The sequence below is a fragment of the Pseudonocardia sp. KRD291 genome, assembly GCF_019263595.1.
GTDB lineage: Bacteria > Actinomycetota > Actinomycetes > Mycobacteriales > Pseudonocardiaceae > Pseudonocardia.
In genome coordinates this window covers 1-47,571 of record NZ_JADQDD010000012.1, presented here as the reverse complement: position 1 = coordinate 47,571, position 47,571 = coordinate 1, and the positions used below count along the sequence as shown (strand labels likewise).

50 protein-coding genes and 3 pseudogenes are annotated in these 47,571 nt (G+C 73.1%); 23 read left to right on the top strand and 30 right to left on the bottom strand.

Annotation, left to right across the window (positions count from 1 at the left end; genetic code table 11):
• Nucleotides 1-113: 113 nt before the first annotated feature.
• The 10 genes and pseudogenes from I4I78_RS03755 to I4I78_RS03710 all read right to left on the bottom strand — a co-directional run bounded on the left by I4I78_RS03755 (nt 114) and on the right by I4I78_RS03710 (nt 9,326).
• Complete coding sequence (locus I4I78_RS03755) at nt 114-1,109, bottom strand: bifunctional DNA primase/polymerase (protein WP_308251880.1); 996 nt, start codon at nt 1,107-1,109, stop codon at nt 114-116.
• 324 nt (nt 1,110-1,433) lie between these two features.
• Nucleotides 1,434-1,748 carry a hypothetical protein gene (locus I4I78_RS03750; RefSeq protein ID WP_218609753.1) on the bottom strand — a complete coding sequence of 105 codons (315 nt, stop codon included), beginning with the start codon at nt 1,746-1,748 and terminating at the stop codon, nt 1,434-1,436.
• Nucleotides 1,741-1,965: a hypothetical protein gene (locus I4I78_RS03745; RefSeq protein WP_218609752.1), complete on the bottom strand. Its 225-nt coding sequence runs from the start codon at nt 1,963-1,965 to the stop codon at nt 1,741-1,743. The genes I4I78_RS03750 and I4I78_RS03745 overlap by 8 nt, the downstream gene beginning before the upstream one ends.
• A gap of 233 nt (nt 1,966-2,198) precedes the next feature.
• A pseudogene (locus I4I78_RS32550) lies at nt 2,199-2,438 on the bottom strand (WhiB family transcriptional regulator); the annotation flags it as partial.
• Between the two features lie 522 nt (nt 2,439-2,960).
• Nucleotides 2,961-3,374, bottom strand: coding sequence for a single-stranded DNA-binding protein (locus I4I78_RS03735; RefSeq protein ID WP_218609750.1), 414 nt, complete (start codon nt 3,372-3,374; stop codon nt 2,961-2,963).
• A 397-nt stretch (nt 3,375-3,771) separates the two neighbouring features.
• Entirely contained in the window at nt 3,772-4,362 is a 591-nt protein-coding gene (locus I4I78_RS03730) for a hypothetical protein (protein WP_218609749.1), read from the bottom strand.
• An 80-nt stretch (nt 4,363-4,442) separates the two neighbouring features.
• Nucleotides 4,443-6,068 carry a ParB N-terminal domain-containing protein gene (locus I4I78_RS03725; RefSeq protein WP_218609748.1) on the bottom strand — a complete coding sequence of 542 codons (1,626 nt, stop codon included), beginning with the start codon at nt 6,066-6,068 and terminating at the stop codon, nt 4,443-4,445.
• A gap of 367 nt (nt 6,069-6,435) precedes the next feature.
• Nucleotides 6,436-7,479 (bottom strand): hypothetical protein, encoded by a 1,044-nt coding sequence (locus tag I4I78_RS03720; protein WP_218609747.1) that lies wholly within the window; start codon nt 7,477-7,479, stop codon nt 6,436-6,438.
• A gap of 106 nt (nt 7,480-7,585) precedes the next feature.
• The gene (locus tag I4I78_RS03715) at nt 7,586-8,734 is read right to left on the bottom strand and encodes a DUF932 domain-containing protein (protein ID WP_218609746.1); all 1,149 of its coding nucleotides are present in this window, start codon (nt 8,732-8,734) and stop codon (nt 7,586-7,588) included.
• A gap of 451 nt (nt 8,735-9,185) precedes the next feature.
• On the bottom strand, nt 9,186-9,326 hold the full coding sequence (locus tag I4I78_RS03710) for a hypothetical protein (RefSeq protein WP_218609745.1): 141 nt from the start codon (nt 9,324-9,326) through the stop codon (nt 9,186-9,188).
• Nucleotides 9,327-9,899: 573 nt separating this feature from the next.
• Here I4I78_RS03710 and I4I78_RS03705 point away from each other — a divergent pair.
• Complete coding sequence (locus I4I78_RS03705; protein ID WP_218609744.1) at nt 9,900-10,100, top strand: hypothetical protein; 201 nt, start codon at nt 9,900-9,902, stop codon at nt 10,098-10,100.
• A 207-nt stretch (nt 10,101-10,307) separates the two neighbouring features.
• Here I4I78_RS03705 and I4I78_RS03700 read toward each other — a convergent pair whose 3' ends face one another.
• The gene (locus tag I4I78_RS03700; protein WP_218609743.1) at nt 10,308-10,568 is read right to left on the bottom strand and encodes a hypothetical protein; all 261 of its coding nucleotides are present in this window, start codon (nt 10,566-10,568) and stop codon (nt 10,308-10,310) included.
• Nucleotides 10,569-10,883: 315 nt separating this feature from the next.
• The gene (locus I4I78_RS03695; protein ID WP_218609742.1) at nt 10,884-11,129 is read right to left on the bottom strand and encodes a hypothetical protein; all 246 of its coding nucleotides are present in this window, start codon (nt 11,127-11,129) and stop codon (nt 10,884-10,886) included.
• A 436-nt stretch (nt 11,130-11,565) separates the two neighbouring features.
• Here I4I78_RS03695 and I4I78_RS03690 point away from each other — a divergent pair, with 436 nt between their 5' ends.
• A complete protein-coding gene (locus tag I4I78_RS03690) occupies nt 11,566-12,066 on the top strand; it encodes a hypothetical protein (protein ID WP_226379029.1) in 501 nt (166 codons plus the stop codon).
• 36 nt (nt 12,067-12,102) lie between these two features.
• On the opposite strand, the gene I4I78_RS03685 is transcribed toward I4I78_RS03690, so the two are convergent.
• The 3 genes from I4I78_RS03685 to I4I78_RS03675 all read right to left on the bottom strand — a co-directional run bounded on the left by I4I78_RS03685 (nt 12,103) and on the right by I4I78_RS03675 (nt 15,106).
• Nucleotides 12,103-12,546, bottom strand: a complete 444-nt coding sequence (locus tag I4I78_RS03685; RefSeq protein WP_218609741.1) for a hypothetical protein — start codon at nt 12,544-12,546, stop codon at nt 12,103-12,105.
• A gap of 120 nt (nt 12,547-12,666) precedes the next feature.
• Nucleotides 12,667-13,572, bottom strand: coding sequence for a DUF4192 family protein (locus tag I4I78_RS03680; RefSeq protein WP_218609740.1), 906 nt, complete (start codon nt 13,570-13,572; stop codon nt 12,667-12,669).
• Between the two features lie 415 nt (nt 13,573-13,987).
• Complete coding sequence (locus I4I78_RS03675) at nt 13,988-15,106, bottom strand: DUF3560 domain-containing protein (protein ID WP_218609739.1); 1,119 nt, start codon at nt 15,104-15,106, stop codon at nt 13,988-13,990.
• 907 nt (nt 15,107-16,013) lie between these two features.
• Here I4I78_RS03675 and I4I78_RS32545 point away from each other — a divergent pair.
• The gene (locus tag I4I78_RS32545) at nt 16,014-16,190 is read left to right on the top strand and encodes a hypothetical protein (RefSeq protein WP_226379028.1); all 177 of its coding nucleotides are present in this window, start codon (nt 16,014-16,016) and stop codon (nt 16,188-16,190) included.
• Nucleotides 16,191-16,204: 14 nt separating this feature from the next.
• On the opposite strand, the gene I4I78_RS03665 is transcribed toward I4I78_RS32545, so the two are convergent.
• Nucleotides 16,205-16,396: a hypothetical protein gene (locus tag I4I78_RS03665; protein ID WP_218609737.1), complete on the bottom strand. Its 192-nt coding sequence runs from the start codon at nt 16,394-16,396 to the stop codon at nt 16,205-16,207.
• A 50-nt stretch (nt 16,397-16,446) separates the two neighbouring features.
• On the opposite strand from I4I78_RS03665, the gene I4I78_RS03660 reads away from it, so the two are divergent.
• Nucleotides 16,447-16,701: a hypothetical protein gene (locus tag I4I78_RS03660; RefSeq protein WP_218609736.1), complete on the top strand. Its 255-nt coding sequence runs from the start codon at nt 16,447-16,449 to the stop codon at nt 16,699-16,701.
• Between the two features lie 19 nt (nt 16,702-16,720).
• Here I4I78_RS03660 and I4I78_RS03655 read toward each other — a convergent pair whose 3' ends face one another.
• Nucleotides 16,721-17,464 (bottom strand): carbon-nitrogen hydrolase family protein, encoded by a 744-nt coding sequence (locus I4I78_RS03655; protein WP_218609735.1) that lies wholly within the window; start codon nt 17,462-17,464, stop codon nt 16,721-16,723.
• A gap of 324 nt (nt 17,465-17,788) precedes the next feature.
• On the opposite strand from I4I78_RS03655, the gene I4I78_RS03650 reads away from it, so the two are divergent.
• Nucleotides 17,789-18,469, top strand: coding sequence for a hypothetical protein (locus I4I78_RS03650; RefSeq protein ID WP_218609734.1), 681 nt, complete (start codon nt 17,789-17,791; stop codon nt 18,467-18,469).
• A 16-nt stretch (nt 18,470-18,485) separates the two neighbouring features.
• Here the strand turns inward: I4I78_RS03650 and I4I78_RS03645 are convergent, their stop codons facing one another.
• The 8 genes from I4I78_RS03645 to I4I78_RS03615 all read right to left on the bottom strand — a co-directional run bounded on the left by I4I78_RS03645 (nt 18,486) and on the right by I4I78_RS03615 (nt 26,793).
• Entirely contained in the window at nt 18,486-19,361 is an 876-nt protein-coding gene (locus I4I78_RS03645; RefSeq protein WP_218609733.1) for an N-acetyltransferase, read from the bottom strand.
• A gap of 125 nt (nt 19,362-19,486) precedes the next feature.
• Nucleotides 19,487-20,815, bottom strand: a complete 1,329-nt coding sequence (locus I4I78_RS03640) for an asparagine synthase-related protein (RefSeq protein WP_218609760.1) — start codon at nt 20,813-20,815, stop codon at nt 19,487-19,489.
• An 11-nt stretch (nt 20,816-20,826) separates the two neighbouring features.
• Entirely contained in the window at nt 20,827-20,958 is a 132-nt protein-coding gene (locus I4I78_RS33320) for a hypothetical protein (RefSeq protein WP_255567065.1), read from the bottom strand.
• Between the two features lie 273 nt (nt 20,959-21,231).
• Nucleotides 21,232-22,701: a hypothetical protein gene (locus tag I4I78_RS03635; RefSeq protein ID WP_218609732.1), complete on the bottom strand. Its 1,470-nt coding sequence runs from the start codon at nt 22,699-22,701 to the stop codon at nt 21,232-21,234.
• 107 nt (nt 22,702-22,808) lie between these two features.
• Nucleotides 22,809-23,906 (bottom strand): nucleoside hydrolase, encoded by a 1,098-nt coding sequence (locus I4I78_RS03630; RefSeq protein WP_218609731.1) that lies wholly within the window; start codon nt 23,904-23,906, stop codon nt 22,809-22,811.
• Between the two features lie 127 nt (nt 23,907-24,033).
• The gene (locus I4I78_RS03625; RefSeq protein ID WP_218609730.1) at nt 24,034-24,351 is read right to left on the bottom strand and encodes a hypothetical protein; all 318 of its coding nucleotides are present in this window, start codon (nt 24,349-24,351) and stop codon (nt 24,034-24,036) included.
• Nucleotides 24,352-24,467: 116 nt separating this feature from the next.
• Nucleotides 24,468-25,352, bottom strand: a complete 885-nt coding sequence (locus I4I78_RS03620) for a DUF5710 domain-containing protein (RefSeq protein ID WP_218609729.1) — start codon at nt 25,350-25,352, stop codon at nt 24,468-24,470.
• A gap of 580 nt (nt 25,353-25,932) precedes the next feature.
• Nucleotides 25,933-26,793, bottom strand: coding sequence for a GNAT family N-acetyltransferase (locus tag I4I78_RS03615; protein WP_218609728.1), 861 nt, complete (start codon nt 26,791-26,793; stop codon nt 25,933-25,935).
• A gap of 94 nt (nt 26,794-26,887) precedes the next feature.
• Here I4I78_RS03615 and I4I78_RS03610 point away from each other — a divergent pair, with 94 nt between their 5' ends.
• Both I4I78_RS03610 and I4I78_RS03605 read left to right on the top strand, forming a co-directional pair.
• Nucleotides 26,888-28,240 carry an FAD-dependent oxidoreductase gene (locus tag I4I78_RS03610; RefSeq protein WP_218609727.1) on the top strand — a complete coding sequence of 451 codons (1,353 nt, stop codon included), beginning with the start codon at nt 26,888-26,890 and terminating at the stop codon, nt 28,238-28,240.
• 58 nt (nt 28,241-28,298) lie between these two features.
• Nucleotides 28,299-29,534: an MFS transporter gene (locus I4I78_RS03605; RefSeq protein WP_226379036.1), complete on the top strand. Its 1,236-nt coding sequence runs from the start codon at nt 28,299-28,301 to the stop codon at nt 29,532-29,534.
• On the opposite strand, the gene I4I78_RS03600 is transcribed toward I4I78_RS03605, so the two are convergent.
• Nucleotides 29,500-30,006 carry a MerR family DNA-binding protein gene (locus tag I4I78_RS03600; protein WP_226379027.1) on the bottom strand — a complete coding sequence of 169 codons (507 nt, stop codon included), beginning with the start codon at nt 30,004-30,006 and terminating at the stop codon, nt 29,500-29,502. The two genes, I4I78_RS03605 and I4I78_RS03600, sit on opposite strands and share 35 nt — an antisense overlap.
• A gap of 442 nt (nt 30,007-30,448) precedes the next feature.
• Nucleotides 30,449-30,988 (bottom strand): helix-turn-helix transcriptional regulator, encoded by a 540-nt coding sequence (locus I4I78_RS03595; protein WP_218609757.1) that lies wholly within the window; start codon nt 30,986-30,988, stop codon nt 30,449-30,451.
• Between the two features lie 393 nt (nt 30,989-31,381).
• On the opposite strand from I4I78_RS03595, the pseudogene I4I78_RS32540 reads away from it, so the two are divergent.
• The 3 genes and pseudogenes from I4I78_RS32540 to I4I78_RS03585 all read left to right on the top strand — a co-directional run.
• Nucleotides 31,382-32,272 (top strand): annotated as a pseudogene (locus I4I78_RS32540) (PstS family phosphate ABC transporter substrate-binding protein); the annotation flags it as partial.
• A 9-nt stretch (nt 32,273-32,281) separates the two neighbouring features.
• Nucleotides 32,282-32,809 carry a 6,7-dimethyl-8-ribityllumazine synthase gene (ribH, locus tag I4I78_RS32535; protein ID WP_226379035.1) on the top strand — a complete coding sequence of 176 codons (528 nt, stop codon included), beginning with the start codon at nt 32,282-32,284 and terminating at the stop codon, nt 32,807-32,809.
• Complete coding sequence (locus I4I78_RS03585) at nt 32,806-33,384, top strand: PH domain-containing protein (RefSeq protein ID WP_218609725.1); 579 nt, start codon at nt 32,806-32,808, stop codon at nt 33,382-33,384. Before ribH ends, I4I78_RS03585 begins: the two co-directional genes overlap by 4 nt.
• Before the next feature lie 22 nt (nt 33,385-33,406).
• On the opposite strand, the gene I4I78_RS03580 is transcribed toward I4I78_RS03585, so the two are convergent.
• On the bottom strand, nt 33,407-34,207 hold the full coding sequence (locus tag I4I78_RS03580; RefSeq protein ID WP_218609724.1) for a DUF2786 domain-containing protein: 801 nt from the start codon (nt 34,205-34,207) through the stop codon (nt 33,407-33,409).
• Nucleotides 34,208-34,357: 150 nt separating this feature from the next.
• Between I4I78_RS03580 and uvrC the strand changes: the two genes are divergently transcribed.
• The 5 genes and pseudogenes from uvrC to I4I78_RS34165 form a co-directional block, all read left to right on the top strand.
• On the top strand, nt 34,358-36,412 hold the full coding sequence (uvrC, locus tag I4I78_RS03575) for an excinuclease ABC subunit UvrC (RefSeq protein WP_218609723.1): 2,055 nt from the start codon (nt 34,358-34,360) through the stop codon (nt 36,410-36,412).
• Nucleotides 36,413-36,501: 89 nt separating this feature from the next.
• Nucleotides 36,502-37,362 carry an RNase adapter RapZ gene (gene rapZ / locus I4I78_RS03570; protein WP_218609756.1) on the top strand — a complete coding sequence of 287 codons (861 nt, stop codon included), beginning with the start codon at nt 36,502-36,504 and terminating at the stop codon, nt 37,360-37,362.
• A gap of 50 nt (nt 37,363-37,412) precedes the next feature.
• On the top strand, nt 37,413-38,480 hold the full coding sequence (gene yvcK / locus I4I78_RS03565; protein ID WP_218609755.1) for a uridine diphosphate-N-acetylglucosamine-binding protein YvcK: 1,068 nt from the start codon (nt 37,413-37,415) through the stop codon (nt 38,478-38,480).
• Entirely contained in the window at nt 38,471-39,463 is a 993-nt protein-coding gene (gene whiA / locus I4I78_RS03560; protein WP_218609722.1) for a DNA-binding protein WhiA, read from the top strand. Before yvcK ends, whiA begins: the two co-directional genes overlap by 10 nt.
• A 186-nt stretch (nt 39,464-39,649) precedes the next feature.
• Nucleotides 39,650-39,775 (top strand): annotated as a pseudogene (locus I4I78_RS34165) (type IV toxin-antitoxin system AbiEi family antitoxin domain-containing protein); the annotation flags it as partial.
• Between the two features lie 210 nt (nt 39,776-39,985).
• Here I4I78_RS34165 and I4I78_RS32530 read toward each other — a convergent pair.
• The gene (locus I4I78_RS32530; RefSeq protein WP_226379025.1) at nt 39,986-40,147 is read right to left on the bottom strand and encodes a hypothetical protein; all 162 of its coding nucleotides are present in this window, start codon (nt 40,145-40,147) and stop codon (nt 39,986-39,988) included.
• A 73-nt stretch (nt 40,148-40,220) separates the two neighbouring features.
• Between I4I78_RS32530 and I4I78_RS32525 the strand changes: the two genes are divergently transcribed.
• The 8 genes from I4I78_RS32525 (at nt 40,221) to I4I78_RS03520 (ending at nt 46,433) form a co-directional block, all read left to right on the top strand.
• On the top strand, nt 40,221-40,607 hold the full coding sequence (locus tag I4I78_RS32525; protein ID WP_226379024.1) for an endonuclease domain-containing protein: 387 nt from the start codon (nt 40,221-40,223) through the stop codon (nt 40,605-40,607).
• Between the two features lie 145 nt (nt 40,608-40,752).
• The gene (locus tag I4I78_RS03550) at nt 40,753-41,565 is read left to right on the top strand and encodes a hypothetical protein (RefSeq protein WP_218609720.1); all 813 of its coding nucleotides are present in this window, start codon (nt 40,753-40,755) and stop codon (nt 41,563-41,565) included.
• Between the two features lie 210 nt (nt 41,566-41,775).
• Entirely contained in the window at nt 41,776-42,792 is a 1,017-nt protein-coding gene (gap, locus tag I4I78_RS03545; protein ID WP_218609719.1) for a type I glyceraldehyde-3-phosphate dehydrogenase, read from the top strand.
• Nucleotides 42,789-44,006: a phosphoglycerate kinase gene (gene pgk / locus I4I78_RS03540; RefSeq protein ID WP_218609718.1), complete on the top strand. Its 1,218-nt coding sequence runs from the start codon at nt 42,789-42,791 to the stop codon at nt 44,004-44,006. The genes gap and pgk overlap by 4 nt, the downstream gene beginning before the upstream one ends.
• 1 nt (nt 44,007) lies before the next feature.
• A complete protein-coding gene (gene tpiA, locus I4I78_RS03535; protein ID WP_218609717.1) occupies nt 44,008-44,820 on the top strand; it encodes a triose-phosphate isomerase in 813 nt (270 codons plus the stop codon).
• Nucleotides 44,821-44,947: 127 nt separating this feature from the next.
• The gene (gene secG, locus I4I78_RS03530; RefSeq protein WP_218609716.1) at nt 44,948-45,181 is read left to right on the top strand and encodes a preprotein translocase subunit SecG; all 234 of its coding nucleotides are present in this window, start codon (nt 44,948-44,950) and stop codon (nt 45,179-45,181) included.
• A 43-nt stretch (nt 45,182-45,224) separates the two neighbouring features.
• Nucleotides 45,225-45,566 carry an RNA polymerase-binding protein RbpA gene (locus I4I78_RS03525; protein WP_218609715.1) on the top strand — a complete coding sequence of 114 codons (342 nt, stop codon included), beginning with the start codon at nt 45,225-45,227 and terminating at the stop codon, nt 45,564-45,566.
• Nucleotides 45,567-45,590: 24 nt separating this feature from the next.
• Nucleotides 45,591-46,433, top strand: coding sequence for a class I SAM-dependent methyltransferase (locus I4I78_RS03520; RefSeq protein WP_308251877.1), 843 nt, complete (start codon nt 45,591-45,593; stop codon nt 46,431-46,433).
• A 58-nt stretch (nt 46,434-46,491) separates the two neighbouring features.
• On the opposite strand, the gene I4I78_RS03515 is transcribed toward I4I78_RS03520, so the two are convergent.
• Nucleotides 46,492-47,571 (bottom strand): patatin-like phospholipase family protein (locus I4I78_RS03515; RefSeq protein WP_218609714.1); only part of this gene is annotated, 1,080 nt, incomplete at its 5' end.

Sequence of the window (47,571 nt, the reverse complement as noted above, 5' to 3'; positions counted from 1 at the left end):
ACCCAGTTCCGGCGGGCGTTGTCGATCGCCTCGTCCGGGCCCGGGGCCGCGGATCCCGTCCTCGTGGCTTAACCCTCCGGGCCAGTGCACCCGAACGTCGTGCCATTGCCCGCTCACGACCGGCTGCCGTTCTCGCCGTCGCGCTCGTCGCTGCGGCGTTCGATGGTGCGCGGCGCCTGCTTGCCGTAGGCGACCCCCCGATCGATCGTGCGCTCGACCTCGCCGCGGGTCATGCCATCGACCCCGATGTGCACCGTGGCGGCCTGTAGCAGGACCTCGCGTGCGTTGTCCTCGTCCAACTCCCGGCCACCCACGAGCCGGCCCAGAGTGCGCGCGGAGTTGAGCAGAGTGATCTGGCGCTGCCCTTTCAGGGCTGAGCTGACATTGTCGGCCTCCGCGTCGAGGATCGCGGCGATGTAGGCGTTCGCCCGCCGGGTCGAGAGCTGCAGCGGCACCGCCCGCGGCTCCGGCTGCGGGGGAGGGCTCAACAGGTCCGCCAGCCACCCCGGCAGGTCTTCGATGACACCGTGGAAGGCCACGGTGTACCGGCCCTCGGGGCGTACAGACCCGGCACCCACGACGAAGCCGCCCCCGGCCCGGGTATCCACCAGCGGCCCGATGCTGTGCCCTACGCCGCCCTGGGTGTTGCGCAGCTCCAGCCCATCGGGCATGCGGTAGTAGAGATGCCCACCTCCTGAGGGCGTGGTCACTGCGTACGTCGCCGGAATCTGGGCGCCGTGCGCCGCCGCGACCCGGTCCAGTACCGGCCAGCCTTTGGCGAGGTCCTTCCATTCGACACCCCGCTCGGGGAGGACGTCGAGGTCGATGACCAGCAGCCGAGAGGGCCCGCAGGCGATACCGACGTTCCATGGGGTCTGGCTCCACCAGCGGCGGATCTGCTCCGGGTCGCGGGTGGAGCGCTGCTCCCAGCCCTGGTGCCCGTCGGCGCAGACGCCCCGCCCCTTGCAGTCATTCTTCCCGTGGAAGGCGGGCAGCTTCGATCCCTCGCGGACTGGGAACACGAACAGGCCAGCCTCCGCGGCCTCGAGCGCCACCTTCCGCAGACGCAGGGTCTCCGGGTTCTGCTGCTTGCCAGCGCTGTCCGTCACCGCTCTTGCTCCTCCGTCTGCTCGGGCCTGGTTCAGGATCGCACCCGATCCCGGTCCGGGTTCATGCCTGGTCTGGGGGCTCATGTCGTTCTCCTCTACGCCGTGACACCGGCCGGTGGCCGGGGTGTTGGTTCGGGTGGCCTGGCTGCGGGGCGCGGTGCGAAGCGCCTGGCCCGTGGTTCCGCGCCCGGCTCCGCCCGGGGAGGCTCGCCGTCCACGGGCCGGGCCTTGGCCCGGTCGCGTAGCGACGCCGCCCCGCGCGGCGCCCTGGACGGGGAGATCGGGTGGAGTAAGCGGCCTCCCGACCTGTGACCTGGGGATGGGTCAGCTCGATCCGCCCACCGCCCGGACTCGGGTGTCGGGGTTGGCGACCCAGTACCGGGACGGCTCCGAGAAGGTGCCGTTGCAGAAGTCCACGCCCTCGCCCATCTGCCGTCGCGCCCACTGGCGCGCACTGTCCTGATCAAGCGGGCCCCCGGTCTCGGCGACCAGGACCGCGTCGATGCGCAGCCTCCAGCCGCCGTCGTCGTAGCCGGTGAGCTCGGTGCGATAGATCGCCGGGTCGTACTCGTCGCCGACACGGCCCTGCAGCTGCGGGGCCGGGTCCCGGCCCGGAAGGGAGAACGAGCCGCTATCCACGCCGGGCCCCCTCGGCCTCGGCGCCTGTGGTGGTCGTGGCGGGGATCAGCGGGGCGCCGGTGGCGACCAGCTCGGTGATCGGCAGTGATCCCGGCCCGCCGGGCCCGTCCGGCGCTGCCGCCGCGGGCTGGCAGCGGCAGCAGTGCCGGCGCAGGGTGACTGGGTCGAAGACGACGAAGCAGCCGCCCGGGCATGTCCCCGGCCCGCCGGCGCTCACGCCGCACCCGCCGGTGCCGCGTCGGCGGCCTTCGTGATGGCCGTGGTCCGGCTGCGGGCGATCCACCGGTCGACGGTGCGGACGCTGACTCCGGCGTCGGCGGCGACCTGCGAGCGCCGCGTACCCCGCTCGATCTCCGCCAGCGCGGCCCGACGTGTCGCCGGCGGGCTCGTCAGCGGCGAGGACCGCCGGCCGCGCTCGGCGCGGCGGTGCCCGCTGCGGGCCGTTTCCCCGGACCGGCGCTTGAGTGCACGCCGCTCGTCCTCGCTCATCGCGCCCCACACACCGAAGTCCTGCCCCGTGGTCAGGGCCCAGGCCAGGCACTGCTCGCGTACCGGGCAACGCCGGCAGACGGCCTTGGCGTCGGCGAGCTGGGCCTCGCCCGGGCCGCCGCCTCCGACGGGGAAAAACAGCTCCGGGTCCTCGTACTTGCAGGCGCCGCGGTGGCGCCAGTCCGTGTCGATCTCATCCATGACAGGTCACCTCTCGTATCGGGTCTCGGGCCGCTCTGCGAGCGAGACCGGGCCCGGCCCCCGCAGGGGCTCCCACCCGTGTGCGGGCCGGGCGGGGTCGCCGGCACAACCGGTGTGGAGCTGGTCGCCGACCCGGGCACCCCGTCGGGGTGGCCGGGTCGCCCGGTGTGGGCTCTCCTCGCTTCGGCGGTGCGGGTCACCACCCGGGGGTCCGCCCCGGTGCCCGGCTCGCCGTGAGGCGACCGTGTGCGGCCGGAGCGCAGCGCAGGGCCTGGGCCACCGGGGCGGGTTCTCGGGCACCGTCACCGGCGACGAACAGCGAGAGAGCCCGGCCGGGCGCTCACCCAGAAACTGGCCGGGCCGATCCGGGCACCCCGCCCCGAATCGCCTTCAGGCGGATCCACGGGTCATCGCGCGTGCGCGGTGTCGATCAGATCCCGAGCAGTGGCCAATCGGGGTGGGGCAGCGCACGCAGAGGGGCGGCGCCCCGTGGGCGCCGCCCCTCCTCGGCGGATGGCCGGGTCAGCCGGTGGCGGCCGGCGCGGTCTGGCCGTTGTGCTCGCGGGTCATCTTGGTGACCTTCGCGCGGGCGTAGTTGAGGTCCGGGCCGATGATCTGGGCCTCGAGCTGGGTGCGACGGATCGCCTGGTCCTGCTGGGCGGGGTTGTCGGACTCCTTGGTGTAGGAGTTGTCGGCCAGCTTCCCGACCACCACAACTCGGTCCCCGGTCGTGACGGAGTCGTAGACGTTCTCGGCGTGCTCCCCGAAGACGACGACGTCCTGCCAGACGGTCGGCCGGGGAATCCACCTGTCCTGAGCCTTGTCGAAGCGCCGCTCGTTGATCCCGATGGAGAAGCTCAGCACCGCGGTGCCGGTGATGCTGTGGCTCAGCCGGACGTACTTGCCGATGTTGCCGGTGAGGGTGATCTCGTTCATGGCGTGCTCCCTGTCTGGGTGGTGCCGGTCGGTGACGCGGCTCCGCCTCAGCGCGCCGTGGCGGGGTCCCCGGCAGGGGACGGCGGGGGTTCCGGCTCGCCCGACCGGGGTGGGAACGCCGCCAGGCGTCCGAGCGCAGCGAGGCTCCGTCCCACCCGCGTCGGGCCCGGGCCGGGTCCATCGGCGCTCGCTCCGCCACGGTGTGCTGACCTCCGGGCGTCTCCTGCCTGCACCGCCCGACCAGGGACCCACCCGGGTAGCGAGTACCCGCGTCCGGACTTCAGGCCAGGTGCCCGCCGCCCCGGCACGTCCCCGGTGCCGGAGCAGTGATTCTCCGTCCCCGTGACCATCCCGGTCCCGATCGGCGCGGTGTCGGGTGAGCGGCTCGCAACCCCGGTCAGGACCACCAGACATCGCGGCCCCGCTCGTGGGCGAACACCGCGACCGCGCGCAGCGCGTGGAGCCGGTCCTGTAGGTAGCCCGGCCGCCGGCCGCAGTCGATGACGGTTCCGGCGGTGTTCAGATCGCGCGAGGGCATCCCGGCATCAGCCGGGGCCAGCGCCAGGGCCAGGTCGACCCGGCCGAGCATGTCCTCGGCCGGGCACTGCCCGCAGCGCGGGTCCTCCCCGTCCGCGTCTCCCGGAACGGGTGCCGGCCCGATGTCCTCCTCGTCGAGGCTCTGGACGTGGACGTCGTCCGCTCCGATCTCGGGCAGGAACCCCAGCGCCCGCAGCACAACCATGGCGTTGGAGCTGGACACGTTGAGGTCCGGCTCGCTGTCGCCGACGCGGCGGGTGACCGGATAGACCGCGTCCGGGGTGCAGTACTGGTCGCGGCAGTGCCGGTTGTGCTCGGCGATGCCCGCGACGGCCAGGTCGTAGGAGGCGAACTCGCGCAGGTCCTGGCACGGGTGGGCGGTGCACGCGAGGTGATGGCCCAGCTCGCGTTCAGACTCGCGCGTCGGGCTGGGACGGAACGTGACAGACATGGCCGTGGATCTCCTTTCGGCGCGGGATGGGCGAGCTGCGGGGGCGGACTCGGTGCCCGCCCCCGCAGCTCGGTGATCGGTCAGGCGCTGCTGGCCTGGCCGCTGTCCTCGTCGTCGTCTGCCGGGGCACCGGTGTCGCCCCCGGTACCCGGCTCATCTGCCGCGGGCTCGACGCCGGTGGCCTCACCCACCGCGGCCTCGCTGTCGGGGGCCTCGCTGTCGGGGTCGATGACGAGCTGTTCGACGGGGGAGAGCTGGTAGCCCCACTCCTGCAGGCGCGTGAAGTAGCGCCGGGTCGCCGGGGCGGAGTTGCGCCAGCTGCCGCGGTGGGTCCCGGCTTCGTAGCCGCCGAGCACCATGGCCAGCGACAGCATCGTGGCCCGCGGCCCGGCCGCGGATGCCGCGGCCGCGGCGATCGGGTTGACCACGCCGCTGTAGTAGCCGCCCCCTCGCGGCTCGTCGAGGCCCAGCAGTGCACAGGCCAGGGCGTTGCCGGACTCCATCGCCCGGCGCAGGTCGTGATCGCCCTGCCCGAGCTCGGCGGCGACGTAGCGCCCGGCGTCCTTCGGGGCGGCCTTGCGCGCGAACAGCGCGGTGAGCCAGTCCCGGCGGACCACCTCCGCGGAGTCCCACGCCTTGTTGTTGGCGATCACCCGGCGCCGCTCGGCCTGCCGCGCGGCCTTCTGCTCCTCGGTCTCACCGGCGGGTGCGCGGCCCGCGCCGCCGGTGGCGGCAGCAGAGGGGTTGTAGCGCGGGTGGTGGCCGTGTTCGTCGGGGGACAGGCACAGGTAGGTGACCCGGACCTGTGTGCCGTCGCGCCAGTGCCGGAAGGTGGCGACGTCGGCGGCATGGCCGGGGCAGCCCTGGTGGGCCTCCTCGGTCAGGGGCGTCCCCTCGGCGTCGTCCTCGCTGGGGCGAAGCCGGTCCAGCATGGTCGCGTCGTCGTGGTCGTCAGTGTCGACGACCGTCACTCCTGCCTCGGCGAGCTCGGCGGCCTTGGCTGCGCGCAGCGCCTGCTCGTCGCGCTCATCGCGCAGGCGCTGCGCGAGGTGCTCGAACTGGGCCGGGCTCTGCTGGGAGGTGACGGTCAGCGCCTTGACCGCCTCGGTGTCGTCGTCGAACTCGGCGATCACCTGCAGCTGCAGCAGGTCCAGGTCGTAGCGGCCCATCACCGCGGCCGCGAGCTCGCTGGCCGCGACCGCGGTGATCTGACGGACCCGCTTGGCCGGGGTCCGGGTCACCCTCGCTCTCTGCGCCTCGCTCAGGCCCAGCCCGAGCAGCTGCTGATGCGCGCCGACCTCGTCGGCGTCGCTGATCGCTGCGCGGTGCTGGTTCTCGGTGAGCTGATCGACGATCCGCTCCACCTCAGCGTCCTTCGCCGTCTGCTGCCCGTCGGCCGGTTCCGGCTCGACGAGTACCCGCACCTGGGGCAGCCCCACCTTGACCGCGGCCAGGGTCCGGCGCTGGCCCTTGCGCACCACCAGGACACCGTCACTGCCGCGGCGCCGCACCGAGATCGGCTCACGCACGCCGCGATCGCGGATGGAAGCCACGAAGTGCGGGTCCAGACGAACGTCGCTGCGAGTGTTGACCTCCAGCTCCAACGTGGTCGGGTCCACCATGAGCAGCTCACCCACCTGTCCGGTGGCGGCGTCGCCAGCTGTGCTGGCGTGGGTGGCGCTGGTGGTGATCGGTTCTGCGGTCATCGCGACCTCCGGTCGGTACGTGCTCGCCCCGGCCGGGTCTCAGGGCCCGGCGGGTGCGCCCCCGTGGGCCGGGGGCGCACCGCGTCTTCCGGCGGCGCGGGGTGTGGCCGGGCGGGGGTTCTGCCGTGGTCGCTCCGGCGTGGACCCGCCGCACCGGGCCGGCGGCCGAGCACCGGTGGTGAGGGGCGGGTTCACCCGCGGGGGACCTCGCGGCAGGTTCATCGACGCGCCGCGCCCCGGGGCTGCCAGCGTGTGCGCGCCCCACGGCCACGGGGCGTGCACCAGCAGCCCAACGCCTCGCACCCCCTCGTGCCTGTGTTGGTGGGCCACGCGGCTCTCGACGGCCCACCAACACGGGACGCGGCGCTCAGGCGGCGATCTCGCACAGCCGGCAGCCGGGGATCGAGCAGGTCCGCGCGTCGTGGCTGCAGACGTGCTCGGTGCGGTGCCGCTCGTGCCCGGCCTCGAGGAGCAGCTGCGGGTCGAGCCCCGCCCGGTCGGCCAGATGCATCAGGTTCGCCACCAGGTCCCCGCCGGCCTCCCACAGGCTGTCCGGGTCGCGGTAGCAGGACCGCGCGTCCCCGGTACGGGCGATGACCGCGTCCAGGGCGGCCTCGGCCCACCCGGCTCGGTCCTCGTTGTCCGGCCCGTCCGCGCGGTGACCCGGGGCGCGGTAGGTGACGAGCTGGTTGTCGCACCGCAGCGCCTCGGCGATGGCGCGGGCCAGGTCCCGGTTCCCGCCGGCGACGTCACCGGCGTCGTCACCGCCGCGGTCCTCGCGCTCGGTGTCGAGGCAGGTCTCGATGAGACCGACCGCGGGATGCTCGCCCGCCGCGGCGCGGCCACGGTCGATGCGCACGGCCAGCTCGTGCAGGCTCAGGTCCTCGCTGAGCCCGATCGCGGCGAAGCCCCGCCCGGGTGCGGTGACCAGGTCCCCGCCGTTGATCGGAGCGTCCCCGGCCGGGTCCCCGTCGGTATCGGTGTCGGCGAGGTCGAGCCAGGCCACGAACAGCGCCAGGATCCACCGCCCGCCGGGCGAGTCCAGGTGCAGCGCGAACGGGCGGTGCTCGCCCGGGTTCCCCAGGTCGCGCAGGGCCTGCAGCTGCGCGGTGCTGGCCCGGTCGGGCAGGTAGGTCAGCTCGGGTGGGTCCAGGAGCGGCCGCAATGCCGGGAGTAGCGCTTCCGGCGCGGTCGAGGCGCAGCCGCCCTGCCCGGTCTGCTCGCCGATGGCGTTGTGGGCGGTATAGGCGCAGCCGCTGCGGGTGGTGCCGTCCTCGACGGGAGCGAACCGCACGTAGCCGCCGCAGGCGGTGGCGAGCACGAACGCGGAGCCGGCGGGGGACCAGGAGATCCGGTCGGGATTGATGCCGCGGACGGAGAAGATGCGCTGGATGTCGGACAGGGTTGTCATCAGTACTCCTTGACCAGGATGGAACGACGGGGACGGCGGTGACCAGGGCTGGGTCGGCGCGGCCGGGCCCGCGGGTGCGGGCCCGGCCGCAGCCGATGGCAGGGGGTCAGTGGGTGCGGGCGAACGCGGCGGCCCGCTGCATCGCCGGGACCCCGGCCGCTTCGAGGGCGTAGGCCTCGTCGGCGTCGGGCATGTCCTGCGCGGCGGCGGTGACCGCGTGCAGCACCCCGCCCGAGCTCATGTCCGCGCCCTGGGTGAAGCGGCGCAGGATCGACTCCCGCGCCTGCTGGGAGAACCGCAGAGCCGTGGCGACGTGCTCGATCACCGGCGCAGGGTCACCGATCTCGACCCCCGCATCGGCGGTGAGCTCGGCGACGCGGGCGTCGAGGAAGTCCTGGCTCAGGAACGTCGCCACCGCGTCACGGGTGGTCTTCTTCACCAGCTCCAGCGCCGCGTTCTGGGTGTCGGCGGCGAAGCGCACCACCCCGGCGGGGAGCTTCCCGCCGAGGTGGACCTCCCGCTCGGCGTACTTCGTCATCGTCATGCCGTTGTCGCAGATCTCGACGGTGATCTGCGGGGACAGAGTGAACGCGCCGTGCCCGATCTCGGAGTTGGAGATGACGAACCCGGCGAAAACCAGCGGGTTGTCCGCGCCGCGAGCCCGGGAGAACGGGGAGACGTAGTTGCGGAGCAGGCCCGGGGCGAGCGCGGAGATCGCCTGCGAGCGCACCTTCACATACATCCGCGACTCGGTGAGGTCGGCCTGGGCGATGTCGACCTGCGCGCCGGCGGCCTCGATGCCCTGAAGCGCGGTGAGCAGGACGTCGAGGTTGTCGACGATGCGGAACGAGTCCGACAACATCGCCCGCAACAACCCCTCGCCCTGGGAGTCGACGAGGCCGCGCATCAGGAAGCGGCGCTCGGGCTGGTGGCGCAGCCAGCCGTTGACGTTGTGGTCGTAGAGCTCCACGTTCTCCGCGCGCATCCGGCGCAGGTAGTCGGTGGGGATGCGCAGCTTGTCCGCGACGCTGGCCTCGGCCAGCCGGGTCGGGGTCAGCAGCGCGTCACCGGTGCTGACCCCATCGAGGTCGAGGCGCTGATAGCTGCCGCGGACCCGGATCGTGCCGCCGCGGCACTCCAGCGCCGACGCGGCCGCGACGACGTCGTGCTTGGCGGTCTTCTGCGTCTCCAGCAGCTCCGCGACCTCCTGCAGGGAGGCGTTGCGGGCGGTGGTGTCCATCGTCTCGAGATCCATCGAAGTGACTCCTCACGAGCGGGTCGGCACCCCCGGCCATCGGCCGGGGCGGTCCCACCGCCTGGTGCGGTGGGACGTGACTCGCCCGCACCCCGACCGCGGGCGCGGCGGGGCACCGCGCTCGCCCGACCGGTGTGAGACCACCTCGTCGCCACCGGCGCCGGCCTCCTCGACCGCAGGGGTGGTCTCACCCGGTCGGTTGCGGGCAGGCGGGGCATCGCCGGGCAAGCCCGCGGGCGGGGTGCAGAGTCACCACGTCCCCACCGCCCAGGCCGGGGGCCGGTACCGGTCCGGCTCCTGAACTGCTCGCTCTGCCGCCCTGACCTCACGGCGAGCATATGTGCCCCGCCGCCGCCTCAGGGCACACTGATCCGGTGACCAGCGACAGGATGGGTCGGCCCACCTCACCGGCGACGTACCTGCTGGTGGCCGGGGGCTCGTTGATCACTCTCTAGAGGTCGTGCCGCGGCCGCGGGTCGTAGGTGGTGACGTCGTCGGCCGGGAACTCGATCACCGTCCCGTGCGGCGCGTACTTCTGGTGGCAGACGTCGGCGTCGTCGCGGCGGCGTTCCCGGAGCAGCTGGGCGACCACCGGTTTGGCGGTGACCTACGACAGGCGGTGCTCGGCGACCCGGACGCGCTCGGCGATCTGGTCGAGAAACTCCGCGGTCTTCCGCCGGCCCGCGGTCGAGTGGTGACGTCGTCGAGGCTCACGTGGGCGATACTCGCCCTTCGCCGCCGCCGGTCGAGGCCCCAGAACAGGCTCGGCCAGAAAAATCTCTGAATCATGCTTTCGGCGTAACCGGACGGCAGTAACGCTCCTAATAGCTTGAAAAATAGGAACGCAGAAAGTCCTTCCTGGCAACACGGGAGAGTAAATAGCATCCCGGCGTGGGCGCAACCCCGTTGGGTCTTAGACCACCGGTTCGGCCTACGCGACCCGGGCCAGGCACCGCACCGTCCACCCCGCGGGGCCCGTGCAGGGCGGTCTGCACGACGGGCCCGCCGGGGAACCCCGCTACTATGGGCGGCACCCCGGAAACGGAAGAGCGGGCGGGGTGAGGGCCCCGCCCGCTGTTTCCCGGGTCAATTCAAGTGAACCAATTCCGCCAAGGAAAGAGGTAGTCGAATGACCTGGTCCAAACCCACCTTACAGAACCGGAGGTTGGCCGGCGATGCAAGTAGCCCGGTCGGCCTGCTCACGGTCCTGTACCTGCTGATCAGCGCACCGTACGACCCGGTCGTGTTCGCCCGGGTCCGGGAGCTGGTGCGGTGGCTGCTGGCCATCCTGCTCGCGGCCCTGGCCGTGCTCCTGGCCTGGCAGCTGCCCCTCGCGGAGCTGGTGGGCCTGCTCACCGCCGGCTGACGCCCGGAATCTTCGACGGTCCGCACCCGGGGCACCGGTGGCGGGCCGTCGTCGTGCCCGGCGATCAACCGCCGGTCGGGAACCACCCCTCGAGGCTGACGCCCAGCTCGAGCAGGTCCGGGTGCTCGGCGAACACCGTCACCGCCGCCTCCCGCACCGTCTGCGCCTGGGCGGCCGCGTTGGGCCGGTACGGCGGGCACGGCGGACCTACTCGTCCGCGTCGGCGCTGCCCGCGCGGGCCGGGGTGACCCTGAAGCTGGTCCACGTGCCGGCGACGTGCCCGCCGAGCTCGTGGCCCTGGTCGTCGACGACGACCAGGGTGGTGCCGACCGCGGCCGGTTCCCGCCGGACGGCCGACCCGGTGCGGTAGTTCCGGGACGACACCCGCACCGGTGGGGCGGCCTCCGGGTTGTTCGCCGACCCGCCGGCCGGGTTGACGGGGGCGCAGACCTGCACGGACACGGGCACGGTGACTCCTCGGGGTTGCTGGGGTGTGGTGGAACCCGCCCGGGCGCCCGCGGCGCAGGGTTCAGTGCGGCTCGCCGTCGCCGCCGCCACGCTCATGGTCGTCGCCCTGATCGGACGGTGGCGGGCGCGACGCCGCGTCTGGGCAGACAGAACGGGCTGAACCGCCTGCGCGACCCATGTCGGGTAGCGCACGGGGTCAGGTGGAGTCCGGGTGTCGCCGAGGTGGTCCCGTGTGAGCCACGCGCGGCGACTTTTCCGACACGAGGGGCGGGTGGCCCCGGTTCGGGGCCACCCGTCCGGAGGTGGGGTGGCGGATCACTGCCCGGGCTCGTCCTCCTCGGGCTCGACCGTGCGGATCTCGATGTTGGTGACCTCCTCGGTCTGCAGGGAGCGTTCGATCCGGTGCTCGCCGGCGCAGCCGGGGCAGGGGACGGTGTCGCCCGCGTCGTGGTGCCCGGGCACGAACGCCGGGCTGTCGGAGCAGCCGTCCTCGAAGCTGACCAGGCTGACCGGGTGCAGGTCGAGGGGCACGCCGTCAATCGTCGGCACGTCGTTGGCCATCGCTGGCCTCCTTCGGTGTGGAGTTGTGTGCGAACCGCGGCCTGCCCCAGCACGCCGGTGGCGGGGTCCCCGCAGGGACGGCGGGGGTTTCGGGCTCCTCCGGTCGGGTCGGGAACGCCGCCAGGCGTCCGAGCGCAGCGAGGCCTCGTCCCACCCGCACCGGAACGGGGACCCGATTCATCGGCGCTCGCCCCGCCACGGGTGTGCTGCCTTCGGGCGATTCGTCACCCCAGCTCCACGAAGGACGCGTACCGGCACACCGCGCCGGACAAGCCCCTGACCCTCGGGGTGAGCTAGACCGCAAGGATGTCGCCGCCCGGCGATGCAGACGGCACGATGGCCGGGCCCGGCCCAGACCGGCGTGCTCGCCTCTTGCCGGGTGGCTCGATCGAGCCGGGCGCCGGACAGGTCAGGGGTATCCGGTCCCGCCGCGGTGATGGAGGCAGTGATTGACGAGGTGACGATCTGGGCCAGCCCGGGACTGGTCAGCGACGCCGCCCGGCCGGACCTGGGCGAGGTCGCCACCCTGACGGTCACCTTCGCCGTCACGGTGCACACCGCCGACCCGCACGCCGGGGCCGAACCGGTCGACGCCGTCCTCGCGATGTTGCTCGGCCGCGGATTCGACCTGCTCACCGGCTACGAACCCAGCGACCTGGTGGAGCTGCCCGTCCTGGAGGGCTGGTCGGCCCGCGTCGACCGGACCGGTCGGCTACTCGACGTGCATGCCGGCGGGGAGCTGTTCTACAGCGGGGACCTCGGCGCCGCCGCCCCCGCCGGCTGGCACGCCACCGCGGCCCGGCGCGGGCGGCTCGTCGTGCTCGCGGTGTCACAGGTGGATCTGTTCGGCGACGACCGCACCGATCAGATCCGCGACGCCCAGCGCAGCGGGCGCGCCGTTGCCGCACAGATCCCGTACACCGAGCCGCCGAGATGAACCGGGGCCCCCGGCACCCCGGCCAGCCTGGTCGGGCTACACCCGGTCGGCAGCCGGCCGACGAGGCGGCCAGCCTGCGGTGATCAGGGCCTCGGCCATGATCGCCGAGGTGAGCGAGGTCAACCTCGGCTGGCCGGCGCCCGTGGCGCGCCGTGTCACAGAGGCGGCGTAGGCCAGCGCGTCGGGCAAGTACTCCGCCGCATCGCGTACCTCGGCGTCGCCTCGCGCGGGCATCGGTTCGCCCTGCGTTCCGCGGGCGGTGGCGATGACCTCAGTCGGGTCGGTGAACGCGGCGGTGACGATCTCGAACGGGTCCGCGCGCAACTGGGTCGCATGCTGGGCCAGGCGCTCCATCGCGCCCTCGCCGAACCGGCGGTCCAGTTCGGTCATCAGCTCGGCGGGGGTGTGGGCCAGCCCGGTCTCGGTCAGGTCGATCAGCGCGAGCCACTGGACCAGTTCGGGGTCGGCGAGGTTCTGCACAGACATGGGTCGGTTCTCCGTCTCGTGGTGCTGGGTGTGGGAATGGGTCGGGCCCCGATGCCTCCCTCGGGGCCGGGGGCCACGGCGCGGGCCGGTGCTCGGTCCGCGCCGTCTCACCGGTCAGAGGGCGGTGAGCAGCTCGCGGACGGTGTCCGGGCTCGGGTAGGTGGCGACCAGGCGGGCGACGAGCTGGGGAAATCTCGCGCCGGTGTCGGCGGCGACGGCGCGCTGGGCCGCGAGGTCGGCCAGAACCCCGTCGCCGTGCAGTAGCGCGGCCAGGGCCAGGAACGCGGCCGGTCCGGCCGCCCATGCGGCCGGTGTCGCACGCACGAGCGCTTCGAGCACCAGCCGTAGGTCCCCGGGTCGGGCGGCGAGCACGGCGACGCTGCGGTCGGTGTCGCGCAGCGACCGAACCAGCTCGACCACCGCGGCGTCGGTGAGGACCCCGGCGGCGAGGAACCCATCGATGGCCCGCTCGAGGTCCAGTGCCGGGCCGGTCGGGCCGGGGGCGAGCAGCAGCCGTGCCCGCCGGGCCAGGGTGTGCTCGTCGTCGGGTCGCAGGACCTCGGCGACGGCGTCACGGTCGGGCAGGGTCCGCTGGCCGTTGAACACCGCCTGCGCCTGCAGGTGCGTGTTCTGCTCGGGCACCCGCCCGAACTCGCCGCACCCACAGCAGCACGTCCACTGCGCGCCCGGCGTGGTCGCGGTGGCGTACACGCTCACCGCAACCCTGATCCCGGCCGCGACGGCGGCGCGGGCGAGGTCGTCGAGGGCGTCGCTGCGGGGCTGAGCACTGATCACCGCCAGTGCTGCGGTGTGGCGGTGGGTCTTCGGGATCAACGCCAGCATCTCCGTGGCCCCCGGCCCGAACCCGCCGACAGGCTCCAGGTCGGCGCGCACCGTCAGGTCGATGCGCCCGTCCTCGCCGATGGCGGCCAGGACCACGGACTCGGCAGGGTGGAACCCGATCAGCAGCGGCAGCGCCGCGACGAGTTCGGCGGCAGTGCGGAGGGTGGGGACGGTCATCGTGGCTCCTCGGGTCAGGTCGGTCAGGTGACGCGGCCTGACCCGAGCGGGCCGTGCGCGGGGTCCCCGTCAGGGGACGGCGGGGGTTCGGGCTCCTCCGGTCGGGTCGGGAACGCCGCAGGCGTCCGAGCGCAGCGAGGCTGCGTCCCACCCGCACCGGAACGGGGCCCGGTCCATCGCCGCTCGCCCCGTCCGCGGTCTGCTCGCCTCCGGGCGTCACCCAGGTGACCGGCCTGTCCACGAGTGCCCATCGCCGGCACCACCGCGCCCCGGGATCGGTCACGGCAGGTCGCCCACGGCAGCGAGACCCACAGTCTGCGGGTCTCGCTGAATGTTGAAACCGATGGCCGGTCGAGAGGCGTGGGCGCCCTCACCACCACTACCTGGCGGTGAGGCACTTCGATGTCCGCTCGCGTCATGCCCGGTCTGTGCCGGGCTCGTCCGGGGGACGGTTCGTCATCGTCGCGTGGCGCAGGGCCTCGAACTCCGCGGGGGACTTGCGGTCGAGGACCTTGTCGTAGGTGATCTTCCAGGTGCAGTCCAGGCCCATCGGGTGCGGCACGCTCACCGACCGCGGGTTGACCCGCACGACCTGACCCCAGCCATCCCGCATCCGCACCCAGTCACCCTTGGCGAAGTCCGCGCGGCTCCACACCTTCTGCCCTTCGGCCTGCAGGCGGGCGACGTGGCCGCGCCAGTGCTCCAGCTGCGCCAGCACGTCGTCGAGGCGGGCCTGGGTGTCCACCCGGTACTGGCCGGTCGCCGGGTCGTGCCGATTCGCGTACAGGACCTGCCCGCGCCCGTCGTAGGACGGGCGTTCGTAGCCGTCGAGGATGCGGCGGTAGCCGCGCTCCTCGGCTTCGAGCTTCTCGATGCGCCGCAGCGTCACCGGCAGGGCGTCGCGGTGGCGCTGACCCGCGGCGGCTTCACCGGCCTGCCGGGTCGCCTCCCGGGCGGCCTCGTCGGCGTGGACGGCTCTGCCGGTCAGGTTGTGGATCCGCTCGGCGTCGCGCTCGGATCTCCGCTGCGAGTGGTGTCCGAGAAGGATCGGCTGGCCGAACGGGATGTGCTCGGTGATCCGGTCGCGGGCCTGCCGCGCGGCGGCGGCCTCGCCGGCGCGGCGCTCTGAACGCGCCGCGAGCATGTCCACGCGCCGGTCGGTGCGGTCCTCGCGGTCGGCTTCCCGCTCCTGCACGGTGCGTGTCGGCGCGCCGATCTCGACGTCGATTTCCACGGTGACGGTGTGCCCGGCCGCCCGCAGGGCGGTCGCGGTCGCGTCGATGCCATGCCGGTCCGGGACGACCCGGTCGCGGGATCGCTGTACGTAGAACTGGTGCAGGGTGGGCGACCACTTCCACTGCATCGGAGCAGCGCGCAGGACGCGGTTGACGCCGTCCCCGCGGGCCGTGCCCTCCAGGAGCGTTCCCTCAGCGGGAGTGTGGGTGATCCGCAGCCCCGGGGCTGCGGTGCCGGTCTCAGCTGCGGCGGTCTCGGTTGGGGCGGTCCCGGCTGGGGCGGTCTGGTGCTCGGTCACGGTGCGGGCCTTTCGGGTGCGCGGTGCAGGAACGGGCCTGCACCAGCGCGGCCCACCGGCGGGTCCCGCAGGGACGGCGGGGGTTCCGGCTCGTCCGCACCGGAGTGGGATCGCCGCAGGCGACCGAGCGCCAGCGAGGCGACGTCCCACCCGGTCGGACCCGGGCCGGGTTCCTCGCCGCCGCCCGCCGGCGAAGCCTCGCTAGGCCCGAGACGGTCCTGCACCCGCGCGACCGGCCGTATCCGTGTCGGGCTCTCCGGCGCGCGCTCCGGGCCAGCTGGGTCCCCGGAGGAAGAGTCCCTCGCGGTCGTGGGCTGGGTGCACAACACCACATCACTCGAACGTTTGTTCCCCTTCCTGGTAGTCTCCTGCCGCGCGGCGGACCCGGCGCCGGGACGGGGAGAGCGTTTCAGTGCCGGGCCGCGGCGACCACTTCCGAGGCGGACAAGGGGCGGGCTATGGGCGAGAGACGTCGCTATGGACGTGGCGACGGCGCGGTCGACGCCGAGGCCGAAGCCGAGGCGCGGGCTCTACGCACGATCGCAGGGCTGATCCAGTCCGGTACCTCCCTGATCACCGACCGTGAGGTCGCGATCCGTGCCGGCGAGGTTCTCCGCGCGGCGGCGACCGAGCTCTACGCGGGCCGCGCGGTTCCACTTCCGGTTCGCAGAGCCGTACGGGACCTGGCCAACGCGATCCGGATCGCCCTCGACCCGCGCCCGAGCAGCTCCCACGGGCGCCCCGCCGGTCCTGACGACCCTCGTTCGGCCGGTCGGTAGTGGCGCACGCGGCACAAGAGCGGGCTGCGGACCAGTTACGCGCCGACAAGGACCGGCTGGCCGAGTTCGGGGTTGCACTGCGCCACGCCGCCGCGCAGGGAAGCTACGCCGGCTGGCGTGGCCAAGACGTGGGTTTCTGTCTGGCCGCGCTCGTCGACTCGGTGATGCGAGCCCTCGACGCAGTGCCCGCCCCGGTGCGACGCGATGCACTCGCCGCGGCCGCGGCGATGCTGGAGGGCCCGGACGGGCCGCACGATCCCCGCGGCCGGCCTGGCGGGGCGCTGTCGCGCGGGCCCGGGCACTGACCGCGATGGTGCACTCAGCTGGCTCCGATGGTGATCCTGCTGCCTGGTGGTGCCTTCTGGTCGAGATCGGCGACAACGACGCCGTCGAGGGTCAGGACCTTGTTCGTCAGGTGCGCGGCGATCCTGGTCTCGCTCAGCCCAGCCGCGCGCAGACGCTCCCCGACCGTCGGCACGTGATCGCCGGCGCCCTCTGATGCGGTACTCACGACCGCTGAACCTAGCGCCGGACACCGACAGCGTCGGCCGCCGAGGACGCATGCACGACTGCGGTGTCGCCCACATCGAGGTCTCGCCCGGCGCGGCCCCGGCGAAGCGGGCTGCCGTGGGTGAGGGTCGCACGGCAGGCCTGGTCCGGGAGCTGGCCGGCCGCGGCGTCGACGGCGTCGAGGTAAGGGCGATCCTGGCCCAGGCCGCGGCGATGTTCAACGAGCGCAGCAACACCGTGTGGGCGCAGTTGCGGCGGGCAACGCCGACGGTATCGATGCGTATTGTGGAGTCCATTCGCCGTTGACCACTGACCGGTCTGAGTCTCAGATCTGGCCCCGGGTGGGGCTGTGCGGGTGGGTTGAGAATTGGAAGAGCGTCGCTCGCGCGATGTCATTGGGTTCGCGGCCGGCGCGCGTGATAGCCAGGCCGTTGGGACCCCAGATAGCGGACGCGCCGCAAGTGTCGGGGTAGTTCTCGCCGACGGCGCCGGCCGCGCTGGCTATCGCTGTGTAGGCCTGGCAGCTCCGCGCAATCACGGTTGCGCGAGCCTCTTGCTCGGCGAGTTCGTCGGGTCGGTGGACGACCCCGGCGACGTAGGCGTCGATGTCGAGCGCCGCTGTGCCCGCGGTGTGTTGCGCTGACCCGGTGTCCTTACAGATTCCCAGCCCGAGCCGCCATCCGTCGACGGCGAGCGCCGTGGGGCCGTCGCCCCTGGCGAAGTGCTCGGCTTCGTTGCCTCCCAGCCAAGTCTTGCGGTAAGCGACGGTGATCGTGTCGGGTTCGATGGCGAGTGCGGCGATGTAGCGACGGTCCGCTTGACGGGTTACCGCTCCGACCAGCGCGAGGGCGCCTGTCTCGGCGCAAGCTTCCTGGAGCGGTTCGAGCACGGGATCCTCGGGGCTGAGGGGCCGCGCGGCCAGGTCGTAGCCGGTCAGTGATAGCTCCGGGAACACGACCACGCGTGACGCGGCCTGACGGACCAGGGCTGCGTGAGCGCGGGTGTTCTTGGCGATCTCGCCCGGTCGACACCACGGTTGGGCCGCGGCGATGGTCAACGGGTTCCGCATGGCCCTGATCCTGCCGCAGGCGAAGCCGCGTGGTCCCGTCAAGTGATCTGGCCCCGCCGTCGTCATCAGGTCTGGCCCCGTCGCGGGCTCGGTATGTGAGTACGTAGCCCGGACCCCGACAGACCCGGCGCCCGGTCAATGACCACGCGTACACAATGCGCGATTACCTGGCCATGACGTTGCGGTTCGTGGCACAGGATCCGACATGGGCGGACTGAGCCGTTCGGACGTGATGGTCGTTGTTCGCCCGCGGTTGTCGGTGCTGCGGGCTAGCGTGCCCGGCGGCCGTCCACCTCGGGCGCCGAATCCAGTGAGGAGCGACGGGTGGGCGAGTGCGAGCAGACAGGGCAGGCGGTGGGCCCGCCAGCGCGTGTGCGGCGGTTGGTCCCCGACCTCGGTGACGACCTGATCGCCGAGCTGGCCCGGGTCGAGGAGCTGCTGTTGACCCTGGCGGTGTGGGAGGAGGACGACCCCGACGGGCCCGCGGTGCTGCCGGTCCCGCTGGCCGGGCGGGTCGCCCTGGACGCGCTGAACCGGGTGCAGCACCTGATCGCGGCGACGCAATCCCGCTCGCATCCCTCCGCGGCGGCGCTGCCGCTGCTGTTCGGGGCCGACGGGCACTACGAGCATCGGCCGATGCGGCTCGTCGAGCTCGACGCCGGGGACCTGGCGCTGCTCTCGGCTGCGGCGATGTGTCTGGGGCACACGCTAGCGATGGCGCCGGGCAGTGAACTGGCCGAGGCCATCGCCGCCGGCGCCGAGGCCAGCGGCGGCGCGTTCACGACCCCACCATCGGGCGGCGAGCTGGTCGAGGCGTTCGCCCGGGTCAACGGGCTGTTGGACCTGGCCACCACCGCCGACACCGAGCTGCTCACCGCCCGGTTGCAGGGCACCCGGGGCGACGTCGTGCTGACACCGGCCGAGGAAGAGGCATACACCCGGCTCGCGGACCGGATGAACATGATGTGGGCCGGCGGCAGCGCACTCGATCGCTGGACCTACTGACGCTCCGCGCCGCCGGTCATCGGGTGCGCGGGCGCACGTAGGAGTGCAGCCGGTCGACGAGGTCGAATCCGCTACTGCGGTAGAGCGCGGTGGCCGCGGTGCGGTCTCGCGCGCTGCCGGGGTCGTCGTCATCGACGTAGAGGATGACCTCGGTCGCGGCGTGGGTCCGGGCGAGGTCGGTCGCGGCGTCGAGCAGTCGGCGTCCGAGTCCGGTTCCCCGCTGCGAGGGCTCGACCTCGATCCAGAACAGCACGCTGATCCCGTCGACGGGCCGGGCGAGCAGGGCCTGCCCGATCCGGTCACCGTCGGGTCCGGTCGCGTCAACCTGCCAGCCGTCGAGGTCGGAGCTCTCGCCGACCGTGATCGGTGTGCAGCCTGCCCGGCCGGGCTGTGGGGCGGGCTGGGCCAGGTCGCGGCGCATGTAGGCCCAGGTGTCGGCGCCGGTGAATCCGGCCTTGTGCAGGGCGGCGTCGGTCGCCCCGCGGTGCCGCACGGGTAGGGCCTCCAGGCCGAGTCCGAGTGCGGTGGCGAAGCTGAACGCTTCGGCGTCGGAGTCGGGGTGTCGCGCCAGCGCGTGTTCGATCAGGTCGAGCAGCGTGGCAGTGTCCTCGCCGGCGTGACACCAGAGGATCACCGTGGTGGTGTCGCGGGCACGCCAGCCGGAGGCGATCACCCCGAGCACGTGACCGTCGTCGTCGACGGCGACGTCGTGGTGTAGGGCGTCGAGCTCGTCCCACCACCCGCTGTCGACAGGAGAGCGCCCGGCCAGGGCCTCACTCAGGCGCTCACCGGTTGCGGCGGGCTGGCCGGGGACCCGGTCGGCATCGACGAGCGCGAGCACGGCGGGGTGGTCGTGCTCGGCCAGCGGCCGCAGGAGGCGTGCGGGCGTCATCGCGGCTCCGTCCCGGTGAGCGCTCGTCGAGCGGGCTCCCCAGGATGGCCTGGTCACCGGCCGTGGTCCACCCGAAATGGTGGTAGCTGTGATGGCAGGGGCCGGGATGGCTGTCGGGTGTGTGGTCATGGGGACACTCCTGGGATGTGGGCGCCGATCGCGTCGGCGCCGGTGAGCCAGTCCTCGACCGCAGCGACCATCATCGTGACCGCGAGGTCGGTGTTGGCGGCCCACGCGTCGGGGTCGATGAGGCCGGCGGCGATGGCGCGCTCGGCGGTGGTGGTGCGGCCGCGGGTGAGCCGGGCAAGGGCGTGACGGAAGTACTGCTTGTGCCGGGGTAACCATGGGCGCTGGGCCGGCTCGAACAACTCGACCACTGCGGCCTTGCACCGCTGATACGGCGTCGGCAGCCCCGGGTCGAACCGGTCGGCGGCGCCGAGCTGCTGCGCCGCGGCGAGGACGGCCTCAGCGAGGAAGGGCGAGTCCTCCGCGACGGCCCCGGCCGGCAGCAGCCGGTCGTGGGGCCAGACCGCGTCCCACGCCGCCTGATCCGCCCAGCTCCCGCCGCCCGCGATGTGTCCCTCGGTCCTGGCCGTGCACCACGCGCTGGCCCACTCGGCGGCGATCCCGCGGAATGGGTCGGCCAGCACCGGGCTGGCCGGTTGACCGAGGGTGTCCTGCCAGGACAGCGCCCAATAGGCGCGGGCCCGCGCTGCCGAGGGCAGCGCCGGAGCCGCAGCGGCGGCGAGCTCGACGAGCAGACCCCCTCCCCTGCCGGACATGTCGGCGACGTAGCGGGCTGCGGCGCGCAGCCCGCGTGCCGAGGCGATCGCGGTAGTGGCGAAGGGAGGAACCTCGAGCACCTCGTCCGCGCCGTCCCCTGAGAGCAGTACCCCCGCCCCCGCCGTGTGCGCCGCCTCGGCGACCAGGGCGTTGAACTGGGGCAGTGCGTCGAGCCGGGGCCCGACCGGTGACCACGGAGCGCTGATCTCCGGGCGGCACCGAGCCGGGTCGATGACGACCAGTTCGCAGTCCAGGCCCAGGCCGTGGACCAACCGGCGGGCGGTGTCGGCGGCGTGGACTCCGTCGTCGTCGACGAGGTCCACCGTCACCGCGACCACGCGGCGGCCGCTGCTGCCGGCGCGGCAGACCTGCGCCAGGACGGCGAGGCTGTCGATGCCGCCGGAGAACTTCACCGCGACTACCTCGGTGTCGGCGATCAAGGTGCTCACCGCGGCCGGGAACGCCACCCGCGGCGGCGCCACCGAGGTGGCGCCGCCGAAGGTGGCCGGCTGCAGCGAGATGCCGCTCCACGGCGATGCCGGGTAGAACTCGCCGAACAGCGCGGGCGGGGCGAACAGCAGCCCCAGCGCCGCGAGATCGACCACCGGCCGCCGGCCCGTGAGCTGTAGCGGGTCGGTGCAATGGGTTCCGTCCGGCCCGTGGAACGACATCTCGCCCACGGTTACCGCACCCCGCCCAGCAGCGCCCGCACAAACGCGGTCAGGGTGCGCAGCGGCGTACGCCCCCGGCCGGGGGCGAAGCCCTTGTCGCCCTTGCCGTTGATCCCGTCGCCAGGGTGGGACTTCTTAGCCATGTCCGGCTCCCTTTCTCGTGTGCCCGACCCCGGCTGGGGTGGGGCGCACTCGCAGGGACCGGGGCGCCCCGACCGGCCGGGGCGCCGTGCTCGCCCGATCGGGGTGGGATCGGCCGCCAGGCCGACCGAGCGCAGCGAGGCTTGTCTCCCTCGACTCGGGCCGGGCAGGCGGCGCATCGGGCGCAGCGGGGAGGTCCGGTCAGAGTGCAACGCCCCCACCCGCCGTGGGCACCTGAGAACGAGACGGCGGCACCGGCACCCGCCGGGCCGCGATCAGTCGTCGGTGGGGTCGTAGCCCATGTCGCGTTCAACGTCGACGCCCATCACCGCATCGTGCTCTGGAGCGCGTCGCGCGGTTTCGACCTGGAGTTGGTCGTCGTAGGCTCGCGCGGTGAACGCGGTGCGTTCGTGGCGGTACTCCTCAGTGCGTCCGCGCAGCAGGGCGTGACGCGCTTGGTGGAGTCGGCTCTGCAGGGCGACCTGCCGCATCTGCACGATGGCCGCATCAGCACGATCGAACACAGTCCCCGCAGTCTCGGGCTCCTGCTCCGTTCCGCCGTGCACTGGGTCGGGATCGGCTCCCGGCTCCTGGCCGGCGCCGTCTACCCGGTCGGGTTGGAGCGCGTCGAGCGCGCGCAGTGCGACGTCGCGTTTCTCGGTGAGGTCGGTGGTGGCCGCGAGTTCGGCCCAGACGGGGGCGGCGTCGTCGACGTCGAGCCCGGCCGCGGTGAAGGAGTCCTGCAGCTCGGCGAGCACGACGTGGTCGCTGCGCAGGACGAAGCTGTCGAGGAGCTCGCCCAGGCGCGGGTCGAGGTCGGGTCCGTGGTCGATCCAGGCGCGCAGCTGTCCGCTGAACGCGGCGCGGGTGTCCTCGCGCTCCTGCTCGATGGCTCCCGGGTCCAGGCTCGTCCAGCGGGCCGCCGCCGCGGCTGCGGTGTCGGAGACGGCGAGCAGCGCGGCGGCCTTGCTGGCCTCGCGGACGGCGGGGTCCTGGTAGGAGGGGTGGACCAGGGCGGGGTTGAGGCCGCGCAGCGGGTCGGCGATGGTGCGCTGGGGCTGCTGGATCGGGCCGTCGGGCCCGATCGCGCGGGGGCTGGTGTCCGGTCCGTGCAGGGTGCGCTCGATCGCGGCGACGGCGTCGCCGGCGCCGAGGGTTAGTTCCGGCTCGGCCGGTAGGGACGGTTCGGGGGTGCCCTGCCAGCGCGGCCCGGCGGGCTGGTGGAAGGCGTAGCCGATCTTGGTGCCGGGGTGCGGGTCCTCGGGGTGCGCAGAGTGCAGGGCGTAGCGGCCGGTGAACGTGGTGTCGGGGTAGGCGGCGGTGAGTAGCTCCTGGATGGTGCCCTTGAAGCTGTTGTCGACCACGGTGACCGCGGATCCGGTCTCATGGACCCCGACGCCGGCGTCGCCGAGGTAGTCGGTCAATGCCTGGAACGCGCCGTCGACCTGCTCGGGCTCTACGCGGGCCCGTACGCGGAACGCCTCGACCGCGGTGAACTCGGCGCCGGTGTGGCGCTCGAGGTCCTGCAGCGCGGCCTCCACGACGGCGCGCGAGACGACGATCTCGCTGCAGTGCCGGGTGAAGAACTCCGGGTCCAGACCGCGCACGGCTGCGGCGTAGGAGTGCCCGTCGCGGCCCAGGAACACGACCCGCCGGTGGGGGTCCGCGTCGACGTCGCCGCGGAGGTCGTCGAGCATGTCGGCGGCGACTGCGGTGACGAACCGGGCGTGGTGGGAGCTGAACACCGTGTAGGCGCCCGCGACGGCGGCCTGCTGGCCCGGGTCTGTCAGCCCGTAGGCCCGGCAGAGCTCATCGACGCCCGCCGGGGTGGGCTGCTCGCCGGGGCTGCTGCTCAGGCGGGCCGCCGCGCGACGTGGGCGGGCAACGCCGCGCCGGCCGGGGTGGCCGGGTCGAGGGCCGTGCCCAGCCAGGTCATGAACGCCGGGTAGTCCGCGCTCGCGCTCAGCCGCACCGGCGCACCGGCGGGGTCGCTGCTCATCCGGCCGATCTCGTCGAGGACCACAGTGGTGGCGGCCGAGCGCACGAACGGCAGCCCGAGCGCAGCCGAGAGCGTCAGCGCGTCGTGCTGCAGCGTGGACGGGTAATTGCTCGCATACCAGCGGTCCAGGTGCGCGGCCAAGATCGACGCCCACCCATCGCTGTCCTCCTCGGCTGCGGCGAGTGTGCGGTGAATCGGGTGGTCGGCGTCGACCCCGATCTGCGGGGTGAAGGTGACGTCGGATGTGACCAGCCGCGGCCGAGCCAGGCGCCCGTCGGCGACCGCGGCCAGCACATGGTGTGCGGCGTCGACGTCGAGGCGGATGTTGTGCTCGGCGCGGTCGGGGTGGCGGTAGTTCAGCGCCCCGCCCATCTGCGTGACCTGCAGCCGGGCGGCGAGTTCGGGTACGTGCTCGACGATGTGGGCGAGGTTGCCCACTGGGGCCATCCCCACCCAGCGGATCGGCCCGTCCGTCTTCCGGCAGACTTCCCGAACCGCGTCCAGGACCGCGGCGGGCCCGCTCGGCTGGGCGGCGACGCCAGCCGGGGTGAGGCCTTCGACGCAGAAGTAGTCGGTGCCGCCGGCGCTCGCGCCGGCCACGGTCGCGACGTCGGGCCGGCCTACGCTGTCGAGTAGTAAGCGGGCGAAGCGGGCCCGCTGCCCCGCGCCGCTTCGGGTGCCGCCGGTCTCATCAGCGGTGAGCACCAGCGTGAGGTCGGGTTGGTGCCGGGCCGCGGCGACCAGCGCGAGCGCGTCATCGGGATCGCCGCCGATGTCGGTGTCGATGACGATGGGAGCTGCCCGGGTATCGGCGGGCCAGGACGCCGTGCGCAGCCCGTCTGCCGCGGTGGCGAGGTCGGTGCCGGGCAGTGCCTCGCCGAGCTCGACCATCGTCTGCCAGTGCTCTCGCACGCCGCTCACCGACAGGTCCCGCTCCGGGCCGGTAGTCATCCGTTCACCTCCACTCTCCACCACGATTCTACCGCCCAGGTCCTGCCATCTCAGACAAACCGTGACCGGATCACCCAGCAGAATCGAAACCGGGACGACAAACGATTAATCATCGTCGTCGGTCTCGTCACCGCGCCTCGCCGCGCAGAGCGGCGAGCCGATGGTTGTGCGTGTCACGGCTGGCCTGGATCGCCGGCCGGTCCCGCGGGTTCAGGCCGCGCTGGTCCCGCACGCACGCTGCGATCTCGGCGCGAAGCTGCTGAATCCGTGTCTGATCGGGCTCGGCCGAGCGGCGCTCCCGGTCGAGCGCGGCGGTGTGGCAGCCGATCACCTCGTTGATGGCCTCCTGCGCGGTCTCATAGCCCACCGCTTCGGCGCTATCCCACTCGAACGCTGGAAGGTTGACGACTGCCTCTATCCCGGGCGGGCGCTCATTCTCGGTCACTGATTGTTCCCTCGATCCATTGGTCAGCCACATACGTCAACGACACCTCTTTCCGACGACCACGAGGCCAGCGAGGCCGGGCCCCACTGGAGCCCGACGCCGGATCAGCGGTGTGGTCACTGAGCCGAGCTCCCGAGGCGTCTCCACCACGGTCGGCGCTGCGGTGCCGGGCCCGCGCCACCATCTGCGGGCGGGGGAATCGGACCGGCGATGCCGCTCATGATGTCGGGGGAGCGGCCGGGGGTCGGCGCCGTCGGCGCGGGCCCGCGGCCGCCCGGGTGTTCGTGGCGTCGGCGGTGGCTGACCTGCTGGTGGGCGAAGTCGGCGCGATCTCGGTGATCGGGTGGGGCGGCGAGGGTGACCCCCGCCTCGGTGAGGATGTTCAGGTCGAGCTCCCACGTCCGCGCCGATCGGGTGTGCCAGCGCGCGAAAGCTATGTCGACGTGGGCCTGAACCTGCTCGGAGGTCATGCCGGTGACCTGGCGCAGGTGCTCGCGCGCGGCCTGGCCGTGGCCCTGTACCTCGGCCAGGCCCATGTGCGTGGCCTGGTGGCACCATCTGCAGCACAGGATCAACCGGCGCAGCGCCTGCACGCCGCGGTGCTCGTCGTAGTGCCAGCGTTCGTGCGCCTCGAGCCAGCGCCGCAGCTCCCGGTCCTCCCCACGGCCACAGATCTCGCAGCGGTCCCCCGCGCGGGCGCGCATCATCCGGCGCAGCCGTTCCCAGTCGGATGCGGCGATACAGGAGCGGACGTTGGTGAACCAGCAGGACGCCGGCACGAGATCGACGAACAGCCCGCTGCCGAACCCGCGGTCCTCTCCGGGGAGCAGCTCGGGGATCCCGGGCTTCGGGGCCCAGCGCTGCAGTCCTGGATTCGACCGGGGCGGGGCGTACCAGCGGCGTGCCGTCGGGTCCCACCGCGCGCCCAGCGCCTTGGCCTCGTCCTTCTCCGCGAAGGGCACGTTGAGATAGGCGCGGGCACCGCCGTCCTGGGCTCCCATGAACTCAGTGTGCCGCGTGACCCTGACAGTTCGGCTCACCTCGCTGGCGTGAGCGAAGTCCCTGCCCTAGTAGCGGCGCGCTTCACTGATGGTCGACACCATCTACCTGCCGGTCGGCCCGCGCAGGATCGTCGCCGACGCGATCAGCGCCCTTCGCGCCGCAGTGCCGATACCGCGGCCAGGAGGACGTCGAGCTCCCCCTGTGTCATCAGGGCAGGTCGATGGCTATCCGGCGGCGCAGGCACGACTCAACTGGGTGAACCCACGATCTTCGCAGGTCATAGAACTGCAAGGTCCCTCGGCTGCAACTCTGCTCGTGCTGCTGGCGGACGGTATGTATTCGACCCCTGCGGTATTCGTCGGGCGATCTGTCAACGCTCGATCAAGGCACTCGACGACCGCGCCGCCCGCCCCCTCCTGCCCACGATCGTGCTGATGGGCTGGCTGCAGCGGGTGGGTAGGAGTTGGTGCTGGTCGACACGGCGCCGTCGCCCGGTCAGGCCCCATTGGCGCCGCGGAGGGCTGGCCGAGCGGCCCCCAGGATCCGGCGCGGTTGTCCCCTCGGTCGCCGTCTCGATGCTCAATCCGGGCGTCTGCGTTCGAGGAAGACGGTGTCGCGCCAGACGCCGTGGTGCTGGCCGATGCGTTCGCGGACGCCGAGGGTGCGGTAGCCGGCGGCGTGGTGCAGGGCGATGCTGGCCCGGTTCTCGGGGAAGATCGAGGTCTGGAGGGTCCAGAGGCCGGCGTCGTCGGCGGCGCAAACCTGTTGACGAATCAGGGCGCGTCCGATGCCACGGCCGCGGTGACCGTCGGCGACATAGATCGAGGTCTCGGCGACGCCGCGGTAGACGGGCCGGGTCGAGGTGGCGCGCGCGGCGGTCCAACCGACCACCTGGCCGTCGAGTTCGGCGACCCAGCGGTGCTCGGGCAGCCATCCGGCGTCGAGGTCGGCGCGGTCGGGGACGTAGGTCTCGAAGGTGGCGTGCCCGGTGGCGATGCCCTCGGCGTAGATGCGTAGGACGTCGTCCCAGTCGGCGCCGGTCATGGCGCGCACGGTGACGTCGTCCGGGACGTCGTCGGGGCAGCAGGGGCGGGGCCCGAGCATGCCCATGACGGCGTCGGCGGCGTGCGGAAGGCCGGTGCAGCAGGCGGGGTTGACCGACACCTGCGTGGTGGTGCCCTCCTTGCGTAGCAGGAGGAAGCCGGTGTCGGCGAGCCTGCGCACGTGGTGCGAGCAGGTGGCCTGGCTGATGCCTGTCAGCTCGGCGAGGCGTCCGACCGAGAGCGGTGCCGCGGCGGTGGCGGTGGCGTGCAGGAGCCGGACGCGGACCGGTTCGGCGAGGCAGGCGAACCAGCCCGCGTAGGTGGCCGCGTCGACCGGGTCGAGCTGGCCCTGGTCGTCGGCGGGCCCGGTGAGGCTCGGTAGCGGGGACACGCTCATGGAAGCAAGTATCGACGTGGATCGATGGTTGCGTCAATCGATGCGCGTCGATACATTCCGGCTCGTTAATCGATCTGGGTCGATGGAGGCGGAGATGGTGGAACGCGAGTTGCCGGTCGTGGTGATCGGCGCCGGTCCGGTGGGGCTGGCCGCGGCGGCGGAGCTGCTCGCTCGCGGGCTGGAGCCGCTGGTGCTCGAGGCCGGTGACTCGGCCGGGTCCTCGGTCCGGCAGTGGGGCCACGTGCGGCTGTTCTCCCCGTGGGAGTGGGTGATCGACCCGGCCGCGCAGCGACTGCTCGAGCCCACCGGCTGGGGCGCCCCGGACCTGGGCGCGTACCCGACGGGCGCCGAGTGGGTCGCCGGCTATCTGGCTCCGCTGGGCGACGTGCTGGGCGAGCGTGTCCGTACCGGAGCGCGGGTGGTCGGCGTGGCGCGCCGGGGGCGGGACCGGGTCGTCGACGCCGGACGCGGGTCCGAGCCGTTGGTCGTGCACATCGACACCGGTGCCGGGGAGGAACGACTCGCCGCCCGAGCGGTGATCGACGCGTCCGGGACATGGACCTCGGCGAACCCCCTCGGTGGCGACGGACTGCCGGCGATCGGTGAGCGCGCCGCGGGGCAGCGGGTCCGCGCCGGGGTGCCGGACCTGACCGACCCGGCCGAGCGATCCCGCTACGCCGGCCGACACGTCGCCGTCGCCGGGTCCGGGCACTCGGCGCTGACCGCGCTGGCCTCGTTCGCCGACCTGGTGCGTGATGAGCCCGGCACGCGGGTGTCGTGGTTGCTGCGCCGGGGTGGGTTCGGGCAGGTGTTCGGCGGCGGGGACGCCGACCAGCTCCCGGCGCGGGGCGCGCTGGGGCAGCGCGCGGAACAGGCGGTGGCGGCCGGGCTGGTGACTCCGGTGTTCGGGTTCCGCACCGAGCGGGTCGACTCCGAGGCCGGTGGCACGGCATGGACGCTGGTGTCCGATGACGGGCAGCGGGTCGAGGGAGTCGAGGAGGTCGTGGTGCTGACCGGGTTCCGCCCCGAGCTGGACTGGCTGTCGGAGGTGCGCCTGGACCTGGACCCGACGCTGCAGGCTCCGACCCGGCTGGCGCCGCTGATCGACCCCAACGTGCACTCATGCGGCACCGTCTACCCGCACGGGGCCGCGGAGCTGGCCCAGCCCGAACCGGGTGTCTACCTGGCCGGGATGAAGAGCTACGGGCGCGCTCCCACCTTCCTGGCCCGCACCGGCTATGAGCAGGTCCGCTCGATCGCCGCGGAACTGGCAGGCGACCACGAGGCCGCGGCCCGGGTCGAGCTGGTGCTCAACGAGACCGGCGTCTGCGGCGGGGCCGGGCTGTTCGACGAGGACACCTCCGCGGCCGAGACCGAGGCGGGCAGCGGCTGCTGCGCGACCCCGAGCGAACCGGCGACGGCGGGCGCACCGGCCGCGGGGGCCTGAGCCCGACGTGGCGGCCGAGAACCGCGACACGGCGGCAACGGTGGGCTCCGGCTCACCGTTGCCGCCCGGTGGTCTGTCGCAGCGCGGCCTGTGGCGGGTGCTGGTGGTCCTGTGCGTCACCGAGATCACCAGCTGGGGCGTGCTCTACTACGCCTTCCCCGTGCTGGCTCCGTCGATCGCGGCCGACACCGGCTGGTCGTTGAGCACGATCACTGCCGCGTTCTCCGGCGGGCTGGTGGTATCGGCGCTGGTCGGGATTCCGGTCGGTCGCCTGCTCGACCGGCACGGCCCCCGGTGGGTGATGACCGCCGGTTCGGTGATCGCGGTGCCCGCGACCGTGGCGATCGCCGCCGCCGGGTCCCTGCCGTGGTTCGTCGCCGCGTGGCTGCTGGCCGGAGTGGCCCAGGCTGCGACGTTCTACCCGCCGGCCTTCGCCGCGCTGACCCGCTGGTGGGGCCGCGACCGGGTGCGCGCCCTGACCGGTCTGACGCTGGTGGCCGGGCTGGCCAGCACCGTGTTCGCCCCGTTGACCGCGGCACTGCTGGGCCCGTTCGGCTGGCGGGGCACCTACCTGGTGCTCGCCGTGGTCCTGGCCGCGATCACCATCCCCGCCCACCTGTTCGGGCTCCGCGGCCCGTGGCCGGACCCGGTCGAGCCCGCCACCGACAACGCCGACGGGATCGCAGACGGCGCCGACGATGACCCCTCCCGGATCGTGCGCAGCCGCGCGTTCCTTCTGCTCGGCGCCGCATTGTTCCTGGGCGCGTTCACCGCGTTCGCGGTCACCGTCAACCAGGTCCCGCTGCTCATGGAGCGCGGCCTCACCACCGACCTGGCCGCCTGGGCGCTCGGGCTCGGTGGAGTCGGGCAGGTCCTGGGCCGGCTCGGCTACACCCGGCTCACCCGCCGCTCCGGGGCACGCGGACGGGCGGTGCTGATCCTCGGCACGCTCGCCGCGACCACTGTCCTGCTCGCCGTCCTCTCCGGCCCACCGTGGGGACTCATCGTCGCCGCGATGCTCGCCGGCGCGGCCCGCGGGGTATTCACCCTGCTGCAGGCCACCGCCTTGTCCGACCGCTGGCACCCACGCTTCTACGGCCGGCTCAACGGGCTGATCTCCGCACCGTCGATGCTCGCCGTCGCCGTCTCGCCCTGGGCCGGCAGCGCGCTCGCCGAACTGCTCGGCGGCTACCCGCCGGTGTTCATGCTGCTCGCCGGCGCAGCCGTGGTGGCGACCGCCTTCGCTGTCGGGTCCGTGCCTACACGGAGTCTCCGCTCACCCCGTCAGTCTTGACGGGTGAGAGGTCATGGCGGGTGCGAGGGTGCTCACCGGGAACGTCGTCGGGTACGGCGGGCTCCGTGGGTTCTGCCTCGATGATCGGACAGATCTTCTCCTCGACGCCTGCGGGCTGGCAGCGCGTCGTTGCCTCGACCAGGGAGACCCGTAGCTGACTGAGTTCGGCCATCGCTTGGTCGATCTCGGTGATGCGTTGGTCGAGGCGGACGCGTACCGAGGAGCAGGGTGATCCGCCGCCTCGGTGCTCGTCGAGTACCTCGCCGACGTCGTCGAGGCCCAGGCCCAACGTCCGGGCGCGGCGGATGAAGCGCAGGGTGTCGACGTCACCGTCGCTGAACATCCGGTACCCGGCCGCGGTTCGGCCCGTCGGCGAGAGCAACCCGCGCTGCTCGTAGACCCGGATCGCCTTGCGCGTCACTCCGGCTGCCCGCCCCGCCTGCCCCATCGTCCAGATCGCGTCCTCGGCCATCTCGTCGCCCCTTCCGATCGTGTCTGTGATCTATGCGTTGCTCGCCATTGTTGACCCGGCCCCCGGGGCCGGGTTCTAGCGTCGCCGTGCCGGAGAGACCGGCACTGGAAATCACCGAAGAGGGAGTGTGAGCGTCATGGCGCTGCGTGAGGGCGAGGTGTACCGCTGCCCGGACCAGAGTTGCGGTTGCGAGGTGACGGTCACCCGGAGCGCCGCCGAGGGATGCCCGGGCCAGCAGAACCCCACCTGCTGCTCCGGCCACACAATGGACAAGGTCGGCGGCTGAGCACCGGCACTGCGACTCCGCGGGACGGGAACCCCGTCAACGGCGGCTGGATCCGGACCCCGGCGGCGTCGGGCCCGACAGCGTGCCCCGTGGAGTCGCGGTGCGGGTGCTGCCGGGGTGCGCGTTTGGCAGGTGGCTTGGAACCTCAGGTGACTGTCAGTCGCCGGCCGGCGGGATGGCGCCGCACTGTGAGGCCGGCGCGTCTGTTGCGCTGATGAGCTTGGGGTTGTCGGCGTGCTCGCGACGGAGCAACTGGTGCAGGAGGCCGTCGAGTCGTAGCGCGTCGGTGAGCTGGGCGACCGCCTCGTCGCGCAAGCGGTACCAGCTCCAGGTGCCCCGTCGCTCGCGTTCGAAGACGCCCGCGTCGACGAGCACACGCAGGTGATGGCTCAGCGACGACTGGGGGAGCGGGAAGACGTCGATGAGGTCGCAGAAGCAGACCTCGGCCTGTGGGGCCTGCTGGGCCAGGGCGACCAGCTGAAGCCGTCGTGGGTCGGCGAGAGCTTTGAACAACGCTGCGGCGTCACCGGCGACAGCGTCGGCCGCGATGTCCGCCAGCCCGTCGGCGATGTCGTGCTGCAGCGTGTTGTCCTGAGCAGGATCTGGGGCATCTACTGCCGCGAGGGCGGGATCTGGACCGTCCGTCGGTACCGATGATCGGCTACTGGCTGTGTCATCGGCCTGGTGTGTGCCCATCACCGCCAAGATTACTGCGCAACGCAAAGGTTCGGGGCGGCGCACCGGACCCAACCTGCTTTCCTCGCCTGGACCACCCGTTCTGGCCACGTCGGGTCGGCCTCGTCGCGCGCCCGGGGCGGACTCGCGCCATGCGCAGAGCGAGATGTCGTCGCCTGCCAGCTGGGCTGAGAGGCACCCCCCGCCACCGTTGCCGTGTGGCGACTCACGAGCTCGCGAGATGCGCCTGTTCGACCGGTAGATCACCGACGAGTAGATCGAAATTGACCGATCCAAGAAGCGAAGTTCAGGTCGCGTTCATCTCACGTTCGCATCGAGAATGTTCGATTCAGGCGTCCCCCGGCGGGGTGGCTCCAGCGTCCCGCCCTATCGCTGCTCTGGAAGGGCGTCTTCGTGAGTGTTCGGCAGGTGCGAAGTGCATCGGCGGTGCTCGTCGCTGCGGCGGCAAGTGTCGCGCTGGTGGCATGTGGTGGCGGCGGAGCAGGTGAGCAGGCCCAGGGCCAGCAGGTCTCGGGTCCGGTGCTGATCGACGGATCGTCGACGGTCGAGCCGCTGTCCTCGGCCGCGGCGGAGCTGTATCAGGGCCAGAACCCGGGCGTGAATGTCACGGTGGGAACCTCCGGGACCGGCGGCGGGTTCCAGAAGTTCTGCAACGGCGAGACCGACATCTCCAACGCCTCGCGGCCGATCTCGGATTCGGAGAAGCAGCAGTGCGCCGCGAAGGGAATCAAGTACGAGGAGATCCAGGTCGCCAACGACGCGCTGACGGTGGTGACCAACCCGCAGAACACCTGGGCGAGCTGTCTGACCGTGGCTCAGCTCAAGGCGATGTGGGCGCCGGGCTCGCAGGTCAAGACCTGGAACCAGGTCGACCCGAGCTTCCCGCCGGAACCGCTGGCGCTGTTCGGGCCGGGCGCGGATTCGGGCACCTTCGACTACTTCACCGACGAGATCAACGGGGAGGAGGGCGCGAGCCGCACCGACTACAGCCCGTCGGAGAACGACAACGTCACCGTGCAGGGCGTGTCGGGGAACCGCGGCGCGCTGGGCTACTTCGGCTACTCCTACTTCGAGGAGAACGCCCAGCGGGTGAAGGCCGTGCAGGTCAACGGCGGGCAGGGCTGCGTGACCCCGTCGGCGGCAACGGTTCAGGACGGCACCTACAAGCCGCTGGCTCGCCCGCTGTTCATCTACGCCTCCGACGCCGGGCTGCGTAAGCCGCAGGTGGTCTCGTTCACCGAGTTCTACCTGGCCCAGAACGACCAGATCGTCCAGGCGGCGAAGTTCGTGCCGATGACCCCGCCGCAGAAGCAGGCCTCGACCGAGAAGCTCAACGCCCTCAAGCAGCAGGCCGGGGAGCTGCGCGCCGACGGGGTCAGGGTCGGCGTGGTGGCCACGCAGTGGCACGCGGAGATCGTGGACACGTTGCTCGACCGCGCCGTCGACACGGCGCGGCGGGCCGGTGCCGAGCCGACCGTCGTGCGCGTCGCCGGCACGCTGGAGCTGGCGGTGGTCGTCCAGGAGCTGGCCCGCACCCACGACGCCGTCGTGGCGCTGGGCGTCGTCGTGCGCGGCGGTACCCCGCACTTCGAGTACGTGTGCGACTCGGTGACCGCCGGGCTGACCCGGGTCGGGCTCGACGAGCGGATCCCGGTCGGCAACGGCGTGCTCACCACCGACACCGTGGAGCAGGCGGTCGACCGTTCCGGCGTGCCGGGCTCGGCCGAGGACAAGGGTGCGGAGGCGTGCCGGGCGGCACTGCAGTCCGCCCTGGTGCTGCGCGAGCTGCGCGCGGACGCGACACCGGAGGTGCGGACATGACCGAGGCGGACACGACCGGTACGACCGGCCCCGGGGGCAGTAACGGCGCTCCCGCGCAGGGCGACGGCGCTCCCGCGCAGGGCGACGGCGCTCCCGCGCAGGGCGACGGCGCTCCCGCACAGGGGATCGGCCCGGACCCCGTCGTCCTGCGCCCGCGCACCCTGCTGATCAGCGCGTGGGTGTCGGCCGCGGTCGTCGTGGTGATCTTCGCCGTGGTCGGCTACCTGATGCCCGAGGTCGACACCGGGGTGTACTTCCGGGCCGCCGACCAGGTCTCGATCTTCGTGCTGGGCCTGCTCATCGCCGGTGGCCTGCTGCTGATGGCCCGCCCCCGGGTGCGCGCCGACTCCGGCGGGATCGAGGTCCGCAACGTCGGGGCGACGCACTGGTACCCGTGGCCCGAGGTCGAGGCCGTCGCGTTCCCGGACGGCGCGTCCTGGGCCCGGATCGACCTCCCCGACGACGAGTACCTCCCGGTGCTCGCCGTGCAGGCGGTGGACCGGCAGCTCGCGGTCCGGGGCATCCGGACCCTGCGTGGCCTGCACCAGGACTCCCGACGCCCCGCACAGGGCTGACCGGGAACGCCCCGGGGGCGTCTCAGCGCGCCGGGGGCAGCACACGGCCACGGCCGGGGCCGCCCAGCTCCGGGCCGCCGCCCAGGTCGGCCCGGTCCGCGGCGTCCGCGCCGTGGCGGTACCCGGACCCGGACACCGCGGGACGCCGCGCCCGCCGCAACGACGGGAACTCCTCGGCGTAGGCACGGTCCACCTCGTCGGTGCGGTCGGCCAGGACCAGCGCGGTCGAGCTCCCCGCCCGGGAGCCGGCCACCGCGTCGTCGCGCTCCCGCACCGCACGGCCCTCGGCCTCGCGCAGCCGCTCGTGGATCCGGGCCGCGAAGCCGTAGAGCCAGGACCGCCGGTAGGCCGACACCGACTCGTCCGCACGGGGCGGGCGCAGCTCGGCGAGCGGACGGGCGGCCTGCAGCAACAGCGAGGTGTAGAGCAGCTCGGCCCGCTCCCGGTCCGAGTCGAACCCGAACACGGTGACCGCGGGCACCCGCCCGCCCCGCGCGTCGTGCATCACCCAGCGGCAGCGCAGCGCCGACGCGGTCCAGCCCAGCAGCCGGGCCTTCCCGGCGCTGTACGGGTCGTCGATCTCGATCCGGACCGAGCCGATCCGGTCCGCGGTGCGCAGCGGGTCCGCGGCGGCGAGCACGGCGTCGTCGATGCCGTGCCGGGCCATCAGCTCGACGGCCTTCGCGGTGTAGATCTCGGCCTCGTCCGGGGTGCCGGCCCGCTCGGCCTTGGCCAGGAGCTTGCGCACCCGGTCCAGGCGCGCGGCCGGGACGCCCGGGTCGCCGGGCGGGGACGTGGGGCCGGCATCGGTGTCGGTCGTCATCGCAGGTCCTCCTTCGAACTACTGTTCGGAGACTGTGTACCCCGGGCCACCGACATTTCCGGCCGTTCCTCTCTACACCCCGCCCGCCCGCCGGTCGGTGGGGCGGGTGCGGACACGCCCGGGACACGCCGAACTACCCTGGAGCGCACCATGCCCGACCCCAGCACGTACCGACCGGCGACCGGGACGATCCCGGAGTCGCCGGGGGTCTACCGATTCTCCGACCCGCGGGGCCGGGTCATCTACGTGGGCAAGGCCAAGAGCCTGCGGCAACGGCTGAACTCCTACTTCGCGGACCTGTCCGGCCTGCACCCCCGCACCCGCCAGATGGTGACCACGGCGTCGCAGGTCGAGTGGACCGTCGTCGGCACCGAGGTCGAGGCGCTGCAGCTCGAGTACAACTGGATCAAGGAGTACGACCCGCGGTTCAACGTCCGCTACCGCGACGACAAGACCTACCCGGTGCTCGCGGTGACGATGAACGAGCAGTACCCGCGCCTGCACGTCTACCGCGGCCCGCGCCGCAAGGGCGTCCGCTACTTCGGCCCCTACGCCCACGCCTGGGCCATCCGCGAGACCCTGGACCTGCTGCTGCGCGTGTTCCCGGCGCGGACCTGCAGCGCGGGGGTGTTCAAGCGGCACGGCCAGATCGGGCGTCCCTGCCTGCTCGGCTACATCGACAAGTGCTCCGCCCCGTGCGTGGGCAACGTCGACGCGCAGCGGCACCGCGAGATCGTCGAGGACTTCTCCGACTTCCTCTCCGGGCGCACCGACCGGATGGTCCGCGAGTTCGAGCGGCAGATGGCCGAGGCGTCGGACAACCTGGAGTTCGAGCGCGCCGCCCGACTGCGCGACGACCTCGGCGCCCTTCGCCGGGCCATGGAGCGCCAGCAGGTGGTGCTCGGGGACGGCACCGACGCCGACGTCGTCGCGTTCGCGCAGGACGAGCTCGAGGCCGCCGTCCAGGTCTTCCACGTGCGCGGCGGCCGGGTCCGCGGCCAGCGCGGATGGGTGATCGACAAGGTCGAGCCGACCGACACCGCCCAGCTCGTGGAGCGGTTCGTCATCCAGTTCTACGGCGAGCAGGCCGCCCTGGCCGGGTCCGCCGACGACGCGACCCAGCCGGTGCCCAAGGAGATCCTGGTCCCCGAGCTGCCGGCCGAGGTCGGCTCGCTGACCGACTGGCTCTCCGGCCTGCGCGGGTCCCGGGTCGCGCTGCGGATCCCGCAGCGCGGGGACAAGCGGGCGCTGGCCGAGACCGTCGCGCGCAACGCCAAGGAGGCATTCCAGCAGCACAAGCTGCGTCGCGCAGGCGACCTGACCGCACGGTCGGCGGCGCTGCAGGAGATCCAGGAGGGTCTCGAGCTCGACACCGCCCCGTTGCGGATCGAGTGCGTGGACATCAGCCACGTGCAGGGCACGAACGTCGTCGCATCCCTGGTGGTGTTCGAGGACGGGCTGGCGCGCAAGTCCGAGTACCGCCGCTTCGAGATCAAGGACGCGGCGGAACGGGGTGACGTGGCCTCGATCGCGGAGGTCGTGCGGCGCCGCTTCCGCCGGTACCTCGCCGAGACCGCAGCGGACGCCGGTAACGCAGGGCCGGCGGACACCGAGTCCTCCGACGCCGTCGCACAGTCCGCCGAGGCCGACGCGGAGCCGACGGTGCGCACCGGCATCGACCCCGAGACCGGCCGGCCGCGCAAGTTCGCCTACGCGCCGAACCTGCTCGTCGTCGACGGCGGGAAACCGCAGGTCGACGCGGCCGCGGCGGTGCTCGCCGAGCTGGGGATCACCGACGTCGCGGTCTGCGGGCTGGCGAAGCGGCTGGAGGAGGTGTGGTTGCCCGACGACGAGGACCCGGTCATCCTCTCCCGCACGAGCGAGGGGCTCTACCTCCTGCAGCGGGTGCGCGACGAGGCGCACCGGTTCGCCATCACCTACCACCGCCAGCGTCGTTCCAAGGGCATGACGGTCTCCGCGCTGGACGGCGTGCCGGGGCTCGGCCCGGCCCGCAAGCAGGCGTTGCTCAAGCACTTCGGGTCGGTGCGCAAGCTGCGCGACGCCGGGGTGGAGGAGATCAGCGCGGTGCCGGGGTTCGGCCGCCGGACCGCGGAGGCGGTGCAGGCCGCGCTGCGGGGCGACGAGCAGGCGGCCCCGGCCGCGGACGGGACGCAGGACGCCATCGGTTCGGAGGGGCGACGATGACGGGTGCAGCAGGACCGCCGGGGACCGACGAGGCACGGACCCCGCCCGCCGACGAGGTGTCCGACCCGGTGGACGCCCGGGGCCCGGGCATCGAGGTCGCCGTGGTCAGCGGCCTGTCCGGGGCCGGACGGAGCACGGCGGCGAAGGTCCTGGAGGACCTGGGCTGGTTCGTGGTGGACAACCTGCCCCCGGAGCTGATCGCGACGATGGTCGAGCTCGGCTCCCGGGCCCGCGGCGAGGTGACCCGGATCGCGGTCGTGATGGACGTGCGCAGCCGTGCGTTCACCGACGACCTCGGCTCGATCATCAAGGACCTCGACGGCCGCGGCTACCGGCCCAGGCTGCTGTTCCTGGAGGCCTCGGACGCGGTGCTGGTCCGGCGCTTCGAGAACAACCGCCGCTCGCACCCGCTGCAGGGTGGCGGCCGGCTCACCGACGGGATCGACGCCGAGCGCGAGGTGCTGCGCCCGCTGCGCGAGGACGCCGACCTCGTCGTCGACACCTCGAACCTGTCGGTGCACGACCTGCGCGGACGGATCGAGCGGTCGTTCATGGGCGCGGGCGCCGAGGCGGCGACCCGGGTCACGGTGCTCTCGTTCGGCTACAAGTACGGGCTCCCGCTCGACGCCGACCTCGTCGTCGACGTGCGGTTCCTGCCCAACCCGCACTGGATCCCGGAGCTGCGCGAGCACACCGGGCGCGACGCCGAGGTACGCGACTACGTGCTCTCCCAGGAGGGCGCCGCCGAGTTCGTCGACCGCTACCTGGAGCTGCTCGGCCTGGTCGGCGCCGGTTACCGCCGCGAGGGCAAGCGGTACCTGACGGTCGCGGTGGGCTGCACCGGCGGCAAGCACCGCAGCGTCGCGATCAGCGAGGAGATCGGCCGCAGGCTCGCCGGGTCCGACGGCGTGCAGGTGCACGTCACGCACCGGGACATGGGCCGCGAGTGAGGCAGGAAGTGAGGCCGGAGAGCGAGCCGGCCGCGGACGGCGGTCGCGGGTTGCGGGTCGTCGCGCTGGGCGGGGGCCACGGCCTGCACGCGACGCTGTCCGCCCTGCGCCGGTGCGCCCCGCGGGTCTCCGAGGTGACGGCCGTGGTCACGGTGGCCGACGACGGCGGCTCGTCCGGGCGCCTGCGCCGGGAGCTGGGCTCGCTGCCGCCGGGGGACCTGCGGATGGCGCTGTCCGCGCTGGCCGCCGACGACGAGCGCGGCCGGTTCTGGTCCGAGCTGGTCCAGCACCGCTTCGGCGGCAGCGGGGCACTGGCCGGGCACGCCGTCGGGAACCTGCTGCTGGCCGGGTTGCTCGAGGTCACCGACGACCCGGTCGCGACGCTGGACACCGTCGGCGGGCTGCTCGGTGCGACCGGGCGGGTGCTGCCGATGTCGACGGTTCCGCTCGACATCGAGGCCGAGGTCGAGCTCGACGACGTACCCGGGCCGTACCGGATCCGCGGCCAGGTCGCGGTCGCGTCGACGCCCGGGCGGGTGCTGCGGGTGTGGCTGCGCCCGGAGGACCCGCCGGCCTGCCCGGAGGCGGTGCGCGCGGTCCGCGACGCCGACGTCGTGCTGCTCGGGCCGGGGTCGTGGTTCACCAGCGTGCTGCCGCACCTGCTCGTCCCGCAGCTGCGCGACGCGGTCCTGGAGACCTCGGCGCGCCGGGTCGTGCTGCTGAACCTGGCCCCGGAGCCGGGCGAGACCGCCGGCTTCTCGCCGGAGCGGCACCTGGAGGTACTGTCCGGGCACGCCCCGTCGCTGCGTGCGCACGCGGTGCTCGCCGACGCCGGCGCGGTGCCGCTGCCGGATCGGCTGGAGCAGGCCGCCGCGTCGATGCTCGTGGCCGGGGGCCGGGTCCGTCTGGCTCCGGTCGCGGACGACGCCGCGACGAGCCCCCGACACGACCCGGCGGCGCTGGCGGAGGCGCTGCTCGAGGTGTTCGACGAGATCATCGGCCCCGACCCGGGCCGTGCCGGAGGAACCGTTGCGGCGCAGCCGGGTGCACCCGCCCCGGGGTGGGCCGAGGGAGATGTGATGGCGCACCTGTCGGAGAGGAGCCCGCGATGGCCATGACCGCCGCGGTGAAGGACGAGCTGAGCCGGCTCACCGTCACCAAGCAGTCCTCGCGACGGGCCGAGGTGGCCTCGCTGCTCCGGTTCGCCGGGGGCCTGCACATCGTCGGTGGCCGCGTCGTCATCGAGGCCGAGGTGGACACCGGCTCGGTCGCTCGGCGCCTGCGCCGCGAGATCCACGAGCTCTACGGGCACACCGCCGAAGCCCATGTCATCACGGCCGGCGGGCTGCGCCGCAGCGCCCGCTACGTGATCCGGGTGATCCGCGACGGCGAGGGGCTGGCCCGGCAGACCGGCCTGCTGGACAACCGCGGACGCCCGGTGCGCGGGCTGCCCCCGCCCGTCGTCTCCGGGGACCTGGCCGACGCCGAGGCGGCCTGGCGGGGTGCGTTCCTGGCGCACGGGTCGCTCACCGAGCCCGGGCGCAGCTCCTCGCTGGAGGTCACCTGCCCCGGCCCGGAGGCCGCGCTCGCCCTGGTCGGCGCCGCGCGCCGGCTGGGCGTGGGGGCGAAGGCCAGAGAGGTGCGCGGGGCGGACCGGGTCGTCGTCCGCGACGGCGACGCGATCGGCGCGCTCCTGACCCGGATGGGCGCCCACCAGTGCGTCCTGGCCTGGGAGGAACGGCGGATGCGCCGCGAGGTCCGGGCCACCGCGAACCGCCTGGCCAACTTCGACGACGCCAACCTGCGCCGTTCCGCCCGGGCCGCGGTGGCCGCCGCGGCCCGGGTGCAGCGCGCCCTGGAGATCCTCGGCGACGACGTCCCGGAGCACCTGCAGACCGCCGGCCGGCTCCGCGCCGAGCACACCCAGGCCTCCCTGGAGGAGCTCGGCCAGCTGGCCGACCCGCCGATGACCAAGGACGCCGTCGCCGGTCGTATCCGGCGCCTGCTCCACATGGCCGACAAGCGCGCCGCCGACCTGGGCATCCCGGACACCGAGTCCGCCGTCACCGCGGAGCTCCTGGAGGCCGAGGACCCGGCCTGACCCCTGCCGCTGGTCACCGCCGCTGATCCCTGGCTGCTGACCCCTGGCTGCTGATCACCGAAACCGTGCGAGAACCTGCATCGGTGCAGGTTCTCGCACGATCGCGGTGATCTTCCGGCTTCACGGGGGTGAACTCCGCTCGCGGTTCCGGTCCGGCCGGGGCCCGGGGGCGGGGATCCTGCGGCGGTGACTCTCGAGGAGGTCCTCCGCGAGCAGGCGGGCGTGATCACGCTGGCCCAGGTCGTGGCCTGCGGGCTCTCCGCCGACACCGCGTGGCGACGTGTCCGGTCCGGGTCGTGGACGCGTCTGTACCCGGGGGTGTTCCTGGCCGGTGGCCACCGGCTGACCGGCGAGGCGCGGGTCCGGGCCGCCGCCCTGCACTCCGGTGCCCTGCTGTCCGGTCCTCTGCACACCGGTGACGGCCCGTTGGTCGGCTCGGCCTCGGCCGCGTTCTGGCACGGCATGCTCCGCGATCCCGGCGAGGTCGCGGAGATCGTGGTGCCGCCGACGGCCGGTCTGCGCTCACGGACGGGTCTGCGGGTCCGGCGCCGCATCGTCGCCGCGGCGGACCGGGTCGTCGTGCGCGGTGTCGCCGTCGTCGCCCCACCGCGTGCCGCGCTCGACACCGCCGTCGCGATGACCACCGGTGGCCCGGCCTTCCTGGACCGGGCGCTGCAGAAGCACGTCCGTTTCCCCGGCGGTGTACCGCGCCTACTGCCGATCGCTCGGGTCGCCGGGGTCGGCGAAGGCCGGTCGGATGCTCACCGCCGCGGCCGACGGCGCCGGGTCGGTGGCCGAACGACTCCTGGTGAAGATCCTGCGCCGGGCCGGGATCACCGGGTGGACGCTCGGTCACCCGTTCGGCCCGTACACGATCGACCTGGCGTTTCCGGTGCCCAGGGTCGCGGTGGAGGTCGACGGCTGGGCCTGGCACGTCGACGTCGACCGCTTCCGGACGGACCGGCGCAAGGGCAACGAGCTCGTCGAGGCCGGGCTGGACGCTGCTGCGTTTCACCTGGCACGACCTGTCGGAGTCACCGGCCACCGTCGTGACCGAGGTCGGCTCGGTCCTGGCGCACGCCGCATGATCACCGGAATCGTGCGACAACCTGCACACGTGCAGCCTTTCGCACGACCTCACTGATCAAGGGCGGGCGGAACCGGTGATCGCGGACCCCGGAGCCGGAAGTCGGCACCTCGCGTGGTCCTCGTGTGTCCGCCCGGGTGGTGACCGTCCGTGGCCAGGGGTGGTGCGTCGGAGGCCGCGGTGGCTCGGGCATCATGCCGCCGTGACGAAACCGGGTCTGTCTCTCCTCGCCGTCCTTCTCGATCGATCCAGCTCCGCGCGCCCGGTGGCCGACGCGATCCGTTCCGGGGTCGACGCGCTGCTCGCCGACCAGCGGGAACGTCCGGGTGAGCTGCTGGTCACCCTGGCCGCGTGCGGCGGGGGCGGGCAGCAGAGCGCCTGCGCGCAGCGCCCGGTCGCCGACGTCGCACCGGTGGCTCTGAAGCCCCGCGGGCGGTCGGCCTTGCACGAGGGCATCGTCACGCTGATCGACGACGTCGGAGCCGGGCTGGCCGGGCTGGAGGAGTCCGAGCGCCCGGAGCGGGTGGTGCTGGCGGTCGTCGGCGACACCGCCGCCGACACAGGGGACACCGAACGCGTCCGGAAGCTGGTCGAGCGTCAGCGTCGCGACTACGCGTGGGAGTTCGTGCTGGTGGACGTGTCGTCCACGCCGCGGCCGGCCGGCACTGCTTCCACGGCTGCCACCGGAGCACCCGGCACCGACGAGGTCCACAACGACGGCGTACCCGGGGAGGCGGGCGTCCCCGCGGAGGGCGAGTGGTCCGACGTCCTGACCGCCGTCGCGATCGCCGAGGCCCGGCTGGGTGTCCCGGCGACGGCCGCGATCCTCGCCGGGCCGGGGTCCGACGGCGTGCGGGCCGGGCTCGCCGCGGCGTCGGCGTTCGTGTCCCGGGCCCGCGCGTCGCGCCCGTGGGAGCCGGTCGAGGGGTTCACCGACGACGAGCGCGCCGCGGCGTCCGCCCCGGCCCCGGCCCGTCGCGCGTGGTGGCGTCGCCTGCTCGGCGCCACGGCCTGAACCCGCGCCGGACGGGAGCAGGGTAGGGGAGGCCCGGCGTTCCGGATCGCGGCGCAGGTCACCCGTCCCGGGCCCCCGGCCCCGGTGGTTTCAGCAGATAGGGTGGCGCCGGAGTACCGCCCGCGGCACGCCCGACCAGGGGCGCGCCGCTCGTCGCCGGACCCCGGTGGCACGGTTGATACAGACGTACGACGAGCCTGTGGAGGCACAGTGACGGTCCGCGTAGGAGTGAACGGGTTCGGCCGGATCGGCCGGAACTTCTGGCGCGCGGTGGACGCCCAGCGCGTCGCCGGAACCAGCGACATCGAGATCGTCGCGGTGAACGACATCACCGACAACGCCACCCTCGCGCACCTGCTGAAGTACGACTCGATCCTCGGCCGGCTGCCCTACGACGTCTCCTCGACCGACGACGAGATCGTCGTCGACGGCAAGGGCTTCAAGGGCCTGGCCGTGCGTGACCCCGCCGAGCTGCCCTGGAAGGACCTGGGCGTCGACGTCGTCGTCGAGTCGACCGGTCTGTTCACCAAGCGCGAGGCCGCCGCCAAGCACCTCGACGCCGGTGCCAAGAAGGTCGTCATCTCCGCGCCGGCCAGCGACGAGGACATCACGATCGTCAAGGGCGTCAACGACGGCGACTACGACGGATCGCAGAACGTGATCTCGAACGCGTCCTGCACCACCAACTGCCTCGCGCCGCTGGCGAAGGTGCTCGACGACCTGCTGGGGATCGAGAAGGGTCTGATGACCACGATCCACGCCTACACCCAGGACCAGAACCTGCAGGACGGTCCGCACAAGGACCTCCGCCGGGCCCGTGCCGCCGCGATCAACGTCGTGCCGACCTCGACCGGTGCGGCCAAGGCGATCTCGCTGGTCATGCCGCACCTCAAGGGCAAGCTCGACGGCTACGCGCTGCGGGTGCCGATCCCCACCGGCTCGGCCACCGACCTGACCGTGGAGGTCCGCAAGGAGGCGACCGTCGCGGAGATCAACGCCGCGTTCAAGGCGGCGGCCGAGAGCGGCCCGCTCCAGGGCGTCCTCAAGTACACCGAGGACCCGATCGTGTCCTCCGACATCGTGACCGACCCGCACTCGACGATCTTCGACGCGGGCCTGACCAAGGTCATCGGCAACCAGGTCAAGGTCGTCGGCTGGTACGACAACGAGTGGGGCTACTCGAACCGCCTGGTCGACATCGCCGGGCTGGTGGCGTCGACGCTGTGAGGACGCTCGACGACCTGCTCGACTCCGGCGTCCAGGGCCGCCACGTCCTGGTGCGCAGCGACCTCAACGTCCCGCTCGACGACGACCGGAACATCACCGACGACGGCCGCATCCGGGCGTCGGTCCCGACGATCACCGCGCTGGCCGAGGCCGGTGCGCTGGTCGTGGTCATGGCACACCTGGGCCGCCCGAAGGACGGGCCCGAACAGAGGTACTCGCTCGCCCCGGTCGCCGAGCGCCTCGGTGACCTGCGCGCCGCCCCGGTACGCCTGGCCGAGCTGGGCAAGGAGCTGCCGAACATGGCCGCCGGCGACGTGGTGCTGCTGGAGAACATCCGGTTCGACCCGCGCGAGACCAGCAAGGACGGCGCCGAGCGCGGCGCGTTCGCCGACGAGCTGGTCGCGCTGGTGGGCGACGACGCCGCGTTCGTCTCCGACGGGTTCGGTGTGGTGCACCGCGAGCAGGCGTCGGTCTACGACGTCGCGCAGCGGCTCGACTCCTACGCGGGGGGCCTCGTGCTCTCCGAGGTGGAGGTGCTCCGGACCCTGACCGGCGAGAGCAGCTCGCGCAACGGGAGCGGGCAGGGCCCGGAGCGGCCCTACGCCGTCGTGCTGGGCGGGTCCAAGGTCTCGGACAAGCTGGCCGTGATCGAGGCGCTGCTGCCGACCGTCGACCGGCTGCTGGTCGGGGGCGGGATGTGCTTCACGTTCCTGGCCGCCCGGGGGCACGGCGTGGGCTCGTCGCTGCTCGAGTCGGACCAGGTCGAGAGCTGCCGGAGGCTGCTGGAGTCCGGCAAGATCGTCCTGCCGACGGACGTGGTGGTGGCCGACCGGTTCGCGGCCGACGCCGACACGAGGACGGTCGCGGTCGGCGAGATCCCCGACGGCTGGATGGGCCTGGACATCGGCCCGGAGTCGGTCGCCGCGTTCGCCGGCGAGATCGGGAAGGCCCGGACCGTGTTCTGGAACGGGCCGATGGGTGTGTTCGAGATGGCGCCGTTCGCCTCGGGTACCCGCGGGGTCGCGCAGGCGATCGTGGACGCCACCACGGCGGGCGCGTTCAGCGTCGTCGGCGGTGGGGACTCCGCGGCCGCGGTGCGTGCGCTGGGCCTGCCCGAGGGCGGCTTCTCGCACATCTCCACCGGCGGCGGAGCGTCGTTGGAGTTCCTGGAGGGGGAGACGTTGCCCGGTGTGGCCGTCCTGGAGGAGCAGTAGAGTGACGAAGTCGGACAGCACCCCGGTCGTCGGACGCAAGGTCCTGATCGCCGGCAACTGGAAGATGAACCTGAACCACCTCGAGGCCATCGGGCTGGTGCAGAAGCTGGCGTTCGCGCTGCCGGAGCGCTACTACGCCAAGGTCGACGTGGCGGTCATCCCGCCGTTCACCGACATCCGCAGCATCCAGACCATGATCGACGGCGACCGTCTGCACATGGTGCACGGTGCCCAGGACCTGTCCCCGCACGAGTCCGGTGCCTACACCGGTGACGTGTCCGGGGCGATGCTGGCCAAGCTGGGCTGCACCTACGTCGTGATCGGGCACTCCGAGCGTCGCGAGATCCACGGCGAGGACGACGCGCTCGTCAACGCCAAGGTGCACGCCGCGGGCAGGCACGGTCTGACCCCGATCCTGTGCGTCGGCGAGGGCCTCGACGTGCGCGAGGCGGGCAACCACGTGCAGCACTGCACCGACCAGCTGCGCGGTGCCCTGGCCAAGGTCACCGCGGAGCAGGCGGGATCGCTGGTGCTGGCCTACGAGCCGGTCTGGGCGATCGGGACCGGCCGGGTGGCCGGTGCGGCGGATGCCCAGGAGGTGTGCGCCGCCCTGCGGGAGACCCTGCGCGAGCTCTACGGCGACGACGTCGCCGCCGGGGCGCGGGTGCTCTACGGCGGTTCGGTGAAGTCGTCCAACGTGGCCGAGATCGTGGGCCAGGACGACGTCGACGGGGCGCTGGTCGGCGGCGCGAGCCTGGACGCCGACGAGTTCGCCAAGCTCTGCGCGATCTCCGCGGGCGGACCCCTGCCCTGACGCCGCCCCGCGCGGTCCGGACGCCGCTCCGGCGCCCCCTCGCGCGCAGAGGGGCGCCGGTCACACCGCCGGTGTACGCGGGTATCCTCGAGGACTCCGGCGAGCGAACGAGATTGGACCCTTCCGCGTGCTGCTGACCCTGCAGATCGTCCTCATCATCACCAGCGTGCTGCTGGTCGTGCTGATCCTGCTGCAGCGCAGCCGTGGTGGAGGTCTGACCAGCCTGTTCGGCGGCGGCGTGCAGTCGAGCCTGTCCGGCTCCGCCGCCGCGGACCGCAACGTCTCCCGGTACACGGTCTTCGTGGCCCTGATCTGGCTGATCGCGGTCATCGGTAACGGTCTGCTGATCTCGGCGGGCTGAGCACCGCCCGTCCCGCACTCCTCGACGCTAGGGAGACATCACGATGGCAGGTGGCAACGCGATCCGCGGAACGCGCGTGGGGGCCGGTCCGATGGGGGAGTCCGAGCGTGGCGAGACGGCGTCGCGCGAGCTCGTCCCGTACTACTGCGCGAACGGGCACGTGAACGACACCTGGTTCGCCTCCGGCGCCGAGATCCCGGACACCTGGGACTGCCCGCGCTGCGGGCTCCCCGGTGGCCGCGACGCGCAGGCGCCGCCCGCGCCGCTGCGCAACGAGCCGTACAAGACGCACCTCGCCTACGTGAAGGAGCGTCGCAGCGACGCCGACGGCGACGCGATCCTGGAGGAGGCGCTGGGACGGCTCCGGGCCTCCCGCGAGCTCTGACCCACCTTGGTCACCTCGGGGGCGGTGCCGCCCCTGCTGCGGGACCCGGCACGCCGGCTGGTCCGGCGCGCCCGACGCTCGGCGGGCCGTCTCCTCGACGAGGTGCTGGCCCGCCACACCGCGGCCCAGACCGCGGCGTTGCGCACCGAGCTGGCCGCGCTGCGTGACACGTTCGACCACCGGCTGCGCCACGAGGTGGACCGCGCGATCGCCGAGGTGCACGCCGCCGAGGTGCGCGACCGCCGGGACATGATCGCCGCGGGGGAGCGCGAGGCGGTGCTGACCAGCGCCCGGTTCGCCCGCGAGTCCATGTCCGACGCGACGATGCTCGCCGCCCCGCCGGAGACGCTGGCGCACGCGCTGGGCCTCGCCCCGAACGGTGGGATGGCGCTGGAGTTCGGCGTCTACACCGGAGGCACCCTGCGCGCGATCGCGCAGCACCGCGTCGACGGCCGCGTGTACGGCTTCGACTCGTTCACCGGGCTGCCCGAGCTGTGGCGCTCCGGGTTCGGCACCGGCGCGTTCGACGACCTCGACGGGCTGCCCGACGTGCCGGGCGCGGAGCTGGTCGTCGGCCTCTTCTCGGACACGGTGCACGGGTTCCTGGACGCGCACCCGGGGCCGGTGGACTTCCTGCACGTCGACTCGGACCTGTACTCCTCCGCCGCGACGGTTCTCGACGCCGTCGGCCCGCGGCTGCGGCCCGGCAGCATCGTCCTGTTCGACGAGTTCCTGAACTTCCCGGAGTGGGAGCAGCACGAGGCCCGCGCCTGGTGGGAGTACGCCGACAAGCACGACCTCGGGTTCCGCTACGTCTGCTACACCCTGAACAACGAGCAGGTCGCGGTCCGGATCACCCAGGGCTGACGCCGGCGCGGCGGTGTCCCGGCCGGTTCCGCCTGCCCGGCAGGAACCGGGGGCCCGGTCAGGACACCGGTTCCGGCAGCAGGGCGGCGTGCTCGGCGCCCAGCGCGATCGCGGCCTCGGCGAACGTCGGGTCGAAGAACAGGAAGCTGAGCAGCTCGCCGTGGTCGGCGTCGGACCCGCCGATCGCGCGGTCCAGCGCCCACAGGCCCGGGCTGCGCATCGCACGGCGTCCCCGGAACCCGCGCCGGAACACCGCGTTCGCCAGCGTCGCGAGGTCGGTCGCACGGTCCGCCGGCGGGCCGGCGAACCAGACGTCGACCAGGTCGTGCGGGTCGGCCGAGACGGCCCGCGCCTGCGCGTTGACGGCGAGCAGGGCCCGCAGGTCGTCGGTCACCGCGCCGCCGAGCAGGATCCGCAGCGCCAGCGCACCGGCCGCGAAGACGTCCGGCTCGATCGCGTCGGGGTCCGCGGGCGGTGGCGCCGACGGCACCTCCGGGGTCGTGGCCACCACGCCGAGCCGGTCGCAGCCCAGCGCGAGGGCGGGCTTGAGCGGGGTGTTCATCCGGACCCCGCCGTCGAGGTACCAGCCCGCGTGCTCCCGGGGGGAGTCGATCCGGACCGGCCGGAACAGCGTCGGCACCGCGGCGGAGGCGAGCAGGTGCTCCGGGGTGAGCACGGTGTCGACGTAGGTGATGTCGCGCTTGGTGTCCGGCGGCGGGAGCTCCACCGAGTCCTTGCACTCGACGAACACGAGTGTGCCGCCGGTCGCGACGGAGGTGGTGGCCACCGCGACGGCGTCCACCGGGCCGCGGGCGATGTTGTCGTGCAACCGGTCCCAGTCGACGACCCGGGTGAGCGTCTCGAGCTGGCGGCCGGGGTCGACGAGGCTGGTCAGGCGTAGGGGCAGGCCGACCAGGGCACGCAGCACGGCCGGCAGCCCGAGCACCTGCCCGGTCAGGCCCGCACTCGTCCCGACGACCGTCCCGCCGACGTCGAGGACGTCGTCGAGGCGCACGTCGCTCCACCGGCGGGTCAGCTCGGCGCAGGCCTCCTCCGGACGGGCGTGCGCCAGCCCGGCCAGCACCGCGACGTTCAGGGCACCGGCGCTCGTCCCGACCAGCACCGACGGCGCCGCGCC

Coding starts and splice junctions, on each gene's coding strand:
- I4I78_RS03660 (WP_218609736.1), top strand. CDS start 16,447: ATGCACGACTGCGGTGTCGCCCACATCGAGGTCTCGCCCGGCGCGGCC.
- I4I78_RS03525 (WP_218609715.1), top strand. CDS start 45,225: ATGGCAGGTGGCAACGCGATCCGCGGAACGCGCGTGGGGGCCGGTCCG.
- uvrC (WP_218609723.1), top strand. CDS start 34,358: ATGCCCGACCCCAGCACGTACCGACCGGCGACCGGGACGATCCCGGAG.
- I4I78_RS03640 (WP_218609760.1), bottom strand. CDS start 20,815: ATGTCGTTCCACGGGCCGGACGGAACCCATTGCACCGACCCGCTACAG.
- I4I78_RS03645 (WP_218609733.1), bottom strand. CDS start 19,361: ATGACGCCCGCACGCCTCCTGCGGCCGCTGGCCGAGCACGACCACCCC.
- I4I78_RS03620 (WP_218609729.1), bottom strand. CDS start 25,352: ATGGGAGCCCAGGACGGCGGTGCCCGCGCCTATCTCAACGTGCCCTTC.
- I4I78_RS03725 (WP_218609748.1), bottom strand. CDS start 6,068: ATGACCGCAGAACCGATCACCACCAGCGCCACCCACGCCAGCACAGCT.
- I4I78_RS03655 (WP_218609735.1), bottom strand. CDS start 17,464: ATGCGGAACCCGTTGACCATCGCCGCGGCCCAACCGTGGTGTCGACCG.
- I4I78_RS03695 (WP_218609742.1), bottom strand. CDS start 11,129: ATGGCCAACGACGTGCCGACGATTGACGGCGTGCCCCTCGACCTGCAC.
- I4I78_RS03630 (WP_218609731.1), bottom strand. CDS start 23,906: ATGACTACCGGCCCGGAGCGGGACCTGTCGGTGAGCGGCGTGCGAGAG.
- I4I78_RS03585 (WP_218609725.1), top strand. CDS start 32,806: ATGACCGAGGCGGACACGACCGGTACGACCGGCCCCGGGGGCAGTAAC.
- I4I78_RS32525 (WP_226379024.1), top strand. CDS start 40,221: ATGCTCACCGCCGCGGCCGACGGCGCCGGGTCGGTGGCCGAACGACTC.
- I4I78_RS03600 (WP_226379027.1), bottom strand. CDS start 30,006: ATGGCCGAGGACGCGATCTGGACGATGGGGCAGGCGGGGCGGGCAGCC.
- I4I78_RS03720 (WP_218609747.1), bottom strand. CDS start 7,479: ATGACAACCCTGTCCGACATCCAGCGCATCTTCTCCGTCCGCGGCATC.
- I4I78_RS03680 (WP_218609740.1), bottom strand. CDS start 13,572: ATGACCGTCCCCACCCTCCGCACTGCCGCCGAACTCGTCGCGGCGCTG.
- I4I78_RS03580 (WP_218609724.1), bottom strand. CDS start 34,207: ATGACGACCGACACCGATGCCGGCCCCACGTCCCCGCCCGGCGACCCG.
- I4I78_RS33320 (WP_255567065.1), bottom strand. CDS start 20,958: ATGGCTAAGAAGTCCCACCCTGGCGACGGGATCAACGGCAAGGGCGAC.
- I4I78_RS03735 (WP_218609750.1), bottom strand. CDS start 3,374: ATGAACGAGATCACCCTCACCGGCAACATCGGCAAGTACGTCCGGCTG.
- I4I78_RS03615 (WP_218609728.1), bottom strand. CDS start 26,793: ATGAGCGTGTCCCCGCTACCGAGCCTCACCGGGCCCGCCGACGACCAG.
- I4I78_RS03715 (WP_218609746.1), bottom strand. CDS start 8,734: ATGGATCTCGAGACGATGGACACCACCGCCCGCAACGCCTCCCTGCAG.
- I4I78_RS03595 (WP_218609757.1), bottom strand. CDS start 30,988: ATGGGCACACACCAGGCCGATGACACAGCCAGTAGCCGATCATCGGTA.
- whiA (WP_218609722.1), top strand. CDS start 38,471: ATGGCCATGACCGCCGCGGTGAAGGACGAGCTGAGCCGGCTCACCGTC.
- I4I78_RS03610 (WP_218609727.1), top strand. CDS start 26,888: ATGGTGGAACGCGAGTTGCCGGTCGTGGTGATCGGCGCCGGTCCGGTG.
- ribH (WP_226379035.1), top strand. CDS start 32,282: ATGACCCCGCCGCAGAAGCAGGCCTCGACCGAGAAGCTCAACGCCCTC.
- I4I78_RS03690 (WP_226379029.1), top strand. CDS start 11,566: ATGGAGGCAGTGATTGACGAGGTGACGATCTGGGCCAGCCCGGGACTG.
- I4I78_RS03730 (WP_218609749.1), bottom strand. CDS start 4,362: ATGTCTGTCACGTTCCGTCCCAGCCCGACGCGCGAGTCTGAACGCGAG.